We start from the raw sequence: 57,671 nt of genomic DNA, 5'->3' as shown, positions 1-57,671 counted from the left end.
CGGTCATCTATCCGGAGGGATTTAGATATTGCTGTTATCCACCTGCCCCATATTTCTAATTTTACCGATTTCGATCCCCTGGAAAATGAACCGGATGTGAACTTGCGCTATATTGGCAGGGGAAGTTCCCTGGGACGGCCCGATTTAATCATAATTCCCGGAAGTAAAAATACCATTGAAGATCTCGTAACCATAAAGCGCTGGGGCCTGGCCGGTGAAATTTGCCGTCTGGCCCGGGGGGGAGTGCCGGTAATCGGTATTTGCGGTGGATTCCAGATGCTGGGCAAAGAACTGGCCGATCCTTATCAAACCGAGTCCAGCATTCCCAGAATAGAAGGATTGGGGTTGCTGGATATTAGTACCACTTTTGAGCCGGAAAAGGTAACAACTCAGGTAGAGGCGACAGTGGCCGGCAGCGGGCCCCTTCTGGCTGATTCCCGGGGTCAGAGATTAGCGGGTTACGAGATCCATATGGGGCGTACCGTGCTGGGAAGCGATGCCGTACCGGCCTTCCGCATATTCCGGCGGTCAGGGGAAATGGTAGATTGTCCGGACGGTGCGCAGGACAGGGAAGGTCTGGTTTGGGGCACCTATATCCACGGCCTGTTTGACAACGACGTTTTTCGCAGGCATCTTTTGAACGCCCTGAGGGTTAAGAAGGGACTGGCTCCCCTGGAAAAAGGAGGGGTTGGTCATCTGGAACAGCGGGAACGTGATTATGACCGGCTGGCCGCTGTTGTAAGGGGGAGTCTGGATATGGACAGGATTTACCGTCTCCTCGGTTTGCCGGGACCCAAAAAAGGAAAAGCCCTGGCTGGAGCAGTATAAAGCAGTCTCCCACAGACTATAGAAGGGGGAGGTAGGCCCGGATAAACCGGGCCGGAGGGTATGTCGGTGGTAATTGCAGCCTATATTTTGGACCTGCTGGTAGGGGATCCCCCCTGGTTCCCCCACCCGGTTATTTATATCGGCAAATTAATTGCTGCCCTGGAAAAATTTTTTCGCCTTGTTGCCAGGAATCCCTCCGCCCTGCGGCTGGCCGGGATCTTCCTGGCAGCCACAGTGGTGGGGTTAAGTTATCTGGTTACCGGTTTCCTGATTCGCCTGGCTGAACTTGTACATCCGTGGCTGGCTCTAGGAGTAGAAATATGGCTTATTGCCACCACCTTTGCCGTCAGGGGGTTGGCCGGGGCTGCCCGGGATGTTCTCATTCCGCTGTCCCGGGGTGACCTCGAACTGGCTCGCCGGAAGGTGAGCCTTATTGTCGGCAGGGATACCCGGGCGCTGGATGGACGGGGAATCACCAGGGCTACGGTGGAAACGGTGGCGGAAAACATTGTTGATGGTTTTGTATCGCCCCTTTTTTACGCTCTTATTGGCGGGGCTCCCCTGGCCATGGCCTACCGGGCGGTGAATACTCTGGATTCCATGGTGGGGTACAGAAACGAGAAATACAGGGATCTGGGCTGGGCTTCGGCCCGCCTGGATGATATAGCTAATTTTTTGCCTGCGCGCTGGACGGGGTTGTTGCTGGTGGCAGCAGCCTGGCTTACCGGTCGCCGGGCTGGTAGCGCGTGGCGGGTGATTAAAAGTGATGCCCGGTGCCATCCCAGCCCCAACAGCGGGATTCCCGAGGCGGCCATGGCCGGTGCCCTGGGGGTTCGTCTCGGCGGGCTGAACTATTATGGGGGACAGGCCTCCTTCCGGGCTTATTTGAATCAGCCCGGCCAGCCGCCGGTTGTCGACCATATACGCCAGGCTATCGACATGCTGTACCTCACCGCTGCCCTGGCCGTAATAAGTGGTACGGCGGTAAAAATGATTTCGGGTTCTCTTTTTTGAGGGGGTAGGGTATATTTGAACATACCGCGCATTTTAATTGCCGCCACCCATAGCGGTGCCGGTAAAACAACGCTGGCTACGGCTTTAATGGCCGCCTTTACCAGGGCGGGTTATGTTGTCCAGCCTTTCAAGGTGGGGCCGGATTATATTGATCCCGGCTATCATTTAGCAGCTACAGGGCGGGAATCCCGCAACCTGGATACCATCTTTCTGGGACTGGAAGGGGTGCGGGAGGTATTCGCCCGTGCCGCTCTGGGGGCAGACCTCTGTATTATTGAGGGAGTTATGGGACTTTATGACGGCAGGGGGTCCACCGAGCGGGGCAGTTCGGCGGAAGTGGCCAAAGCCCTTGAGGCTCCGGTCCTGCTGCTCCTGGATGCCCGCTCCATGTCCCGGAGCGCAGCCGCTCTAGCCCTTGGCTACCGCATGTTTGATTCCGGGGTGCGGATAGCCGGCATATTGCTTAACCGGGTAGGGAGTCCGCGGCACTACAACATTCTGAAAGAAGTCATAGAAGAACAGGCAGGTGTTCCCGTGCTGGGTTGGATTGGTCACCGTGCGGAGATATCCCTTCCCCACCGGCATCTGGGTCTTTTGCCGGCTATGGAAAAGGATGCCCTGGCGGAACACCTGGAACGGCTGGTGGCGGTCCTGGAGGAGGGAGTGGATCTTTCCCGCTTACTGGAAATAGCACGGGCGGCTCCGCCCCTGCCCCGGATCGGGGAAAAAATTTTTCCTGCTGTGCCCAGGAGCCCGCGGGTTCGTCTGGGAGTAATTAAAGATGCCGCCTTCAATTTTTATTACCAGGACGGGCTTGAGCTCCTGGCCGCCCTGGGTGCAGAAGTGGTTTTTCTCAGCGCCCTTTCTTCCCCGGCTTTGCCGCCGGATCTGGACGGCCTTTATATAGGTGGTGGCTTCCCCGAAATGTTTTTGGAAAAGCTGGCGGCCAACAGGAGTTTTATGGAAAGCCTGCGCCGCGCTTTTAACCAGGGTATGCCTGTATACGCGGAGTGCGGAGGCCTGATGTATATATGCCGGAGCATTTATGGTTTTGATGGCCGGGAATATCCCATGGCCGGCTTACTGCCCGGAGTGTGCCGCATGCATACCCGCCGGGTAGCACTGGGATACTGTAAAGCCCGGGTGCTGAACGATAATATTCTGGCTCCAGCGGGCACAGAGCTGGTGGGTCATGAATTTCATTATTCTTCCCTGGAAGACATGCCTGCAGATTTTCCCAGGGCCTATGCCCTCCGCCGGGAAGGAGAAGAGGTGGAGGTACTGGATGGCTATGTCCGCGGCAATTTGCTGGCTTCCTACCTGCACCTGCATTTTGCGTCCTGTCCGGAGGCTGCCCGCCGCTTTGTGGAATGCTGTGCAAGGTTTAAAAAGAAAAGGGTGGTGGAATGCTGAAAATCCTGGCCATGTCTTTACAATTTCTAACCAGGTTTTACGTCTACCGTGGTGATTTTGATGAAAGAGCCTACGGGCGGGCACCCATGTTTTTCCCCCTGGTGGGCCTTTTTCTGGGCGTGGCCTGGACGGTTCTTTATCTGGCTCTGACGCACCTGTTCCCGCAGCCCGTAATTGCCGCTTTTCTGGTTCTGGGGATGGCCACCCTTAGCGGGGGCCTGCACCTGGACGGGTTTATGGATACCATGGATGGAATTTTCAGCGGGCGTTCCAGAGAAAAAATGCTTGAAATAATGCGGGATAGCAGGGTTGGCGCCTTCGGGGTGCTCGGGCTGGTCTGTTTATTGCTGCTAAAATTTGCTCTCCTGTTAAGCCTGCCCCGCGAAGCTTTATTACGCCTGTTACCAATTGTACCGGCCATCAGCCGCTGGGGAATGGTTTATGCCATCGCACGCTTTCCCTATGCCCGCGCCCAGGGTCTTGGCCTGTTTCAGGTTCAATATACCGGAAGCAGGGAGCTGGCCGCGGCCTCTTTCCAGGTTCTGCTGATTGCTTTAACAGGAGGATGGCTGGGGTTGTCACTGTTATTTGCCTCCCTGGTGCTGGTACACGGGCTCGCCCGCTACTTCACCAGCCGTTTAGGCGGGCTGACCGGAGATACTTACGGAGCTATTAATGAAATTACGGAAGTGTTTTTACTTCTGGCAGCGTATCCATTGAGTAAATGCCTCCCATTAACATTGCTGTAAACGGGGGTGCAAATGGTGATTTATAATGATAAAATAAATAGGGGTTACCAGACCGTTCCTCCCCACGGGGGCAACCTGGTCCGGGCATCTTTGGAATATGGTTTTGCGCCGCAGGATTTTCTGGATTTCAGTGCCAATATCAATCCCCTGGGTCCCAGCCCCCGGGTCCTGGAAGCATTGAAAGATAATCTCTGGCAGATATCCCATTACCCAGATCCAGATTGCCGGGAATTGAAGGTGACCCTGGCAGAACACCTGGGAGTTGATCCTTCCTGTCTCCTGGTAGGAAATGGAGCCAGTGAATTGATTTATCTGCTGGCTCGCGTTTTTCCCTTTCGCCGGGCGCTTATTCCTGCTCCGACCTTCAGCGAATATGCCCTGGCCGTTAGAGCTGCCGGAGGGGAAGTGAAGTATATTTTTCTGGATTCCTCTCGAGGTTTTCCTTTTCCCTTAAAGGAAGTTTTAAAGCTATTACCGGAAGCGGATGCTCTTTTTTTGTGCAACCCCAATAACCCTACCGGGGGGCTTGTTACCTGCCGGGAACTGGGCTTTTTGCTGGAAACAGCGCTGGCTTGCGGTTCCATGATAATTGTTGATGAGGCATTTATGGATTTTGTCCAGAATCCCGCATCCTATTCCCTGCTTTGCCAGGCCGGGCGGCATCACCGTTTGATTCTACTCTACTCGTTAACTAAAATCCTGGCCATTCCGGGTCTGCGGCTGGGAGTGCTGGTGGCACGGCCCGAGGTGGTCCGCACCCTGGAAAAGGCGCGGGATCCCTGGAGTGTTAATGCCCTGGCTCAGGTTGCCGGGGTAGCCGGGTTGCGGGACAGGGCATATCTGGAAGCCACCCGGGAAGTGGTGACCCGGGAGAGGGAGTTCCTGTTTCAGGAGCTTTCTTCCCTGCCCGGATGGCGTCCTTTTCCCGGGACGGCCAATTTTTTGCTTGTAGACATAACGAATGCTGGTATTACTGCAGGCGAGTTAACCGGTTTACTGGGTCGCCGGGGTATCCTGGTTCGTAATTGTTCTAATTTCCCCGGCCTGACGGAAGGTTACATCCGGGTTGCCGTGAAGGGGCATGATGAAAATCTGCGTCTTTTAAAAGTACTGGGTGAGGTACTACAGGAGAGGTAAAAGATGAGCTGTCGTATATACCTGGTCAGGCACGGCGAGACAGTCTGGAATGCTGAATTCAGGTTTCAAGGGCACAGCGACGTTGCCCTTTCCCCGCGGGGAGTGGAGCAGGCCCGGGCTTTGTCCAGGCGTTTAAGCGAAGAGGAATTTTGCGCCTTTTACTCCAGCGATCTCCAGAGAGCCATAAATACAGCGCGTATTATAGCCGAGCCTCACGGCCTGCCCGTGGAGTCCCTGGAAGCCCTGCGGGAAATTAACTTTGGCTTTTGGGAAGGTCTTACCATGGAAGAAATTCAAGCCCGCTACCCCCGCGAGCTGGAAAAGTGGTGGCATTCTCCCCTGCATACGCGTATTCCCGGAGGGGAAACGCTGGCGGAAGTGGTGGAAAGGGTAATCCTTGCGGTACGGGGAATATTGGAAAAACACCCTTGCGGACAGGTAGTGGTTGTGTGCCATGGGGGCACTATCCGGGCACTGGTAGGTTCGGTTTTGGGCATGGATTTGAATCAATACTGGCGTTTGGGAGTTAATAATGCCTGCCTCTCCATTCTGGAATTTTCCACCTGGGAGAGGGGGATTCTAACCCTGTTCAATGAGTGCAGCCACTTAAAAAAGGAGGGTCTGATTTGACTCCTCCTCAAGTTAACTTTTACCGCCGCCTGGGGATTCTCATGCTGTTGTTGCTGGCGGCTTTTTCCTGCCTGGTTGCACGCCTGTTTTTTGTACAAATTATACGGGGGGAGCATTTACGTCGGGAAGCAACCAGTATCCGCACACGGGATGTAATTTTGCAACCCTACCGGGGAAATATTTACGACCGCAATCATAACGCCCTGGTAACCAGCATTCCTGCCTATTCCCTCTATGCCCATCCTGATCAAATTAAAAATCCCGGGGAGGTTGCGGGAAAGATCGCAGCTGTTTTAGGTGTCCAGCGCGAAGAAATTTTAAAAAAACTGGATAATAAGACCTCTTTTGTCTGGCTGCAGCATGGTGTGGAACCGGACCTGGTTAAAAAGCTGGAGGGTATCGGTGGCCTGGGCTTTGTTGAAACCAGTACCCGTTCTTACAAGCAGGGTAGCCTGGCCGCGGCTTTGCTGGGATTTGTAGGTGATGATAACCAGGGCCTCAATGGCCTGGAAAAATATTATGATCACGAACTTCAGGGTATGCCGGGGAAAATGGTGCTGGAAATTGATGCCCGGGGCCGTCAAATTCCCCAGAGCGCAGTGGTGGTGGAGCGTTCAAAGGCGGGAAATAACCTGGTACTTACCCTGGATCAGACCATTCAGTATTATGTAGAGCGGGAGCTGGATAGAATTGAATCCGATTACCAGCCCAAATGGGCGGTTATTCTGGTTATGGATCCTAAAACAGGGGAGATCCTGGCCATGGGCAGCCGTCCCACCTTTGATCCTTCCCGCTGGCGGAAGTTTCCCCGCGAGGTCTGGGAAAAGAATCCGGTCACTCTTTATACCTATGAACCAGGTTCAACTTTTAAAATGATTATTGCGGCCGCAGCCCTGGAGGAAGGAGTGGTACGACCTGCCGACTGGTTTTATGACCCGGGTTATATTGTGGTTAAGGGCCGGCGGATTTACTGCTGGGAACGAAAGGGACACGGGTCAGAATCCTTTGCCCAGGCCGTGGAAAACTCCTGCAACCCGGTTTTCATCCAGGTGGGGCAAAAGCTCGGTAAAGAAAAGTTATATAAGTACGTCCGGGGTTTCGGCTTCGGGGTTCCCACCGGTATTGACCTGCCCGGCGAGGAGGCCGGAGTTATAGTCCCTGAAAATAAGGCGTCAGAGCTGGACCTGGCAACCATGTCCATCGGGCAATCCATAGCTGTCACACCTGTCCAGCTCTTAACCGCTGTTTCAGCTATCGCCAACGGGGGTTATCTTATGCAGCCCCATGTGGTCAGGGCTGTGGAAGATGCTTCTGGAAAAACCATCCGGAAAGTATCTCCCCGGGTAATCCGGCAGGTCATTTCCAGCGAGACCGCCCGGCAGTTATCCGGAATACTGGAAAAAGTTGTTCTGGAAGGGACGGGCAGGAGAGCCCTGGTAGAAGGTTACAGGGTGGCCGGGAAAACAGGTACTGCCCAGGTGCCCGGTCCGGGTGGTTATATGGAGGGGAAGTATGTGGCTTCCTTTGCCGGGTTTGCACCGGCGGACGATCCCCGTATTGCGGTTCTGGTGGTGGTAGCCGAACCGCGCGGTGGGGAATATCACGGGGGAGAAGTGGCGGCTCCGGCTTTTAGTGCTGTAGTGAGGGATACATTGCGTTACCTGGAGGTTCCGGAAGATCCCGTTCAGAAAAACCGGGAAGTTCCAGCTGGTCAGGATGTACAGATTAAGGTGCCCAATGTGGTCGGTTTCCCGGTTGCCGATGCCATCTGGTTGCTGGAAGAGCGGGGATTCCGGTCCTGGTCACCGGGTAAAACGGGTCTGGTTACTGGCCAGGAGCCACCGGCAGGTAGAAGTGTTCCCCCGGGTACGGTGGTGAGTTTACGTATTGCTACCGGTAATACTCCAGAAAAGCTGCTTGTCCCCGATTTGTCCGGACTTACGGTAAAAAAAGCAGGCTCAATCCTGGAAAAACTGGGGTTAAAATTTAAAGCCTCGGGGAGCGGGGTGGCTACCCGGCAACGCCCTGAGGCGGGTCAACGTGTAGCACCGGGAACGACAGTTACGGTGGAATTTAATCCTCCCTGAGAACTGATGTTTGCGTTCGGGTAAGGTCTGCGATAAGTGGTCGGGTGGGTTCGTTAAACTTGCAGCGGTAATGGAAAGTTTGGGAGGGAGTACACAGTGAAATGGGGAGAACGGGTTATGGTCCTGCGGGAGAAAGTGCTTGAGGAGCGCCCGCTGATACATCATATTACCAATCTGGTCGTTACCAATATTACTGCCAATGTTACCCTGGCTGTTGGAGCATCACCTGTAATGGCTTACGCTCCTGAAGAGGTAGCTGATATGGTGCGCCTGTCCCGGTGTTTGGTGCTGAATATGGGAACGCTCACAGCCGGTGAGGTGGATGCCATGTTGCTGGCGGGTCGGGCAGCCAACGAGGCGGGTATTCCAGTGGTCTTTGACCCTGTAGGGGCGGGGGCAACACCTTTTCGCACGGAAACCGCGCAGATGCTGGTCAGGGAACTGCAAATCGATATTTTACGGGGTAATGCCTCGGAAATTGCTGCCCTTGGTGGTTTACACGCTAACACCAGAGGCGTGGATGCAGGGGAAATTACCATTCCAGCCGGCCAGCTGGCCAGGAAGGTGGCCAGGGATTTAAAAACTGTAGTAATCGTAACAGGGGCAACAGATTATGTCAGCGATGGGGAACGTTTGCTGGCTGTGGATAATGGTCATGCCATGCTTGCTGCTGTAACGGGTACGGGTTGCTCTGCGACCAGCGTTGTTGCTGCTTTCCGGGCCGTGGAAGATGATGGCGTGACGGCCGGAGCGGCAGCCCTGGCCTGTTACGGCCTGGCAGCGGAGCATGCCGGTGCCGTCACCCGGGGACCGGCGAGCTTTCAGGTTGCCCTGCTTGACGCCCTGTATAACTTGAGAGGGGAAAGGCTATCTTCAGGAGTCAAAATAAGGGAACTATGAAGTCCGGGAATTCTTTTTGTTGTCGCGAACAAGACAAATAAATGGTCGGCGAGTTGACAGAAAATAAGGGCGGATTATGTCACAATAAGTAGTGCACGCAGTGAAAAACCATATACCTCCTTCTTCCCGATTCCCACTTCTGCAGGTGGGAATTTTTTTTACGGAATATTTTTCTGGTAAACCCGGTATCGCCTGACGGGTGGCTGTGTGGTCACCCGTTGCACCATTTTTAGCACCGCGACATTTCCTTCGTGAATCTGGGATATTTCCACCTGGCTGCCGCGGGGTAAGACGCTGTAACAGTTTTTCAGGAGGAGGGCATCAATTCCCCTCTGCCTGAATTCCGGCACAACAGCCAGAAGAGCCAGTCTGAAAGCAGGTTTATTTTCTATTTTCCCCGGTAAAGGTACGCAGAAGCAAATTCCTGCTGGCTGGTGACCTATCCTGGCCAGCAAGAGAAGGCGGGGGTCAGCTATACTTTTAAAATGAGTTAGAATAGCCCGGGTTTCCGCAATGGTCAGGGGAATGTAACCCCAGTTTCGTTCCATGGAACGGTTGAGGATATAGTGAACTGCTTTTACCTGTTCGTAGAAAGGCGTAGAAAAGTTTAAGGGCTGTACCGTGACTTCCGGGTGATAGGTGGCCCTGCGGGCTACCCGGTTTATGTTTTCAGGAAGTGTTGTTTCTGTTGACCATTGATAGGCCAGGAGGTCAGTGAGTTTTTGGTAACCATAACCCTCCAGTAATTCCCTGTAATAAGGTGGATTGTAAGGTAACGGGTGGCCTGCAAAGGGGGGAGGACCGTTAACCAGCAATCCTACCTGCTGGTTGGTATTTACCAGCACAGGGCCAATTACAACTTCACACTTCTGTTTCCGGAGCCATTCTTCCGCTTTTTCCATCAGGCTCCGGGTGATATTTTCCTTCGGTACGGCTTCAAAGGCGCCAATAAACCCCGTTTTTTTCTTCCGGCAAAATTCATCCACTGCACAGGCAATCCGTCCCGCTGGTTTACTGTGCTCATAGGCTATGTATAGAGCCAGGTGAACATGGCTTAAAGCCGGGTTGATACCGGGATGCAATAAGAGAGATGTTTTTTGCTTGTTGGCAAGGGCAAAAGGGCTGTTCTGACCGTATATTATATCCACCAGATTAAGGAATGTAAAAAACTCTGACCTTCTCTGAACACGAACTATTCTTATAGACACTAATATCCCGCCCTCCTTTTTCTTTAGAATATGCGGGGGCGGGAAAAAAGGAGAAGGAGATTCCCCTGAAAAAGGGAATCAGGTAATAGTAGAAATATTAAATTGGAGGTATTGGTGTCGTGTTATTTCGAAATTTACCCGGTCCGGTTAAACTTGCTCTGGCTATTTTGGCCTGGGCATTGATTTTATGGATCTTTACCCTTGGTTACCCTGCTTTCCGTCCTCTGGCGAGGCTAATTTTTGGGGTATTGATATTGCCCTGTGCCGTGGTGGAATGGATGAAAATGAAGGGGCTGGTGCAGGGAAGGGCAACGATTGTTTTGCGTACAGCGCTAATAGCTCTGGCCGCGGTTATCTGGTTGCTTGCCGGGAGCCAGCTAAAACTTGATTAAATTTCCGGCAAGGAGGCCGAGACCAAAAGCAACAACGCTGCTGGCCAGGACCCAGAGCAATTCTCTTTTCACTCGCCTGATGAGATGTTCAATGGATTCCCCCTGGGCTGTTTCTACGGAACCGGGTTTATTTTTTTCTCTGGTCATCTTGGAACCTCGCTTTCTTTTCTGGTTGTTACTATGGGGATGAGTCAGGACATACAATGTTTTATGGCCATCTGACGGGTATGGTCACCTTATTTTCAATACTGCCGTCCCTGGCACTGATGGAGTAGACTTCCAGTGTCCCTTTGCCATCCTGGGGGGGCTTAAAGCTGAGCCGCATCTCAAAATCTCCCCGCTCGGGAGCAGCCCTGGTGGCGGTTGTATAAGCGCTGGCCAGAACCCGGCCCTGGCTGTCCAGCAACCTGGCGTTAACCGTACCTTCGTAAACCCTGGCGCTTCCTTTAACCAGCAGGGGCACTCCTATTACCTGATCCGGCGTGGGGTGAGTGACCCATATAGCAGGCTCATAGACCCTGGATAAATCCCTGCGAAATGGCTGGTCATATAAGCCTACGTGGCCCCACCAGTCCAGAGTGCGTTCATCCACCTTGCCCTCTACCTGGAAGGATACCTGGCGAATTTCCGGGAACTCGGTTAAGGTATTGACCACACTTTGGATGGCCATGGCTTCCCCTTCAGCACCTGTACCGGGCTGTTCCAGTACCTCCCTGGAAAAGTTGACTGTGGCCAGGCCGTCCTTCACTGATACGTCAAGGACTCTGGTTCCGGCAGGTAAGATGCGCATGGCTCCTGGTGTGGATGGTTCCCCGGAAATTAATTCTTCTACCGCTTTTAAAGCCGGCTTGTCCGTTTGCGGTATTTTGTGTATTTCCCGGACAAGATAACTCTCCTGGTCATTGGATTTTACATAATAAACAGCGACGTATAGCGGTTGGGGTGGGGAAGGATCCGGTGATTGGTTGGCTGGTGCCCGCTGTCCGGTCCAGGAACATCCCGATACCAGAAGAAGTGCAAAGAAAAGGTTTAAAATCAGCACCGGAACCCTCCACCTGGATTTCCTGCCTGTAACCATGGACATACCCCACTTCCTGTCATTGATAATTTTACCCTTAGTATATCATTTAAAGGCGTTCCCTGTCACCCTTAACCACCAGGCCATGCCTTTCACGAAAAGCTTGCCGAAGAAAAAAAATAAAACAGCCGGCTCCCCGGTAATGCAGGGTGCCGGCACTTATTTACTGGCGTATTTAGTGGGTTCTGCCACTGGCTTTTTCTTCAACCTTTTCCATGACTTGCTCTACTGGTCCGGCAAAAATGGCTGCCAGAACACCTATACCCAGAACTATAGCCATGCCTGCATAAAAAATCGACCAGTCAAACATTTTATTTCCGCCCCCTGTAATTTCATCCCCTGTTCTTTACTAAAAATGTACCACCGGTGTGGGAAGAAGTCAACCAGTCCGGCCAAACATTTGCTGGTACTGTTCCATGGTCATTAAAATGGCCCGGGGTTTACTGCCTTCAAATTTACCCACAATACCCCGTTGTTCCATAATGTCGATTAAACGGGCAGCGCGGGCATATCCTATATGCAATCTTCTCTGCAGCATGGATATGGATGCACTGCCGTTTTCAATAAGTATTTTTACTGCCTGTGGTAAGAGTTCGTCTTCTTCTTCCTCTCCGGGTTTATCTTCCTCCACCGGTGGTTCTTCCATTACCTGCTGGTTGTAAACCGGCTGGGCCTGTTCCTTCAAGAAGGAGGCCAGATTTTCCACTTCCTGATCCGACAGGTAGGCTCCCTGTACGCGCATGGGCTTTGGAGCACCCACGGGGAAGAAGAGCATATCCCCTTTACCCAACAGTTTTTCTGCTCCTCCCATGTCCAGGATGGTTCGGGAGTCCATCTGGGAGGAAACGGCAAAGGAGATGCGGGAGGGAATATTAGCTTTAATCAGGCCGGTAATTACATCCACCGAGGGACGCTGGGTAGCTACCACCAGGTGAAGCCCCGCTGCGCGGGCCATCTGGGCCAGCCGGCAGATGGAATCCTCCACATCGGCCGGGGCAACCATCATCAGGTCAGCCAGCTCGTCAATAATAATTACTACATAGGGAAGGGGACCTTCCTCCCGGGTTTTGGCAGGCGTTGTTTCACCAGCGCTTGCTTCGTTCTCTGTCGTTTGAAATAGTTCGTTGTAACGTTTGATGTCCCTGACCCCCAGGCCAGCAAAAAGTTCATAGCGTCGTTCCATTTCCTTTACTGCCCAGCGTAAAACTCCGGCAGCTTTCTTGGCATCGGTAACGACGGGTGCTACCAGATGGGGAATACCGTTGTAAGTGGTTAATTCCACCATTTTGGGGTCTATCATTAGAAATTTAACTTCATCCGGGGTGGCCTTAAATAAAATGCTGGCAATTAAAGTATTGATACACACACTTTTCCCCGAACCCGTAGCCCCGGCCACCAGCAGGTGGGGCATTTTACCAAGATCTGCAATGACGGGAGCGCCGGCTATATCGCGGCCCAGAACAACGGTTAGCCGCGAAGATCTTTCTTTAAATTCCCTGCTTTCAAGAAGCTCCCTTAAATGTACGGTAGCTATTTCCCGGTTTGGTACCTCAATGCCCACAGCCGCTTTCCCCGGGATAGGTGCCTCAATGCGTACACCGGGAGCAGCCATGGCCAGGGCTATATCATCGGCCAGCCCCATAATGCGGCTTACTTTAATACCTGCCGGAGGTTGAATTTCGTACCTGGTGATAGCCGGGCCTATAGATACATGGGTTACCTGCGCCTGGATGTTGAAACTGGCCAGGGTTTCTTCAAGAATCCGCTTTTTCTCGGCAATTTCCCTCTCCAGCAGGGAGTTATCCCTGACCAGGGGTTTGGTTAAAAGGGCAGTGGAGGGCAGGCGATAGGGGCGACCGTCGGCCAGGGCGCGGGTAGCCACTTCCTTGACTTCCTTCTCTATTGATGCTATTTCTTCCTGCTCCCGGGTGTTATTTCTGCGTCTTTCCTTTTGCCTGTGGTTCGAAAAATCCTGACGTTCCTGTGTCTCCGTAGTACGGGTTCCTCTCTGGAGTTGCGCCGGTGGCGTGGTAGGAGTTGTTTTTTCAGGTATTACCGGTTCCGGGACTTCTTCAAAAAGAAAGTCAGATAAACGCTTCCCCGCGTCCTTTATAGCCTCACGTATAATCTTAATCGCAGTGCCCGTGAGTTTGGCCAGGGACTGGCCGGTTAGAAGGATAAGACCCGTTATCGTAAGAAACCCCAGTAAAATATAGCTTCCGGCAGTGCCGAAACAGAGATAAAGAAAATAGCTCAAAACTGCCCCCACTATTCCGCCGCCCTGCCCCTCCCGGGCAGCACTGAAAAACTTATCCGGGGGTATAAACAGGTGTACAAAGGTAAGGGTGCTGAGCAGCAGGATTAACAGGCCCCAGACCCGGGAATTGAAGCTACCTAGTTTTTTTTCGAGTAAAACTTTAACCCCAAAACAAAAGAGAATTACGGGCAATAAATAGCGACCGTTTCCGGCGGTAATTGTCAGACCCCTGGCTAAAAAGTGCCCTATCGTTCCTGCCGCCGGGGTCAGCAGGCTGGCCATGCCCAGCAGGGCCAGGGTAATTATGGCCAGCCCGTAAAGCTCGAATTTTAGCTCCTCCAACCGGTGTTTGGCCACGGGTTCCCCTCCTTGCAAGTTAAAACGACCGGTTGTGACAAGAGATGCCCAATCTCATCATATCTTGAGCTTACCATAAAGTGGACAAAGAGGCAAGTTTACCTTGTTGCCGGCCGGGGGAGTCAAAAAAAGTTATTGTTCATGGGGCCGGTGCTTCACCTCAGGGATTTGCCGGTTCCGGCTTTATTACGCCCGTACCATATCCCTGCCAGGGCAAGTATAATCAGCAGGAGGCTCACCAGCTGGGCTACCCGAACAGGTCCCAGCATAAGGCTGTCGGTACGCAAACCTTCGATAAAGAAGCGTCCGGCCGAGTAAAGGCCCAGATATAAAAGCGCCACTTCCCCGGTGAAGCGTTTTCTGGGCCAGTACCACGTTAAAAAAGTAAACACTGCCAAATTCCACAGGGATTCATATAAAAAGGTGGGATGATAATACTGGCCTTCAATGAACATTTGCCGGCGGATGAATTCAGGAAAATAAGCCATAAACTCCGGGGATACAGGGCCACCGTGTGCTTCCTGATTGATAAAATTACCCCACCGGCCAATGGCCTGGCCCAGGATAATACTGGGAGCCAGGATGTCGGCCAGCAATGGAACAGAGAGTTTATGTCTCCGGGCATACCATATTCCTGCCAGTGTACCTCCGAGCAGGCCGCCGTGGATGGCAAGCCCGCCATGCCAGATGGCCAGCGCTTCCCAGGGATTATGCTGATAGCTTGGCCATTCAAAAAAAACATAATATGCCCGTGCGCCAATAATGGCTGCCGGTATAATCAGGGTTACCATGTTTAAGATGTGGTTGGGATCTACTCTGTTTTGCTCTGCCCGGCGTAAAGCTAAATAAATGCCGGTTAAAAAAGCGGTGGCCATAATAATGCCGTACCAGCGAATTTGTAAAGGGCCAATCTGAAAGGCTACGGGATCGATCATTTAAATCACCTTCCAAACATGCATTGATACAATTGTTATTATAAAACAACCCGCTTATTTTTCTCCAGTATTCAACAAAAAAGCCTACCTGTTCTCCAGGTAGGCTTTTGAGATCTGTAATGATCTAGCGGAAGCTTGCCCGCCGGTTTACGGCCATACACTCACGGCAGTAAATGGGCTTTCTTCCGGTGGGCTTGAAAGGCACCTGCGTGGGTGCGCCGCAACTGGAACAAAAAGTATCGTACATTTGGCGATCCATTCCAGCTGCACCAGCGTTGTTGCGCTGCTTGCGCCGGCGGCGGCAGTCCCGGCAACGGGTAGGTTCATTCAGCAGACCTTTTTCAGCGTAAAAAGCCTGTTCTCCAGCGGTAAAAACAAAGTCTGCGCCGCAATCCCGGCAGGTAAGCACTTTGTCCTCGTAAGACATGAATACTCCTCTCCTTTCAGGGACTTACTGGTTCAGGGACCCAAACACAAACTACCCGCTCCCCCATCCAGGAGAAGAGTATTTGCCGGTAACCCAACCAGTTTGACTTAAAGCAATTATATCATAACGCTTTACCTGTGTCTATAGGGGACAAACCACCGTCAGCCCATCTAGCCCTGTGGCCTTTGCTTTTATATGCCTGGAAAATGTTTGTTCAGCCAGGCAAAAAGATTTTCCCAGACCTGTAGATAATGCCCGGTAAACTGGTGATCTCCTCCTTCAATCCATACCAGCTTTTTGGGTTCTCCGGCTGCCTCAAAGATCAGACGGGCGTCCCCGGGCGGGACCACGCCATCCCCGGTACCGTGGATGATTAACAGGGGACGGGGTGTCAGGCGCGCTGCTTCCCGGGGAACATCGTATAACTGGAGATCCCGGAAAAAAGCTTTCTTCAAATAGATGACGCCATTTTCCCCTGCCATGGTTACCATCTCTTCAGGGCTGTCCAGAGACTCGTCGGTGAATGAGGTGAAAAGGTCCATTAACCTGGCCGGGGCGGCCCAGGTACAAACCCCGGCTATCCGGTGATCCCTTGCTGCCTGGCAGATAACTGTGGAGCCGCCAAAACTGCGGCCGACGGTGACAATCTGGTTATAGCCTCTTTTTACCACCCAGTCGACTGCGCAGGTAAGGTCGTCAATCTGTCCTGATAAAGTTAGATCTGCAAAATTACCCTCGCTTTCACCATTACCCGAAAAATCAAAAAGCAGGGTCGACCACCCGCGCCGGCTTAGTTCGGTGCCAAGCTCCAGGGCACGCCCGCCTCCTTCCTTGCTTCCCGTAAAGCCGTGGCAGTTAATGATGATCCTACCTGTGTTCCCCGGAGCGACATATAATAGCCCGGCCAGGTTTAACCCTCGGGAGTTAACAAAATTTACCTTTTGCCAGCTGCCGGTCATTATTACCATCCTCTCTATTTTGGCATAAATTATCCGGAACTTGTCCTGCTTTAATATACCATTCGCTCCGGTTGCTTTATATCCTTTAAATCCTTGATGGGGTAGATAATTCAAAACAAGCGATTGCATGGTCCGGAATTTTATGTTATAGTTAAGCCATGCATTTTACATTAAGGAGGGCCGGATCATGCTTTGGGTTGGCACCACTACCAGGGGCATAACTATGATGGATTCGGGCATGGCTATGCGCGGCCTGATGTGCATGCCTTTTCTTTGATCTTGCCCGCAACCCAGTGGTGTGTCCTGGCCTGCCGAACCTATCGTTTGACTGAGCCACCTGTTGCGGGTGGCTTTAAATTTTTCGGTGCCGGGACGCCTCAAGTAGCAGAATCCATAAGGGGGAAGAGAACGTTGCTGGTAGTACAAAAATACGGGGGCAGTTCTGTAGCCACTCCCGAACACATCCGTAGAGTAGCCCGCAGGGTGGTGGAATATCGCCGGCAGGGACATCAGGTTGTGGTGGTTGTTTCGGCGATGGGGGATACCACTGACGAATTAATTGCATTAATGAATAAAGTATCCGATAACCCGCCTGAAAGGGAAGTGGATATGCTCCTGTCAACCGGGGAACAGGTTTCCATTGCCCTGCTGGCCATGGCTATTTCCAGATTGGAGGAGGATGTTATTTCGTTAACCGGATCGCAGGCAGGCATTATTACCGATAATGTGCATACAAAAGCACGTATTATTAAGGTTAATACCGAGCGTATTGTCCGTGAACTGTCTGCGGGTAAAATTGTCGTGGTGGCGGGTTTCCAGGGAGTAAATGACGCCAACGATATTACCACTTTGGGGAGAGGCGGTTCGGATACCACTGCTGTAGCCCTGGCCGCGGCCCTGAAGGCTGATCTGTGCGAAATATATACCGATGTTGATGGTGTCTACACCGCTGATCCCCGTCTGGTTCCCGATGCCCGCAAGCTGCCCACCGTATCATATGATGAGATGCTGGAGATGGCCCACCTGGGAGCGGCGGTGCTTCACTACCGGGCTGTGGAATGTGCCAAGTTGCACGGTGTTACCCTGCATGTGCGCAGCAGTTTTAACCGCAATCCCGGCACCATTGTTAAGGAGGCTGACGAAGTGGAAAAATCGATAATAGTTACCGGCGTAACCCATGATTTAAATATTGCCAAAGTCGCCCTTTTCGATGTTTACGACCGGCCGGGTATTGCCTGGAAAATATTCCATGCCCTGGCTGTAGAAAATATCAATGTGGATATGATCATTCAGAGTGCTATGAGGGATGGGTTAAACGATATTGCTTTTACCATCTGTAAAAGTGATTTGAAAAAAACACTTGCTGTCCTGGAAAACATCCGGGAACAGGTTGGTGCTACGGGTTACACGTATGATGAAAATGTGGCCAAGGTTTCCATTGTGGGTTCCGGGATTGCTACCAATGCAGGAGTGGCGGCCATGATGTTTGAAGCTCTGGCCAGAGAAAACATTAATCTGGAAATGATTGCTACTTCAGAGATCAAGATCTCCTGTATTATTAAAGCTCATGAAGTTTCCCGGGCTGTTCGTGCCCTGCACCGCAAGTTTATTGTTCCCGGTGAGGATATATGCATGGTCAGTGCTTGATTTATTGGTTGGGTACTTCAAATTTACTATTGCTTGCGAACTTCTAAATACCAGTTCTGCAGTTTGCTGCGTAAAGCGTTGGGTGAGGCGATTAACGTAATTTCCATATGCTTTTGGCCTGAGGTTCACGGGCTCTACAAGTTGGAGGTGTGCAAAGTTATACGGGCATCCACGGCCACCGCGCCCTGCGGGTCAACCAGGAGCGGGTTGATGTCCATTTCTACAATTTCAGGCCACCTGGTAACCAGCTGGCCCAGGCGCAGGAGACATTCCACCAGGGCATCGATATTGGCCGGGGGCTGTCCCCTGAACCCCCGGAGCAGGCGGTAAGCTTTTGTTTCCCTGATCATGTCCAGGGCCTTTTCCCTGTCCACCGGCGCAATGGCAAAGGAAACGTCCCGGAACAGCTCCGTGTAAATCCCTCCCAGGCCAAAAACCAGGACCGGCCCAAAGGAGGGGTCCCGCTTGCAGCCCAGGAGAACCTCCACTCCACCGGGCCTGTAAGGCTGAATGAGCACTCCCTTGATGGTGGCCTGTGGTACCCGGGCAGAAACTACTTCCATCATCTCGTTATAAGCTGCTGCTACCTCCCGGTCATCCTTTAAATTAACCTTCACCCCGCCCACATCGGATTTATGGGAGATCTGCGGGCTGACAATTTTCATCACCACCGGGTAACCCTGGGAACTGGCTATTCTTACGGCATCCCCGGTGCTGTGTGCCACCCGGGAGGGTAACACGGGGATGCCGGCAGCCTGCAGGATTTCCAGGGCGGCTTCATTTATGGTTGCCTGTCCTTCCCGCATGGCCACGGCAAGAAGGGAGTCAATGCGCTCCTCATGAAAATCGGTGAAAACTGCTGGATGTCCGGGGGCACGGCCTTTAATTTCATGCAGGTAGCGGTATAAAGTCGCCAGGGAGGCCATGGCTTTTTCCGGGGAAGGGTAGACCACCACCCGGTTTTCTTTTTCCATCCTGGCCGCCAGTTCATGCCGGTAATTGCCAAATATCCACAGGGCCAGAGGTTTTTCCGGGTGCCGGGATGCAGCCTGGTTGATGGTGCGGGAGATGTCCAGGCGCGGGTCTTCTTCCGGGGGTAAATAAGCAGGGCTGATAACCAGGGCTGCATCCACGCCCGGGTCCTCCAGGATCGTGTCCAGGGAGAGTTCCAGAATTTCCAGGTACCCCCTGGTCATACCTGCCGGCCAGATGTCCAGCGGATTATTTACCTCCATCCAGTCGGGAAAAACAGCAGCCAGCTTCTCCCGGGTTTTTTCGCTGAAACGGGCTACTTCCAGGCCGCAAGCACTGCAGGCATCTATAGCCATGATACCCGCACCGCCGCTTATTGTTACCACGGCTATTCGCTGTCCGGGCATGGAGGGATAGGTGAGAAAAGTTTTGTTCAGATAGAGCATTTCCTCCACGTCCCGCACCCTGATGACTCCGCATTGTTTAAATGCGGCGGTGAAAACATGATCTTCGCCGGCCAGAGAACCGCTGTGGGAACTGGCGGCCCTGGCTCCGGCCTCGCTGCGGCCGGTTTTCAGGCAGAGGACGGGTTTTGTTCTGGTCACCGCGCGGGCAACTTCCATAAATCTATGACCATCTTTGATCCCTTCCATGTGCAGGTTAATTACCCTGACCCGGGGTTCCTGCCCCAGAAAGGTCAGGCTTTCGCTGAAACCAACGTCTGCCGCATTACCGATATCCACCCCCAGCCCGATGCCGCCGGTGAAATCGGCAGCACCCAGCAAAAAAATACCTGACTGGCAGATCATGGCCGTGTCGGCCTCTTTGCGTAGAAAGCCAATAAAGGAAGTATTCAAGTTTTCGTAAAGATTAACAACGCCAATAGTATTGGGCCCGACGAGGCGGGCTCCCGCGTTCCAAACGATTTCCTGTAATTCCTGCTGTGTTTGTTTTCCCCAGCTGTCAGCATCGGCAAAACCCTGAGTGATAACGATTATAGCTTTAATGCCCCTGGCTGTGCATTCCTGTATCACTTCCTTTACGGCTGTCCGTGGCGTGGAGATTACGGCCAGGTCGGGTGTTTCGGGAATCTCGCTGACCGTACGGTAAACCTGGAGGCCCAGCAGGGTTCCCCCCTTGGGGTTGACGGGATAGATGCGCCCCCGGTAACCGCCGGCCAGTACCTGCTCCAGGATATTGAAAGCCTGCAGGCCCGTCCTGGTGGAAACTCCGATGAGTGCTATTGACCGGGGTTGAAAGAAGGGAATGAGACTTTGCAGGTTTTCTACCATATTACTGAATAGCCTCCTCCTTATGTTGCTCTAACTGTTTTTAATTAATCTAAATCTTACCACAATAAACATTATCCTGGTATAATTTTCGTAAAATAGGGGGAGGGAAAGCTGTTGTACCGGATATTGAAAAATGTAAAGGTTCTGGATTTGACGCGCCTTCTGCCGGGCCCTTATGCTACCATGATCCTGGCGGATCTGGGAGCGGAAGTGCTCAAGATTGAGGACCTGGAGGCAGGAGATTACCTGCGGGGAATGGGGCCTCAGGTGGGGCGGGAAAGTGCCTGGTTTCACGCTGTCAACCGCAACAAAAAGTCCATGCGTTTAAATCTCAAAACGTTGAAGGGACGGGAAATATTTTTACAACTGGTCCGGGAGTACGACGTGGTGGTGGAAAGTTTTCGTCCGGGAGTTATGGAACGCCTGGGTCTGGGATATGAAATCCTTTCTGCTGCAAACCCGCGGCTGGTTTATTGTGCTTTGAGCGGTTACGGGCAGGACGGCCCTTACAGCATGCGGCCGGGACACGACATCAACTATATATCCATAGCCGGCGCCCTCGGCCTGACGGGTAGCCGCGGGGGGCCCCCCGTCCTGCCCGGGGTGCAGGTGGCCGACCTGAGCGGCGGGTTGATGGCAGTTGTGGGCATCCTGGCCGCCTGCATCAAGAATCTGCAGACCGGCCGTGGCGCCTACATAGATGTATCATTGATGGACACGGTGGTGTCGTGGATGAGCCTTTACCTTACCCAGTACCTGGCCGGGGCTGGCGAACCACGTCGCGGTGCGGAAGATCTGAACGGTGGCCGGGTGTGTTACAACATATACTCCACCAGGGACGGGCGCTATGTAAGCGTGGGCAACCTTGAACCCAGGTTCTGGGAAAACTTTTGTTATGCCGCCGGGCGGCCGGACCTGCTGCCCCTGCAGTACAGGGAGGATGAGGAGGCGCGGCGGGCGGTGCAGGAGTTTTTCAGCAGCAAAACGCTTGCCGAAATCATGGAGCTGTTTGGCCGGGTGGATACCTGTATTGAGCCTGTGCTGGATGTTAGTGAGGTGCCGGCGCATCCCCAGGTAAGGGCCAGAAACTTATTTATAAAGCTTCCCGCGGGTGAAGGGGTCATTACCACAGTTGGCCAGCCCTTAAAGATACAGGGTGTGGAGAAAAAAGCTGATTTTCCGGCACCGGGGGCGGGGGAGCATACGGTGGAGATCCTGCGCCAACTGGGCTACCGGGATCAGGACATTGAAGCCTTGAAATCCGAAGGGGTCGTGGGGTAGGGGTATCCTTCAGGGACGGGACTGCCGGTTGAAGAATTAAAAGTATTATAACATTAAGTGAAGTTCAACAGGTAAGGTGGTGGAAAAGTGATGCTGCCCGCAATCCTGCAGCACGGTAAGGGATACCACGAAATGGGGCCCATCAGGCCACCCAGCGAGGGCCGCGACCGCTCACTGCTCCTCCGGATTACCAGAAATTGTCCCTGGAACCGGTGCGAATTTTGCCGCACTTATAAGAATAAACCCTACGGCCTGCGCAGTGTGGCAGAGATTAAAGCCGATATCGATACGGTTAAAGCCCTGGCTGGGGAGCTCAAGGCCACTTCCTGGCGGCTTGGCTACCGGGGCACCATCAACCGGGAAGTGGTGGCTGCATTTATCAACGCCAACCCCTCACTTTACAGCGAGGCTTACAGCGAGCCCTCCGTTGTACAGCGGCGGCTGGAAAGCCTGGCCAATGTTGTCCACTGGCTTTCCTCCGGGGCCAGGACTGTTTTTCTTCAGGATGCCAACGCTCCGCAAATCCGGACAGCCGAGATGGTGGAAATATTAAATTACCTCAAGGAAAATTTTCCCTCCATTGAGCGCATAACCTCTTACGCCAGGTCCAAGACCATGGCCAGAAAGAAGCTGGAGGACCTGATGCGGTTGCGTGAGGCCGGTCTTTCCCGCCTGCACATCGGGTTTGAGTCGGGCTGTGACGAAGTGCTGGCCGGGGTGAAAAAAGGCACCACGGCTGCCGAGCACCTTCTGGCGGGCAAAAAGGTCAGGGAAGCGGGCTTTGAATTGAGCGAGTACTACATGCCCGGCCTGGGGGGAAGGAAATGGTCACAAAAGCATGCCGTTGAGTCCGCGCAGGTATTGAACGAAATTGATCCGGATTTTATCCGCCTGCGCACCCTTGTTCCCCGCCGGGGCACCCCCCTTTACGACAGGGTGCTGGCCGGGGAATTTGAGCCGCTGACAGAAGACGAAGTGGTGGAAGAAATTGCCCTGTTCCTGGAACACCTGGACTGCCACGCTTACCTGGCCAGCGACCAGATGTGCAATCTTTTGTGGGAAGTAGAGGGACAGCTGCCCGATGATAAATCGGCTATACTGAACACCATCCACGAATATTTGCAAAAACCCCTTTATGAAAGGCTTAAAATTCAGCTGGAACGAAGGTTGTCCTCTTATCTCTTCATTGCCGGTCATCTGAAACCAGACCTGTCCGCCGATGTGGAAGCAGCCTGGGAGGCGGTTGACAGCCGTGCCCCCGATGCTCCGGTAAAAGTTCAAAAAGTGCTGGATATCGTTAAGGCAGCTTTTATATAATAATAAGCTTTAAAAAAAGACAACCAGCCCCTTGCATTGCCGGTTTTTTTTCATTATAATTATGGCTAAAATTATATGTCGAAAGTCAATGAAGGGGAAAAGTAGGCCGGAAACAGTTCTCCAGGGAGGAGGCGTCGGCGACTGGAAGCGCCTCCAGAACATGACCGGTTGAAGTTCTCCCCGGAGATGCAGGCTGAAACCCGCGCCTGCGGGCAAGTAGGCCGCGCCGGAGTCTTCCCACGTTACCGGGAAGGGGGTATCGGAAAAACTTTTCCCGTACCCTGGAAGAGGTGGGCCGCTTTTTGCGGTCAAGTAGGGTGGTAACGCGGAAAGCAAATTGCTTCTCGTCCCTGGGTCGAGAAGCTTTTATTTTTCCCGTTGCTGCGGGGTGTTTTTCCCGTACCCTGTACGAGGGGGCCGGATTTTTCCGGTCAATTGGGGTGGTACCGCGGAAGCCCGCTGCTTTCGTCCCCGGGATGAAAGCAGCGGGTTTTTTATTTTATCCAAATGGAGGGGTGAAAATGGTAGTAGTTATGGACGGGCGGGCTTCTGCCGGGGAGGTCGAAGCGGTAATCATGCGCTTGAAGGAGCATGGCTTTTCTCCTCACCCCATTTATGGGGTCAGGCGGATTGTTATTGGTGCTGTCGGTGACCGCCGCACTCTCGATTCGCTGGGACTGGAAAATATGCCGGGGGTGGAAAGGGTTGTGCCGATAATGAAGCCCTACAAGCTGGTCAGCCGGGAGGCCCGGGAGGAAGATACCGTGGTCCGGGTGGGCGGGGCGGCCATTGGAGGTAACCAGCTGGTGGTCATTGCCGGACCCTGTGCCGTGGAGAGCCGGGAACAGCTGCTGGCGGCGGCACACAGGGTGCGGCAGGCCGGGGCGGTTATCCTGCGGGGCGGTGCATTCAAACCCCGCACTTCACCTTACAGCTTTCAGGGGTTGGAAGAAGAAGGCCTGAAACTGCTGGCGGAGGCGGCCCGCCAGACCGGGCTGGCCACGGTTACCGAAGTGGTTGACGAGTACAGCCTGGAGCTGGCCGTGCAGTATGTGGATATGCTCCAGGTGGGGGCCAGGAACATGCAGAACTTCCGCCTCCTGCAGGCGGTTGGCCGTTCCGGCAAGCCGGTATTGCTTAAACGCGGCCTGTCGGCTACGGTGGAAGAGTGGTTGATGGCGGCGGAGTACATCATGTCCGAAGGTAACGAGCAGATAGTCCTCTGCGAGCGGGGCATTCGTACTTTTGAACAATCCACCCGCAACACCCTGGACCTGAGTGCTGTGCCGCTGGTGAAATCTTTAAGCCATTTGCCGGTCATTGTGGATCCCAGCCATGCCACGGGAGACCGCCGGCTGGTAGGGCCTATGGCCAGGGCAGCGGTGGCTGCCGGTGCCGACGGTTTGTTGATTGAGGTTCATCCCGAACCTGCCCGGGCCCTCTGCGATGGTCCCCAGTCCCTCACACCGGCGCAGTTTGCTGCCCTGATGGAAGAATTGCGGGCCGTGGCCGCCGCTGTTGGCCGGGCTGCATGATGAAAGGAGCAAAGACATGGTGAAAAGAATCGGGTATCTAGGTCCCTGCGGCACCTTTTCCGAGCTGGCCGCGCGGCAGTATCTGGCCCGGCATCCAGCGGGAGATGTCCGGCTGGTAGCCCTGCCCTCCCTATATGAAGTGCTGGCGGCAGTGGCCCGGGGGGAGGTGGCCGAAGGGGTGGTGCCGCTGGAAAACTCCAGCGAAGGGGCGGTCAACCAGACCCAGGATCTGCTGGTCCATACCTTCCCGGACCTGCGCATAAAAGGGGAAATCATCCTCCCGGTGGTTCACTGCCTTATGGCTCCTCCGGGGGTAAAGCTGGAAACAATTGAAAGGGTGCTATCCCACCCCCAGGCCCTGGCCCAGTGCCGGGAGTTTCTCTCCCGGCACCTGCCCGGAGTTCAGGTAGTGGAAACCGACAGCACGGCTGCTGCCGTGCAACTGGTGGCTTCCGCGGGTGCTTCGTGGGCGGCCATTGGTCCCGCGGAGGCTGCCCGGGAGTACAGACTGGAAGTGCTGGTGGAAAAAATCAATGACTGCACCGGCAACGCCACCCGGTTCGTGGTGGTGGGACATGAGGATTGTCCCTGGTCGCCGGGGTGTAAAACGACCCTGCTTATTTCCGCGGCTCACCGCCCGGGAGCTCTTTACGAGGTGCTGGGGGAGTTTGCCGCCAGGGGGATCAACCTGACGCGCATAGAGTCCCGGCCTTCCCGGCGCCGTTTTGGGGAGTACCTTTTCTTCATCGATCTGATGGGCCACAGGTGTGACAAGCCGGTTCAGGAGGCACTGGCAGCAGTGGCCCTGCGTGCTGGTTTAAGGGTGCTCGGTTCTTATCCCGCGGACGACCGGGGTATGCCGGGAGATGCTGGTTTTCCTCCGGAAGAACTAAAAGAGCCTGCCGGCGGCATTTCAGGGGCTGCTTCCATTAAAACCGGGTCTGCCGGGAAGGCAATGCTTCCCTCCCATGCACGACGGGAAAAAATAGAGAAATTGCGGCAGGCCATCGATAATGTGGATGAACAGGTGGTGGAATTGCTGGCCCGGCGCAGTGCCCTGGTGGCCTGCCTGGGAAAACTGAAGGCAGGTATTTACCCGGTACGGGATCCTCACCGTGAATCCCGGGTCCTGGCCCGGGTGTCCCACCTGGCCCGGTTGAAAGGGATGGACCCCGCAGTGGTGGAGGAAATATACCGCCTGCTCATCCGGTATGCTGTGCGCCTGCAGGAACAACAGCAGGTGGAGGAACGCACTTCCTGCAGCCCCCCCTGCCGCTGACTTTTAAGGCCGGGTTTTCCCCGGCCCTTTTGAGCAGTTGCTCCTGATTCAATTTTTACTCTTTATCTTTTCTTTCTACCTGTCCCGTTTTGCAGGACATCTGCCACTTTACTGCCTTATTGGTTCCGTGCCTGTGGGCGCTTTCCAGCTGGGCCTCCTGGGATTTGATTTCCCTTGGCCGGGGGCTGCCCGGCGGGCGGTGGAGGTCGGCAATGGTTTCGGGTCTCCGGTACCCTTTGTCTCCGGGGATATAAGGTTTGGTCATGGGGTACCCTCCTTCATTGATTTTTAGTATTTTGATTTCGAAGATTATTTTTACCCCGCCCTTTATACCCTAATCTCCTGTGCATATATAAATAAAAAAGTAAACCTCCCCTTTGAAGGGGAGGTGCAGTGCGTCGCCTGCCTAGTGCAGGGATTTTTTATATTCCCTGGCAAGTTCGAATATTTTTTCTAGCTCGGCCCGGGTTTCCTCGTCAAAAAGGTCCTTTACTGAAAGCATATGTTCCGTGAGCTTATCGGTAACGTATACCGGTGCCGCTGCCCGCAGGGCCAGGGCCACCGCATCGCTGGGCCGGGCGTCCAGCACCAGACCGTGTTCCGGCAGCGCCAGGTGGACTTCCGCGTAAAAAGTGCTGTCTTTCAGGTCGGTAATGACAACCTGTGAGATACGGGCACCCATGGCTTCACAGGCGGACTTGAACAGATCGTGGGTCAAGGGACGGGGTACGGCTATTTGTCCCAGGGCTACGGCGATAGAATGGGCTTCCAGCAACCCTACCCAGATGGGTAGTACCCTTTCTTCCTCCTGATCGGTCAGCAGGATAATGGGATTGCCCGACATATCATAGGCAATTCCCTTTACATTGACACGGATCACCGTTCCCACCTCCGTATCGCTTGACCGGGTGAACCGCCTAACCTGTTCGGGGACTTACTGTTATTTTATCATTAACTCATCAACTTTAAAATATCCGGGGCAGTTTATTGCCACAGACCAGCATATTTTCCACCCGGGATTTTTTAATTTCGCTTCAGAAAAAGGTTGACCAGCCAGCCTGCCAGACTGGTTAGATATAAATTGTAAAGATAATTTTTCGCTATTTTCGCTGGGGTTCCTGCCTTCAATGGTTGAAGTTTTAAAAAGCAATCTTCAGGCAACCCTGTTCCAATGGCAGGGCAGGGATTAAAATCCATTTGTCGAATTATAAAATATGGAGGTGCACAATGTGTCTAACCAAAGGGAATCTTTACACCGGCCCCGGGGGGCCGCTTCACCTGCCGCGTTCCTTGGAGAAGGGATGACCACAGCCGCTGTAGTTATTCTGGCCGGGCAATTGTTTTACCAGCCAATCGTACTCTTGCTCCTGGGGTTCTATATATCCTGGCGAGCGGGACGTGTCCGGCAGCTTTACTTTTGGGCAGGCTTCTGTCTGGGAGCCCTGGCCGTTGCGGCCATCATTTCCGGCATGAAGGAACTGCTTATTTTTAATAAGGCCCTGGAAGCTATAATGCTGGCCGCTGCCGTTTTTGCTGCCTACCACCTGTTCTCGGGAGTATATTTTTTTGCCACATATTATCATTCGCCCCTGGCCTGGGTGACGACCCTGACATGGGCTTTCCTTACCGGTCTGTTTGTCTGGGGCTCGGGGGCCGGTGAGATATGGGTGATCATCACTCCCCTGCTCTGGCTTTGCTTTTTGCCCCTCTGGGCGGCTTTCCGGCGCCTTTTGCACAGCCTGCTTTTTGCCGTCACCTATCTGCTGGTGTTCTATCTTCTGAAATATTTTGGCGGAGGTGCTGGCCTGTCGTGGCCGGTGGGAGTTGCCGCTCTGGGCCTGGCCCTGGTGCCTGAAATCTTGGGCTACCTTTACCCCGGGCGAAAACACCCCCTGGATTCCCTGCCGGTGATCACCCCGACGCTGAACTGGCGGCAGAAATTAAAGGCCTGGCGGGAGGTATTTTTTCTCCTGGGTGATTTTTATGCCCTGTATATGGAAAGGTATGCCTGGTTCAAACCGCTGGCCCGCTGCGGGCGGTACGTCATCTGCCTGGGTGGGGCAGGGGAGGTTCTGGTTCCCCTGCTGGACCTGTCGCCCTGGCTTATATGGGCAGGCGGGCTTCTGGCCTTTGCCGGTATGGTGATGGAGCTGGGTGCCGGCAACTACGGGGTGATGATCCCCGGGCTGGGTTTCTACGGCGCGGCAATGGCTGCCGGGAGGGGATTCCTGGCCGGACCGGTCCGGTATTTCCCCCTGGTCTGCGGTACCCTCCTGGTTTTTCTGTCCTTTGCCCTCTGGCTGGGCCGGCCCCGGGAAACAGCACAGGAACTGCAGAGGTGGAAAGAGTTGAATTCCCTTACTTCGTCTTCCGGCGGGCAGTGATCTGGTAGAGCCTCCCGTCATGGCTGCCCCGGGGCTGGTAGTCAAAACCACCTGCCTCCAGGATTTCCGTAACCCGGCCTGCCTGGTGGGCGTCAGCAGCTTCCATAACGATGTTGAGCTCATCATCTTCGCCCAGAACGTTTAAAGCGGACTGCAGCCGTGCTATGCCCTGCTCATTGATAACCGGCTCCAGGTGAATGGTGATATCCGCCATCTCAATTTATACCTCCCATGTTAGCTTTTCCATTGTGGCCTTTACTATGTATGGTGCAGATGACAATTTGATTGACAAAGATATGTCACGACCACCCGGTACAATTAGGTTAAGTAAATTTTAAGGAGATGGTGGGCGTGACAGTTTTGGTAAATTTCCTGCACACTTTGCGGGTTGGTGAACCGCAGGCATTCGAGAACCTGACCGTCTTCCCGCTGATGGGGACGCAGTTTCAGGAGCCCGGCTACCTTTTGCTGGGCGAAGCCCTGGCGTATGGCCTGCTCGAGGTGCGGGAGGTAAGCGAGGCCGGGAGCGTGAATGAAGTCCTGGTGATCAACAAAGGCGATCTCCCCGTCCTCCTCATGGACGGAGAGATCCTTACCGGGGCGAAGCAGAACCGGGTGGTGAATGCCAGCATCCTGGTGGCCGCCCATGTAGCCCTGAAAATCCCGGTCAGCTGCGTGGAGCAGGGCCGCTGGCGGTACGTTGCCGAGAAGTTCACGGAAAGCCGGCGCTTCTCCTACGCGCGCCTGCGTGCCCAGAAATCTGCGCAGGTTGCCGAGAGTCTCCAGGCTTTCGGGGCCTTTAGCGCGGATCAGGGCGCCATCTGGGATGAGGTTGAGCGCAAGCAGAGGGAAATGGGAGCGGCGTCCCCCACCGGGGCGGTTAACAGTGTATACGAAAGCCATGAGGAAAAACTGAAAAAATACTGCGCGGCCTTTTCGCCCCTGGAGGGGCAGGTGGGCGCAGCCGTTTTCATCAACGGGCGCTTCGTCTGCCTCGACGCCTTCGACAGCCCGGTTACTCTGCACAAGCTGTACACAAAAATGATCGAAAGCTACGCTCTGGACGCCCTGGAGCAGGCCGGCCGGGACAAAAAGGAGCCTGAAAAGAAAACGGCCGAGAGGCTGCTGGAAAAAATAGCTGCCGCCCGGGTGGCGCGTTATCCTTCCGTGGGTTTGGGCGAAGACCTGCGCATTAAAACTGAAGGACTGGTCGGCTCCTGTCTGGCCCTGGACGGCAGGGTGATACACCTGGCTATCTTTGCCAGGGAGGACCGGGAGACGGAGAGGAGAAGCGGCCCGCTGAGCAGGCCGAGCAGGAGACGGAGGGCTCGACTGTAGAGGGGGGTCAAAATGGCTGAACTGCTGGTTGAACAGATTAGACCCGGCCTGAACGTGCGCGGGATCTTCGCATTGAAGTCAAAAAAGCTCCTTCCCTACCGGGAGGTCCCGGGGCATTTTTTGGCGGTGACGCTTGTCGACCGAACCGGCGAAGTGGAGGGGCGGCTTTGGGAAGGGGCCGAGGAGGCCGGAGCCCGGCTGAAAGTGGGGGATATCGTTGCCGTGGAGGCCCAGGCCGTGGCGTACAACGGGGTGGTGCAGCTGCGCATCGATTCCATCGTTAAAGAGAATGGTCAAATTGATCCAGCAAGGTTCATCCCTTCCGCTGAAGGGTTGGAGGAAGCCAGAGTAAAGCTCCAACAGTTGATTGATTCATTAACCAATACATACTTAAAAGCACTGCTCTCCCTTCTTTTTTCTAATCCGGATTTTTATCAAGCCTTCTGCCTGGCCCCCGCCGCAGCTCAGTACCACCACGCCCTGCTGGGCGGGCTATTGGTCCACAGCGTCGGCGTGGCCGCCGCCGCGGACGGTATCGCCAGAGATTACCCCCAGGCCGACCGGGACCTTTTGGTGGCCGGGGCGCTCCTGCACGATATCGGCAAGGTGTATGAATACCGCTGCCACGGCGCCATAGAGCAGACCGACGAAGGGCGGCTTTTAGGGCACATCGTTTCCGGAGCACTGCTCCTGGACCGCTATGTAGCCAGGGTGCCGGATTTTCCAGAAGACCTGCGCCTGAAGCTATTGCACATGATCATCAGCCACCACGGGCGCTATGAGTGGCAGTCGCCCAAGCGGCCCAAGTTTTTGGAAGCGGCTCTCCTGCACCAGCTCGACCTGCTGGACGCTCAAGCGGATATGTTTTCCCGCGCCGCCGCCGGCAGGGAGGATAAAGGATCCCCCTGGACGGGCTGGGTGAAGGGGCTGAACCGGTGCGTTTACTGCCGGTGAGGCAGGGTTAAACAGGTACTTTTGAGTACGGTGAGGCAATACCCCGGAATTGGCTGGAAGAGCTGGCGCGGTTTGAAGAAATCCTCGCCCTGGGAGAAAAGTTCGCCTCCCTGCTAACCAGAAACACCTTCATTAACTCTTTTTTGCCGCCTTACCGGGCCGATCTTAATTTGGAACATTAGCAAAATAGTAATTCCTCCCGGCAGGAAAATTGTAGCATTCCAACGAAATTACGTAAAGAAATGAACCAGCCAACCTTCTTTTGCTTACGGGATTTTTGCAGCAGATGAAAAAATATCTGCCGGGAGTGTCCGTCGTGCCGGGTAGAACAAAAAAAGACGCCACGCGGGGCCTGCGGCTGAACATGATCATTGACTGGCTCAACAAAAAGACCCCTTACGGCGGCGTCACCGTCAAGGAACTGGCCGAAAAGTTTGAAGTGAGCGAGCGCCAAATTTACCGGGACTTAAGCACCATCGAAAACTACCTGCGCGTTCCCCTGGTCCGCCAGGAGACCGGCAAAACCGTGCGCGTGGGTATAAAGGCCGGCTACCTGCCCGGTTTAAGCCCCCAGACCGCGACGGTCATTTTTTTGAGCCTGCTCCAGCAAAAAGGCTCCGCCCTCTCCGGCCACCTCAACGAAATCAAAGACGCCCTCGTTTCCACCCTCTTCAAGTACCACTACGACCCCGAAGAACTGGCGGTAGAAAAGCTCCAGAAACGCATCCACATCGTGGAAGAGGCCCTGGCCGAACCGGAGAAGGTGGGCGGCCTCTTTAACGCGCTCGTGCAGGCCATCAAGGACTCCCACCGGGTCAAAATCTGGTACTACACCACCCACAGCGGGGAAGAGACCGAACGGGTGGTGGAGCCCTACGGTCTGATCTGCAAGCACCAGAACTGGTACCTGGTCGGCCGCTGCCTGAAAAGAAACGACATCCGGGTCTTCAGGATTGACCAGATCAAAGACATTTTTCCCTATACCACCGAGCGCTTTGAATACCCCGGGGGTTTCTCCCTTTCCGACTACATGGCTACAAGCTGGGGCGTGATCAACGACGGAAAAGTTAGCCGGGTTCTGCTCAAATTTAACAAACGGGTGGCCCACCGGGTGAAAAACGTACTCTATCATCCTTCCCAGAAAATCGAAGGGGAATTGCCCGATGGTTCGGCCCTGGTTTCCTTCGAGGTCTGCGGCATCACCGAGATGGTGGGCTGGCTCTTCCAGTGGCGAGATATGGTGGAGGTGCTGGAGCCGGCGTGGTTGCGGGAAGAAATGCGCGCAATGGCGGAGAGGGTCGCAAACGTTTACCAAAAGAGAGAAGTAAATGATCAACCCGACGTTTAAATCGCCAGGTCTGGTGTTCCGTATCCAGCTTTGACAGTGTGCGGACGAGTGACTCGATGTATCTGTCGTTTAATTACCAGCGGCGGCGAGGATGATAAAAAACTTTTTTGCTCCGACACACATATGTCACCCCTTCCCCCTTACAATTCGATGTACAGATTTTTTAAGTAAGATAGGATTTAAATTTCGGGGGGTAGGCAAATGCTTCTGGCAGGCTATGAAGAAGGAATGTACTGCTTCGGCGCCTTCCACTTTACCCCCTGGTGACAGCAGAAGAGAGAATTATTAACCGGGCTGATCCGGAAAAAGTGGGCGTACTGGATTATAGGATGTAAGTGCAGAAAGACCCCCTTCTTTAAAAACGTTGAGAAAGTCTAATGAAAAGAAGGGAGAGCATAGATGGCCATTCCAACCGAGGAAAGCATAAAGCTTCCTTTGCTGAAGGTAATTGCCGATGCCGGAGGAGAATTGCCTCCTAAAAAGGTTATTGAAAAACTTGAAAACATCCGGAGCGAAGACCTTTTCAGTAATCCAGCCACAAACGCCTTACCGGCAAAGGCCTGCAATCTCGTTGAGTTTTTGCTCAGGGCCTACTGCCTGGAAAGACCGGTAAGAGAAATTGAAAAGTACGAGATTGTCCGCTGGGAGAGAGACTTGCCGGAGGGCGAAGGGTGCCGCCTTTTTTCGGGAGAAGAACCCGAAGGGGCCTGGCTCACCGTAAATAAACAAAGGATCCCCGATCCCCCAAATCCTCCCCCAGAGATATCCGAATGGCTGGAGGGTACCTGGAAAGATCCTTTTAAGCCTCCGGAAGTAAGGCAGATAAAGAAAAGATTTGCGGAAAAAAACAGTTTGTTTGAACCTCTTAAAACTGACGAGCAGCTTAACGAGAATGCTTCGGAAGAAAAGTTCGACGACAATCCCCAAAGGGTGCGCCGCTGGCAGAAATGGCTGAAAGAAGAATGGGATCCCTGGTCGAGGGAAGCGGCGCCCAAACAGAGAGTGCAGAGTCTTTACAACCAACTTTTTCTCTTGAAACAGCGGCTTGACCTCGAGCAGGAAAACCTGGAACTGGTCTGGAGTCACGGGATGTTCTACCTGCGGTTGGGGGAAGAACGGATCCGGCACCCCGTTCTGACCACCCGGCTGACCGTCGAGTTCGACGAAAAAGCCGGGGTGATCACAATTGCTCCGGCGACAACCATCCTGGGCAGGGTCCCCACAGTGCCGGAAACCTGGTTTCTGGAAGGGTTGGACCTTCCCATTGCGGACCGGGAAAAATTTGCCGCCCTGCGCGGTGAATTTGTCGACCCGTGGAATCTTGAAAGAACCGCCGCTTTTTACGAAAGATTCGTCAACCTGATCAGCCCCGAAGGAAAAGTCCTCTTTGACCGGAATAATTTGAAGCCCGAAGAAAGGCCGTGCATCGCCCACGAACCGGTCATTTTCGTCCGGCCCAAAAGGCCGGGTTACCGCCGGGACCTGGAAGCCATTCTGGACGCCCTGCGAAAAGGGCACGAAGTACCGCCTCCGGTGGCGGGCATCGTTACGGACGAATCGCCCGTCGCAGAAGCAGGCACTGAGTTCGACAGGGAAGAAGGCGAGGAGCTGCTTTTTCCCCTTCCGGCAAACAAAGAACAGGGGGAGATCGCCACGCGCCTGGCGCGCCAGACCGGTGTAACGGTACAGGGGCCGCCCGGTACCGGTAAGAGCCACACCATCGTTAACCTGACCTGCCACCTTCTGGCGCAGGGGAAGCGCGTGCTGATCACAGCTAAGGCGGAACGACCCCTGAGGGTGCTGCGGGAGATGTTTCCGGAGGAATTGCGGCCCTTGTGCGTGACCGTTTTGGCCGACGACAGCGGTTCGCTTGCTGAACTCGAGGAAGCCGTCCGGGTAATGTCCGAAAAGGTGACCGCCCTCGATAAGGATGAGGCGGAGAAGGGGATTAAACTGCTCCGGCAAAACCTGCGGGACGTCCGCGAAGGGATTGCCACCCTCCGCAAGAAAATCCGGGACGTCGCCATGCGTGAAAACAAGAGCTACAACCTGAGCGGGCGGGAATACACGCCGGGGGAGTTGGCCAGATGGGTGAATGAAAATGAATCCCGCCTGGGATGGATCCCCGACGACCTTCCTGAAGACGCCGCTCTGCCCCTGACCCTTCGGGAAATTGCCAGGTTTTACGAATTGGCTGGCGTACTCGACAGAGAAGAATGTGTTCAGGCCGGGCAGATTCTTCCCGATCCCGGGTTACTGCCGCCGGGGAAGGAATTGAGGGTACTGGTTGAGGAGATTCATCATCTTCAGAAGCAGCTCGCCGGAAGCAGAGAGATCCTTTCTGGCTGGGAACCGCCGGTGCAGTTGGAAATTAACGTCGTGGAGCGGGTTCGGGAGGAGGCGATGAGGGCCGAGGCCGGGGCGCGGGAGTATTTCAGGGAGGAATGGCTGCAGGCGGTATTTCAAGACGTACTGAGCGGCGGGGCGAGAAGTGAGATTTGGGAAAAATTCACCTCCTGGTTGGAAGAGGTGCGCGATACTTTAATTTCTCTTTCGCAGGTCGTGAGCGAGCACAGGATAGAACTTCCTGGAGACCGGCATATAACACTTCTGAAGAGCGAACTGGAGGAACTTGAAGCACATCTGGTGCGGGGAAAAAAGGTCAGCATGTTGACTAAAATTTTAAAGCCCCGATTCAAATATTTAATGGAAAACTGTCTGGTGGACGGCATGAAGATCTCTTCCGTTGAAGAAGTTAGGCTCGTTTTAAAAGAAGTGGAACGTTGCCAGTTGGTAAAAAAGCTGCACACCCGCTGGCAGAATGAAATAGTTGCGGTGGGCGGACCGGAACTCGTCGCGAAGGGATCTCGACTTCCCGCCGAAATAGACGGGTACGTCCGTATCATTAAAAACGTTTTCGATTGGAAGGAAAAGTTGTGGGCACCGCTGGCGGAAGAGATCCAGAAGCTCGGCCTGGCCGTACCTTGTACAGTTACCCCGGACACAGTCCGGGAAATTGCAGATCGCCTGGCCTTCATTGGGAAAAGGCTTAAGCTTGACCATCTGAAAACCAAAATTGAAGAAGTCCACCGGTACTTGAAGGATGGAAGAGCGCGGCCGGGCGCTTCTGGCCTGTGGAACGAATTAAGCGAATTCCTGGAAGCCGGGGAATGGGATTGGTGGGACGGAGCGGTCCGGCGCATACAGCATTTGAACGAAGTACACAAGATGGAAGCTGAGCTGCAGTCGTTGAAGTCCCGCCTCGCCGAAGTAGCCCCGAAGTGGGCCGAAACGGTCGTGCTTCAAGGCGGGAAGGGCAGCCCCTTAAAACCGCCGGAAAACGTCGTCGAGGCCTGGGAGTGGCGCAAAGCCGAAACTTACCTCAAAAAGATGCATGCAGAGGACCCCCGGGAGCTTTCGAGGAGGCTCGATGAGCTTCTCCAAAGGGAAGGGAAGCTCGTGGCAGAGCTGGTGGCTCTTTCTACCTGGCTCACTCTCGCCGGGCGCGTAACGGAAGAGCAGCGCAGAAGCCTTGTTGCCTGGAAGGACTACGTCCGGAGAATCGGAAAGGGCACCGGGAAATATGCCGGTCGTTACCGCGCGCTGGCGCAGAGGGAGATGGAAAAGGCTCGCGCCGCCGTACCGGTGTGGGTCATGCCGCTAAACCGGGTGGTGGAAAGCTTTCACCCCTTAAACGAACCTTTCGACGTGGTCATCATAGATGAAAGCAGCCAGATGGATTCTTTGGGCATTCTGGCCCTTTTCCGGGCTAAAAAAGTCGTCATCGTTGGCGACGATAAGCAAATCAGCCCATATGGGGTGGGCCGGGATCTTGCCCATATCCACCGGATGATCGAACAGTACCTGCAGGGCATCCCCCATAAAGAGCTGTTTGACCCGCAGTTCAGCCTTTACGACCTGGCCGGGCTGATCTTCCCCGGAGTGATCCTGCTGAGGGAGCACTTCCGCTGTCTGCCCGAGATAATTCAGTTTAGCAACGAAGTCATGTACGAAGGAAAGATTTTACCGCTGCGGGAAAGAGATCCCCGACTGGGAGAAGACTGGCAGCCCGTGATTGCCAGGCGCGTGGAAAAAGGATTCCGGACTCCCGGCAGAGACATAAACGAGCCGGAAGCAGAGGCCCTTGTAGAGCAAGTAATCAAGTGCTGCGAGGACCCTGTCTACGAAGGCATGACAATGGGAGTCATCTCTCTTCTCGGCACGGCGCAGGCGCGCCTGATCAACCAGCTGCTCCTGGAAAGACTGGGGCCAGGCGAGATGCATCTCCGCCGGATCCTCTGCGGCGACGCCTACTTCTTCCAGGGTGACCAGCGGGACGTTATGTTCCTTTCGCTGGTCGAAGCGGCAGGGGAGCAGCGCCCGGCGGTTCTGAGCAAAATGAACGACTTGCGTCGTTTTAACGTCGCCGCGAGCCGGGCCAGAAACCAGATGTGGCTTTTTTACTCGATAGATCCCGAAGAATTCCATGCGGAGGACGTTCGGGCAAGATTGATCAGGTACTGCCTTAACCCGGCCCTGGCGGGAGACAGGTTACCTGAAGATCTGGAGAAGTTATGTGAATCGGAGTTTGAGCGGCGGGTGCTGCGGGAGCTGCTGGGCCGCGGCTATCTGGTGAAGCCCCAGTACAGGGTCGGCTACAAGAGAATTGACCTCGTGGTTTTCGGGGCGAATAATAAGAAACTGGCCGTAGAATGCGACGGCGAAATCGCTCACCCTCCGGAAAAGTGGGAAGAGGACTGGAACCGCCAGATGATCCTGGAGCGCCTGGGCTGGAAGTTTTACAGAATCCGGGGGAGTCAGTATTTCCGTCGGCCGCGGGAAACCATTTCTGAGCTGGTTGATTTCCTGGAAGATATGGGGATCCGACCGCTGAATTGTTCGCGTTAAAATTTCTTCAATGTCTGATGGATGGACGACGGCGAGGCCGAAGTAAGGGTCAAGATGTTCAACGCCGGATTGGTCCTGAACGGCTACGCCCAGGTGATGACCGTCCTGCCCAACGTGAAGTACGCCGACCTTTTCGCGGAGGTCCAGCGGGAGGCGCGGGAAGCCGGGGAAGGGGTTGTGGGGGGCGGTGGCCGCCGCGGGCGGGGCGGTAAGTTAGACGGCGGCAGCTAAAGAGGTAGAATCGAAGCATGACACCGAAGCAAAATACATCGGCAACGCCCGGTCAAAGAAATTCAACCGGCCGGATTGTGAATGGGTAGCCAAAATAGCGCCGGAGAACAGGGTGGAGTTCAGAACGCGAGCAGCAGCAATGAGCGAAGGGTATGAGTCGTGTAAAGTATGTAGACCTTGAAACTGTTTATCATGAGAGGAGGATTCCCTAAGGAGCAAAATAGAAGCAAGAGAAATATTTGTTAAGGATTTATTTAGTGACAAGTTTCTGTTTCAAATACCGGTGTATCAGAGGCCGTTTAGCTGGGATAAAGATGATTTTGATAACTTGTTTGAAGATATAAGACAAAGTATGGAAAATGGCGAACAAAATTACTTTCTAGGAAGCATTATTTTGCGAACTGTTGAGAAAGAGGCTGATGGTAGCGGGTTATATGATCTTGTGGATGGTCAGCAGAGAATTACTTCTTTAATTATTCTTTTAGCTGTTATGAGAGACCTCTTAAATAATTTTGATCGTAATTATGCCGAACAAATTCAAAGTTTATTGTACCAAAAAGCAGCCCCACTACTTGGGAAAAAAGAATCATTTCGTCTCTTAGTCTGGGAGCGGGAACAGGATTTCTTTAAAGAGAATATCCTTCAGGAAGGCAAAACTCTTCATGACTTTAACCTTAAAACCTTAAAAGATGCAAAATATAAAATGGTTCTAGCTATTACAATATTTAAGCAGAAATTTATTAATGATAATGGGGAAATTAATAAAGACCTATTATTTAAAATGAGCTATTATGTTCTAAATAATTGCTTATTTGCGTACGTAAAAACAGGAGAGCTTACTTTGGCCTTCAGGCTTTTTACCGTTTTGAACACTCGGGGTCTTCCTTTGACTGCATCTGATTTATTAAAAAGTTATAACCTGGCAGCTGTTCCCGATGATAATCGTAAAAAATATGCTCAGATATGGGAGAACATAGAAGACGAGTTAGGCAAAGAAGAGTTAGAACGGTTAATAAGCTTCCTTCGTGATATTTTTATTAGAGAAAAAGCTAAAAGAACCATATTCGAGGAGTTTGAGGAGAGGGTTTTCGCCAGCGGTGTTATTTCTAAAGGTGAAGCTTTTATTAAATATTTAAAAAATATGGCGGACATTTATAGAGAACGAGTTCAAAACGCACAGATAAGCTCGACTTCTAATGTTTACGTAAGGTATTACAACTTGATGTCGTTAATGAGGGATTTTATTCCATCTAAAGACTGGATGTCAGCTTTTCTTAGGTTCTGTGAAAAGTTTAATAATGAAAATAAAATAATGGAATTCCTTCAAAAAATAGAAAAGCGATATATTGTTGATTGGGTGTTAGGCTTTACGCCAACTCAACGCTTAACTATTATCTATAACATTATAAGGCTTATTAATGAATCTACTTGTGAAGATGAAGTTATTAATAATTCACTATTTGACACAAGCGCAAGGGAAAAAGAATTTCTATCCGCTATTGATTCAGTCGACTTCTATGACAAAAACTATTCAAAATATGTCTTGCTTAGAATAGATCTCGATCTTTCGGAAAACCAGAATATAACAAAAGCATATAAGGGAACTATTACAATTGAACATATATTACCTAGAAATCCAAGTCATAATGAATGGTTAGATTTATTTGATAAGCAAGCACGCTCAGAATGGACTAACAAAATAGGAAATTTAATCTTATTAAGCCGTAGAAAAAACTCTTCAGCCAACAATCGTCCTTTTCTTGAAAAAAAGAAAAGTTACTTTGGAGGAAGTATGACTGATTTCGAGTTGACTAAAGAAATAGATAAATATAATAAGTGGGATATACAGAGCATTCAAGATAGGCAAAGGGAAATGCTAAGAAGAGCTAAAAAGTTGTGGCTATAATTACCGGTGAAATTCGCAAAGGAGCCCAAGCCATGATCAAAGTTACTGCGGCCATATTAATTAAAGATGGTCGGGTTCTGATTGCTAAACGCAAGGCGAATGACAAACTGGCCAATAAATGGGAGTTCCCGGGTGGCAAAATTGAGGCCGGAGAAAGTCCCGAAGAATGTTTGCGTCGGGAAATGCGAGAAGAATTCCAGGTTGAGATAACGGTGGGGGAGTTCTTTGGGGAGAGCATATATCGTTATGATCATACTACCGTTCACCTGCTTGCTTACCTGGCCCATTTGGAAAAAGGGGAGCTTAAACCAACAAGCCACGCTGAATATCGCTGGGTAAGCGCAGACGAACTGGACAAATATGATTTTGCTCCTGCTGATAAACCGTTCGTAGAAAAAATACAAAGCAGTAGGGTGATAGAATGAGTTTTCGACCTGGACTACAGCCCGGAGATATTATTGATAATCAACGGTTGGTGGAAATCTTTCGCTGCAGCCCCCAGGGCGGCATGCGTAGATCTCACCGAACTAATACTTTAGTCATTATCTCAGATCATACTCGTTCGATTTATCAAGACCGATGGGTTGGTGATACATTCCATTACACGGGTATGGGGCAGCGGGGAGATCAAAGCCTTGAATTTATGCAAAACAAAACGCTGGCCGAATCAAACCAAAACGGTGTGGAAGTCCACCTATTTGAAGTTTTTGTCCCTGGGAAATATACCTATATGGGGAGGGTAGAATTAGCTGGGCAACCTTATCAGGAAATACAACCCGATGCTGATGGTAACCCGCGCCGAGTGTGGGTCTTCCCTCTTCGGTTAGTAGATATCTCGTCGCCGGTCCCTATACCGGAGGAGTTTGCAGTCTTAAAACAAAAATAAAAGGAGTAGTTTTCACGACCGGCTTTCTCGCATTGAACAAAAGCCAATAATGGGGAAAAGCTTGGGAGGGCTTAAGCGATGAGTGTATTCCAGTATGCTGCTACCATCATTGATGATTACAAAAACTATGTGTGCAGCTTTTTTAATATTGCCGATGAGCGTATCCGGGAGCGAGTGGAAGAAGAGCTCTTTGAAAAGGATTTATTATGGCCGGAGGCACTGATTCAGCTTAACCCGGGGTATGAGACGGCAGCTACGGTGAAGGAGCTTTGTACACAAGGTCGCCTGCATCCTTTGTGCGGGGAGATTTTTTGCCATGATGATGGCCGGTCTTTAACCCTTTATCACCATCAACAGGCGGCTATTGAGTGCGCTTTGCGCAAAAAAACGAACTTCTCCACCAGGCCCGGCGGCGGCTGGAATGGCTGGCCAGCTATGATCCCCTTACAGGCGTTCTTAACCGCAGGTCTTTTATGGAGCGGTGCTTGTATTTAATCAGGGAAGCGGGAGGAGAGTTTCCCCACGTGGCCGTTTTGATGATGGACGTGGATAATTTTAAAACCATAAATGATTGTTACGGGCATCCGGTGGGCGATATGGTCCTCAAAAAAGTAGGGGAATTGTTGAGACATCAGGTCAGGAAGGATGATCTGGTGGGGCGGTACGGGGGTGATGAATTTGTCCTGTTCTTTCTCGTTAACCAACCGGGAGAATTTAATGTCCTTGCCCGGCGCATTTTTACCTCTCTTTGCTCTGCGCTGGCTTCCGTGCCGGAACCGGAACTGAATGTCTCCGTCAGCATGGGTGGAGCAATTGCCGGACGTGTTTTAATTGATGACGACCGCGACCTGGAACGGCTCATCGGCTTCGCTGACCAGCTTCTTTTAGAGGGCAAGCGCCGGGGCAAGAAGGCGGTACTGATCCGGTGTGCGGAAAATTTGTCTTTCATAACTGAAGGAAAAACGAACCACTGTGGTTCCAACCGGAATAACATGTGAAACTGGCCTGCGAGGATGGCCTACCACGAGTGGACGCGAAGAATCGCCACGGGAACCTTTTCAAATGCCCAAAATGCGGTTTTACATGCGACGCTGACCAGGTTTCGGGGTTTATGGTCTTCGACGCCGTGCTTTTGGGCAGGAAACCCCATATCAAGTGGGGTACAACCGCAAGTGACCTGGAAATCGTCCGGAATGTGTTGGGCACTCTTGGCCTCGAGGAGTTTTCCCTGCGCTACCTGGATGAATTGAGCGGGGGAGAACTGCAAAAGGTGGTCATTGCCAGGGCCCTGGCCCGGGAACCCCGGGTTCTTTTGCTGGACGAACCCACCAGCAACCTGGATTTGAAAAATCAATATCTTCTTACCGCCAGCCGTCATGTCCATACCTTCAAAAAGCCGCGCGGTTCCTGGAGTGGTTTTGCGGGGACAGGGTTAACGTGTATCGGTTACCGCCATACCTTAACGGCCACACTGATGGTTACAGCCAGGGCGGCCACGGCGATGCCGATGGTGGCCCAGAATAAACTTTTGATTCCATGAGCCAGCGCGGCAATTTCCTGGCGCAGGTTGTTCTCCAGGGATTTGGTTTCCTGGCGCAGGTTGTTGTTTTCGGTTTTTATTTCCTGGTGAAGTGCGGCAATTTCCTGGCACAGGTTGTTGTTTTCGGTTTTCATTTCGTGGCGCAGCGCGGTAATTTCCTGGCGCAGGTTGTTGTTTTCGGTTTTCATTTCCTGGCGCAGTGCGGCAATTTCCTGGCGCAGGTTGTTTTCTACGGTTTTAATTTCTTGACGAAGCAAACTAATTCCGGTATTTATCTCCTGTCTTAGTCCGGTTTCTTTTTCCGCCATTTCCTTGCGCAATTCGCGGATTTCATTGCGCAAGTCCCGTATTTCACCCTGTACCCAGCTCCCCAGGAAAAACATCTGTCCTTCCCGGCGGTAATCCTGCTCATCGGAAGTGGCGGCAATCTCTTTTTTTACTTCTTCCATAATAAATCACCCTCTGTTTCCAGCATATCAGGGAAAGCTGGTTACAGCAAGCAAAAATTTTTAGAAGAAACGAAAAACGGGTCCTGCCGGACCCGTGTAAGTAAATTAGTTTAAAACAGCCGGTTCATTCCGGGCATGGGCCAGAAGTAAGTGTGCAAAAAAATGCCGATTATGCATAATGTTTTCCCAGGTGGGCGCAAAGGCGCTGCCCGGCAAATCGGTTTTGCTATCAGCCCCTGCTTCTCCCCGGTTTTCCCTTTACTTCTCCCGGTTCTTTTTTATTTCCCAGATATCGGCCATTTCCCGGCCGAAGAAGTGGGATAGCTGGTTTTTAGCTTTTTCATAACTGCCGGTACTGATGAGTACAAAAAGGCCTCCACCAATCAGGGTGATTATGACAATCCAGGCCAGGCTGGACCACACGCCGGTCCGGCGGGCAGTCGGGTCCGTTACCGGTTTTCCGTATTCAGGGGCATCGGGGGTGCTCGTGGGTCCGGTAATACCCAGAATTATCGGAACCGCATCCGCCAGCAGGGCAATCCCGCGCATGGCTTCTTCTTTGCTATTGGTGTAGGTACCCGCTTCTATCAATAAGGCTGTGGGCAGGAGATCTTGATTGTAATTACCCTGTGCTACAAAAATATCCTTGGCAATGGGCCAGTGCATTTTGTTGGCATAAGCCATCAAGCGTTTGGCGAAATCCAGGTTGGCCTGCATGTGGGGGTTTTCTCGCCCCACGACAAAGCGCATCTGGGCCACCTGTTCATTGGAAACGATTCTCCGGTAGAATTCGGGGTCATCCACCCCATCACGATGGACATCAAAGATGGCGATGGGGTTCTTTTGCAGTAACTGCACTGCCGTCCGGCGCGAGCGGTAATAAGCGTTATCGTCATGGGGATCGTGGGGGGTTTTATCGTGCAGCACCCTGGCCCCATCGTTGGCCAAACTATAGGTATAGGAATCACCGACCTGAAAAATCCCGCCGCGGAAAGGAATGGAGGCGCTGCCGTCGGAAGGAAGATAGGATTCGTCGCTATGGGTATGATAAATAGCCACGGGCCGGTGATTATTGCGAGCTGCTGCCGCCGGTATCTCCATTTTAGAAAAAAGTTCATTATAAGTCATCAGCTGCCTGTCCATTCCCAAATCGCGGGCCGTGGCCAGGTTGCCATCTACTTTTATCACCCGGTAATGTTTCCCACCGGCAGTGAAAATTTCATCTCCAACGCTCACCCGGCGGGATATCATGGTCACCAGATTGCCCTTTTCATCGTAAATTGTGGATGCTTTTCCTGCGCCCAGTTCGTCATCAACGGGATGGAAGTGTCGTTGCAGACCCTGAACAGGAAGAATTGCTTTATTTCCACCGGACAGGAAAATAAAGGCGGTAAAAATTATAACCGGGATCAGGATATATTTTCCGTATCTCTTCATTTTACCAACACCCCTTGGTTTAGAACCGTTTTTATTTTGCCCTGAAAAAGGGTAATTAAAAATGAAAGCGAATAAAACACGTGAATACCAGTAACAGGGAGTGAGTTGAAATGTATACAGATAAAGGAGATTGGGAAAAGTGCGTGGAGTTTCATGGGCACTCCTGCCCCGGCCTGGCCGTGGGGTACCGGGCGGCGAAAATCGGCCTGCAAGAGCTGGCCGGACACCGGGCGGAGGACGAAGAACTGGTGGCCATTGTGGAGAACGATGCCTGCGGTGTGGATGCGGTGATGGTACTTACCGGCTGCACCCTGGGTAAGGGCAATTTGCTGTACCGGGATCACGGCAAGCATGTGTTTACCTTTATCTGCCGGGAAAGCGGGAAGGCGGTACGCGTTTCGGTCAAGGGGGGCGCGTGGCGGCAAAACGATGAGTTCCGGGCCTTAAGGGAAAAGGTATTTGCCGGCACCGCCGATGAGAGGGAACGGCAGCTCTTCCGGGAGCATCAAGAACAGCGCACCCGGTATATCCTCGAAGCTCCGCCGGAGGAGCTTTGTGCAGTGCAACATGTAAAGGTTGAACTGCCGCCGAAAGCGCGCATTTTTAATTCCGTAACCTGTGCCTTCTGCGGCGAACCGGTGTCCGAGGCCCGGGCCAGGGTGCGGGACGGAAAATTTGCCTGCATCCCCTGTGCCGGCGAATATACCAGGGGATGGTAACAGAGGGGAAGCTGGAATTGAACGGAAAGGAAAAAGAAGAGCAAAAATGCGACCGTACCGGTGACCGGCAACACATCCAGGAACACCTGGCCAACGAGCGCACCTTCCTGTCCTGGATCCGTACGGCCGTGGCCATTCTGGCTTTTGGTTTTGTCATTGAAAAATTTTCGTTCTATTTGCGGCTGCTGGAGTGGCAGGCGGGCATGGTTACTGCGCCGTCCAGGGGATCGGCCGCCTATCTGGGGATAAGCTCCAGTGTCATGGCTGGGCTGGTGGTCGTCCTGGCCGCCGTCCGTTACCGGCAGACCCGCTGCCAGATTAACGAGGGTACTTACCGGCACTCGCTCACCGCCGATATGTTGCTGGCCGCCATGCTGCTGCTGGTTACGGTACTGGTGATCATCTACCTCCTGCGGACACCGGTCCCTCTTTAAGCGAACTGAAAAATTATTGACAGCCGCCACCCCTTCACCATAAGATAAAGTTAACTTAAATAAGTAGCCGGTTGGCCCGCCGGAAGAGGTAACACGGCAGGATGGCAGGAGGTGGGCAATGTGCTCCCGCCGGGAGCATTTTTATTGTTGCCCGTTGTTTTTTGCTGCCTCGTCAACCGGTCAAAGAAAAGGAGGCAGGAAAATGAAAAGATGGCTTTTGCCGGTGCTTGTACTGGGGTTGGCTTTTTTAATGGCAGGGTGTGGCTCAGGAGGAAGTAAGCAGGGCGTCAAAAGTGAAGTAAAGGCGGTAAAGCTCGGCATTATCCAGATTGTGGAACATCCGGCTCTGGACGCGGCACGAAAAGGTTTCCTGGAAACCCTGTCGGCCAATGGTTATGTGGAAGGAAAGAATCTCCAGGTAGATTTCCAGAATGCCCAGGGTGACCAGTCCACCCTTCAAGCCATTGCCCGTAAGTTTGTTCAGGACAAAAAAGACCTCATTCTGGCTATTGCCACTCCTTCCGCCATGGCCATGGCCAATGAAACTAAAGACATTCCTATTTTAATCACCGCCGTTACGGATCCCGTAAAGGCGAAACTGGTTAAGAGCATGGAGAAGCCCGGTACCAATGTTACCGGCACCACGGATATGAACCCGATTAAGGAGCAATTGCAGTTGCTTAAAGAGCTGGTTCCAGATGCCAGAAAGGTGGGAGTCATCTATAACTCCAGCGAAGTAAATTCCCAGGTGCAGGTGAAAATCGTTAAGGAAGAAGCACCGGTACTTGGCCTGACCGTGGTGGAAGCTCCTGTTACAGCCAGCAGCGAGGTGGTACAGGCTACCCAGTCCCTGGTGGGGCGGGTGGATGCCATTTATGTTCCCACGGATAACACAGTCGTCTCCGCTGTGGCGGGGGTGATCCAGGTGGCCGAAAAGCACAGGTTGCCGGTAATTGCCGGGGAGAGCAATACGGTGGAAGCAGGGGCTCTGGCCACGATTGGAATCGATTATTACAAACTGGGCCAGCAGACCGGCGAGATGGCCATAAGAGTTTTGAAGGGAGAAAAGCCCCAGAATATGCCTATTGAAAAACAAAAGGAGTTGAGTATCGTTTTAAATGCCAAAGCGGCGGCAGCCTATGGCGTAACCATTCCGGAGGACTTAAAGAAAAAAGCCAGTAAAATTATTGAGTAGGTGAAGCATCATGTCTTTAAGCATCTGGTTGGGTTCCCTGGAACAGGGCTTATTATGGGGAGCCATGGTTCTGGGGGTGTATATCACCTTCAGGGTACTTGACTACCCTGATTTAACGGTTGATGGTACTTTCACTCTGGGTGCGGCCATAACGGCGCACTGTATCCTGCTCGGTTACAGCCCCTGGGTGGCCCTGCTGGTGGCTGTGCTCTGCGGCGGATTGGCCGGTATGGTTACCGCTTTTCTGCACACCGGCCTGAGGGTGGCTCCCCTGCTTTCGGGAATTCTGACCATGATTGCTCTTTATTCCATCAATTTGCGAATTATGGGGCAGGCAAACCTGTCCCTTCTTCGTGAGCAGACAATATTTACCCGGGTCGGGGAAATAGCTTTATTAGAGCCATGGGGACCGCTTCTGCTGGCTTTAACAGTGGTGGTTTTGGTTGTTGGACTCCTCTACCTTTTTTTACAAACAGAGCTGGGCATGTCTGTGCGGGCTACGGGAGATAACGAGCAAATGATCCGTAGCCTGGGGGTAAACACAGGTACCATGAAACTGGTGGGGCTGGCCATCGGCAACGCTCTGGTGGCGCTTTCTGGCAGCCTCGTGGCCCAGTACCAGGGTTTTGCCGATGTTGGGATGGGTATCGGGATGATCATCGCCGGCCTGGCGGCGGTTATTATCGGGGAGGCGCTGGTTGGTAATCAAACCCTTTTCCGCTCCTTACTGGCGGCAATAGCCGGTTCCATTGTCTACCGGGCTGTTATCGGCCTGGTTCTGCAACTGGGTATGCCGGCAACGGATTTGAAATTGTTTACCTCACTGATTGTGGTAATTGCTCTGGCCTTCCCTCTGGTAAGACAGCGGTTGGGGTTCCGGTCATTGCGTTTGCGGGGTGAAGGGGTTGCTGAGACTGGAAAATATACACAAGATCTTCCATCCCGGCGGGATTAATGAAAAAGTAGCCTTAAAGGGAATTAACCTGTTCGTTCGTGCAGGAGATGTGGTAACCATCATCGGCAGCAATGGAGCGGGTAAATCTACTCTCTTAAACGTTATAGCCGGGGTTTATCGAGTTGACGGTGGAAAAGTGATCCTGGACGGCGAGGATATCACCCACTGGCCTGAGCATATCCGGGCAGCCCGAATTGGCCGCGTTTTCCAGGATCCCCTGCAGGGTACCGCTGCTTCCATGACTATTGAAGAAAATCTGGCCCTGGCTTTGCGTCGTGGCCGCTCCCGTCGCTTGCGTCCGGGGATTACTCAGGCTGAACGGCAGCTTTTTAAGGAACGCCTGGCCCTTTTGGGATTGGGTTTGGAGAATCGGCTTTCCACCCGGGTGGGTTTATTGTCCGGCGGCCAGCGCCAGGCCCTGGCCGTATTGATGGCCACCATTGCTACTCCCAAAATCCTTTTGCTGGATGAGCATACTGCTGCTCTTGACCCGCGTACTGCCGCCACAGTTATGGAATTAACGGAAAGAATAATTGCCCGGCACCGGCTTACCACCCTTATGGTCACCCATAATCTGGCGCAGGCACTGCATACCGGCAACCGTACAATTATGATGCATGAGGGGAGGATCATTCTGGACCTGTGCGGGCCTGAAAGGGAAAGGACAACGGTAGCCGATCTTCTCAGGATGTTTGAACAGGCCAGTGGCGACGCCTTTACCTATGACCGGGCGCTTTTGAGCGGGAGCTGAAAATAAAAGGCCAGCCCTGAAAACAGGAGGGCTGGCCGGGCTGTCCCGATTTTACTGTCGTTTCCGTCATTTCGCCGGTGAGCCGGGTGAACTGCTCCCTTATTGCGGATTTAGAGCCAGGTATCAAGCATCATCCCCAGGAAAAGAAGGAAAAGATAGGGGCTGGAAAACTTGAAAAGCAGCCAGGCATTTTGGCGGGCTGGGCGAAGATAAACATATGTGCTTAACCCGATGGCAGCCAGGCCGGTAATTATTGCCGTTGCCAGGTAAATGGTTCCCCACGAGCCCGCAAAGTAGATCAGGAGAGAGCAGGCGACCATCAGAATAACGGTGCTAATAAGACAATGCAGGGCTTTTCTGGCTTCACAGACCACAGGAAGCATGGGTACTTTTACCCTGGCGTAATCTTCCTTGTAAAAGATGGCCAGGCTCCAGATATGGTTGGGAATCCACAAGACGACCAGGGCAGCGATGAGAAGAGGTAGCAAATCCACCTTCCCCGTTACCGCAGTCCAGCCAAATAGCGCCGGCAGGCCGCCGGAAAACCCGCCCAGGATGATGTTCCAGGAACTCCTGCGCTTCAACCAGAGACTGTAAATGCCCACGTAGCCGATCATTCCTCCCCAGAGGCAGGCGAAGGCAACGGGGTTTACCCTCCAGCCGAGGAAGAGGGAAGAAACAAAGAGCAATAGTCCCCAGTACAGGGCCCTTACCGGCGGATTGATTCTGCCGTCAGGAATGGGGCGTTTCTGGGTCCGGGTCATGCTGGCATCGAGATCCCGGTCAATATAACAGCTGACGGCATTGGCGCCGGCACAGGCCAGGGTTACTGCCGCCGTGGCCGTGATCAGCTGGGACATGGCAACGGGTCCGTACATGGCGCTCGCTACCACCATGGTGGCCAGTGCCGTAAAGACCAGCAGGACTACAGAACGGGGCTTGGTTACTTCCAGGTAGGCCATCACAACTGTCCGGAAATCCATCCTGGTTTTGTTGATACTGGTTTCTATGTTCATTATAATGCCCCCAATCGAAATCAAAATTTAGAAAAAAATATGTAATCCCCGTTATTACAGATGCCAGTAACACTGCTTATTAAACATTCGTTATTCATGAAACAATTCCTGCTCTAAAAAATATGCTTTACAAAATTTAAGATAGAGTTAATTGAGGGGAGGGGTAGTAATGAAGGTGGTTTTTCACGAACGTTATAAAGAAGTTTACGCGGCCGACCCGGCCGCGGCAGCGGGGAGGCTGGACCTGATGGTGGAAGAACTGGCCGGAGCCTATCCATTTATTGAACCGGCACCGGCTACGGATGATGATGTATTACTGGTACATAGCTCCGGGCACCTGGAAAGGGTTAAAAATCGGCCTCATACATATGAAATTGCCCTCCTGGCAGCGGGTGGGGCCATTCTGGCCTCGGAGCTGGCCATGCAGGGTGAGATGGCTTTTGGTTTGATTCGGCCGCCCGGGCACCACGCCAGCCCTGATTCCAGCTGGGGTTTTTGCTGGTTTAATAATATCGCCATAGCTGTGGAAAGGTTGAGGCGCCGGGGGATAATCAGCAAGGCACTGATCATTGACATCGACCTGCATTATGGCGATGGTACGGCCAGTATTTTTGCCGGCGTACCCGAGGTAACCTACCATCATGTGGAAGGGATCAGCCGGGAAAGGTTTTTGCGCGATCTGGAACTCACCTGCCGGGGGGAATTTGATCTGGTGGCCATATCGGCCGGGTTTGACCGGCACGAAGCAGATTGGGGCCGTTTGTTAAAAACAGAAGATTATGCAGCCGCCGGGAAAATAATCGGTACTTTTGCCCGGCAAAAATGCCGGGGAAGGGTGTTTGCCGTTCTTGAAGGCGGTTATAACAGCGATGTGCTGGGTAAGAATGCCCGCGCCCTGCTGCGGGGACTGGAAGAGGAATAGGAGTGCCCCGGAAGAACTCCGGGGCTATTTAATCACTTCTCGTAATTATTTTGCTACTTCCGGGTTGGAACCGGGAAAGGAATTAATGGTTCAAACCGTTTTCTTTAATAAGGTTGGCCTCTTTCAAACGCTGGTATATATACTGGCGGGCTTCATCACTATCCGGTTCATCCAGTGGCTTCAAGCGCATTAAGTCCGGTGCCAGGCGAGCCAGAAAGATACCCGGCGCATTTTTCTCCACCACCAGGTAAACATCGCGCTTTGGCTTTACCGGGACGGCATAATCACCCTTAATAGTGGTGAGCACAGGAATGAGGTCCCAGTTTTCTATAAAAAATTCTACAGCTTCTTCAATGGTTATATTCACATTTTAACCCTCCTGTTGTTCTTCAAGTGTACATTGAAGCAACTGGGCCGGGTCTGCTTTTTCATAAAAGTGGCGGGAAAACTCCTCAAAACTCAGCCCCAGGGCATTGGCCCATTTCTGGGCTACGCATAAGCGGGGGTATTGCTGTCCCCTTTCTATGGCCAGCAACTCCCGCACGGTAATTCCCACTCTGGTGGCCATGGCCGCAGCTGTGAAGCCCTGTTTCTTTCTAACCTCATCCAGACTCATCAGTCATCACCATCTTTTAAAGGCAGTTTGAAGCAGGCACCGGCGGGTGCAAAATGGAAGACAGGACCAAAAATGGCGGCGAGATGGGCTGCTACAGGCAGGCCGGTGCAGTGATTGGCAGCGAGGAACTTCAGGTTAAGGCCCTGCAGGTAGGTAATGGTGGCTTCCTGCTGTTCCCTGGATGCAGGACCCAGATGGGTTCCGCCAATTATGCCGTAGATACGGTCCACTCCGGTTACCTGGCGGGCATGTTCCACAATATTGACGACCCCTGCGTGGGCACACCCCAGGATGATCACCAGTCCTTCATCGGTGACACAGTAAAGGCTCATATCATCCCGGAGGGGATCGGGTATTTTTTGACCATTTTCCACGGTGACCAGACGGCTGTCTCCTTTTTCAAAGGCAGTCTGGCGTGGGACTTCGCCGCTGATCCACAGGCCGGGGGCTATTTGCCGGGGATTTCGTTCCCAGACGAACCTGGCGCCCAGGCTCTCCAGTTCCTCCCGGCAGTAAGGTACTCCGATGTACTGTTCCCGGGGTCGGGCCGAATAATGCGGGCTGAAAAAGTCGGGGTGAACATAAACGGGCACTTCCCCGCGCAGGCGCAGGAAATCCCGCATTCCCCCGCTGTGGTCGTAGTGACCGTGGCTCATGACCAGCGCGTCCACCTCCCGCAGGTTTACCTGCAGGGCGGCGGCATTGGCCAGGATATTTCCCCGCTCGCCCGTATCCAGGAGAATTTTTGCTCCGGCATTCTCTACCAGCAGGGCCAGGCCCCATTCTCCCGTTAAGCCGCTGGGTATCCCCACGGTATTTTCGCTCAGCACGGTTATTTTAACCATCTCAGTATCCACCTCACCAGTGTCCCGCAAATTCTTCAAGCTAACTGTATCATTCTTTGCCTCTGCAGTCAACTGCTGGGAGAAGCCGGTGGTCATACCGGCCGGGAGGCTTGATTTACCAGCCACAAAAGTGAATATTAGCTATATCCTGTTTTTCTTTTCAGAAATATTTCTCACCCTTTAAATTTGGTCATAAAATCATAATATTGTTCGTAAAAGGAAGGTAATGGCCGTAAATAACGTTTGCCCATAAGTACAGGCCTTTGATAATTTTATATTAATAACCATTAGATTTTGCGGGGGGAGGAAGCCGCGTGGAAACAATTGCGGCCAGTAAACTGGACCCAACGTTCATGAGCGAAGTTGTCTCCAAGTTCACGACGGACAAGAATCCGGCCGATTTATACAACTGCCTGACCTGTGGCATGTGCAGTGCCGGGTGCCCTTATAACGGGGTGCATGATCATGCCGACCCGCGCAAGTTCATCCGCCAGGTAGTTCTGGGCATGCGGGAGGAGGTTTTATCTTCAACTTTTATCTGGGCCTGTACCATGTGCGGGCGCTGTACCCTCCATTGCCCGATGAATGTAGATATTGCCGGGCTGGTAAGAACCATCCGCAGTCCCAAAAACTTTGGCCTCAAGGCACCGGGATTTTTGCAGGATGTGGTGGATGCGCAAATCCGTACCGGTAACCAGATGGAGGTAACCACGGAAGAGTACCTGGAGACCCTGGAATGGATGGAGGAGGAGTTGCAGCAGGAAGTTGGAGATCCCAACGCCAGAATCCCCGTGGACCAGGAAGGGGCAGAGTTCCTTTTCATGTGGGACCCCCGGGAAATAAAATATTATCCCCAGGATATCCAGAGCATTGCCAAGATTATGTGGGCTGCGGGGGCCAGCTGGACTGTCAGCAGCCGCTGGTGGGACGCCACTCACTACGCTTTGTTCAACGGTGATGATGAGGATTCAACCACCATGGTACGACGTACCATGGAGGAATTTGAGCGCTTGAAAGTAAAGGAAGTAATCATTACCGAATGTGGACATGCCTTCCGGGCCCAGCGCTGGGGCAGGATTGTATGGCTTAATGGTGCGACCTATCCCGTACGCAGCTTTGTGCAGTTGCAGGCGGAATGGATTAAAGAAGGGCGCATAAAGGTTGACCGTACCCGGAACACCGAGCGGGTTACCTTCCACGATCCCTGCAACCTGGTACGTAAAGAGGGAGTGGTGGAGGAACCACGCTACTGCCTGCAGCAGGTATGTATGGACTTTGTGGAGATGTGGCCCAACCGCCAGTACAACTACTGCTGCGGTGGGGGCGGCGGGCTGCTGGCCATGGGGAAGGACATTTACCCCTACCGGATGGCCAAAGGGAAACTGAAGGCTGAACAAATTAAGGCTACAGGCGCCAAGATAGTGGTTACACCCTGCCATAACTGTTACGACCAGCTGACCGACATCATCAAGTATTATAAGCTGGACTGCAAGGTCAGGCATATCCATCATCTGGTAAGCAATGCTCTTATCTTACCCAGTAAAGCGGAAAGGGAACAATTAAAGTAAAGGTTACTTTAATAACAAAAGGGAAAGGTGGGTGAGAGGAGCAGGGAATATTTTCTCCGAAGACTCCGGCAGGAATAGCCAGCTATCATCCTGCTGGAATCTTCCCTCCAAGGCATTTTACCATCCCATTGATGTTGAGTTTGTCCCGGCAGTAGGTGCCGGGTTTTTTGTTTTATGGTCAGGTTTGCGGAGGGGAAAGATTTTCTTCCGGCCCGGGCCGTTGCTTCCGTCCTTAAAAAGTGATATTATGGACATACGTAAAAATTATTAAGGGCTGGGACGTATATGAAGGTAGCAGCTGAACACGGCATCACCCGGGTTATTTTGGATAGCATTAGTGACGGTGTTTTTACAGTCGACACCGGCTGGCGCATTACTTATTTCAACCGGGCTGCGGAAAAAATTACCGGAGTGTCCCGGGAGGAAGCAGTGGGACGTTTTTGTTGGGAAGTTTTCCGGGCCAGCATTTGCGAGAGAGAATGTGCACTGAAGCAAACCCTGGAAACCGGCTGTCCGGTGATGAATAAAGCCGTTCATATTGTCAATGCCTGCGGTAAAAAAGTTCCCATCAGCATAAGCACAGGTATTTTAAGGGATGAGCACCAGCAGGTGATTGGCGGGGTGGAAACCTTCCGGGACCTTTCCCTGGTTGAAGAATTGCGCAGGGAGTTGCGGGGGCGTCATACTTTCGCCGATATCATCAGCAGGAATCACCGGATGCAACAGATTTTTTCCCTTTTGCCGGATATAGCGGAAAGCGATAGCACGGTGTTAATAGAAGGGCCGACCGGTTCCGGGAAGGAACTTCTGGCGCGGGCCATACACAATTTAAGCCCCCGGCGGGATAAACCCCTGGTGGCCGTTAATTGTGCCGCCCTTCCTGACACCCTGCTGGAATCGGAACTTTTCGGGTATGAGGCCGGCGCTTTTACAGATGCCAGAAAGAGCAAACCCGGTCGTTTCGCCCTCGCCCAGGGGGGTACACTTTTCCTTGATGAGATAGGCGATATTTCCCCGGCCCTGCAGGTTAAATTGCTGCGGGTTCTGCAGGAAAAAGAATTTGAACCCCTGGGTGCGGTGCGCCCGGTAAAGGCCGATGTGCGGATACTGGCGGCTACCAATAAAGATCTGGCCGAGCTGGTGGAAAAGGGGTTATTTCGCCGTGATTTATACTACCGGATTAACGTAATTAAAGTTACCTTACCCCCCTTATCTGAACGTAAGGAAGATATTCCCCTGCTGGTAGAACATTTTATCGACAGGTTAAACATCCTGCGGGGCAAAGCCATCGATGGGATTTCCGAGGAAGCCCTGGCTCTGTTATGGCAGCACGATTTTCCAGGTAATATCAGGGAGCTGGAAAATATTATCGAACATGCTTTCATCCTCTGCAAGGGCGGGCTCATCAAGCCGGAGCACCTGCCTGCTTACCTGAAGCCCGCTGAAAGTTCTTCCGGGCATGGTATCAAGACCCTGGCCGAAATGGAAGCCCGGATGATTTATGAAGCCCTGGTTCGCAACCGCGGGAAACGCAGCCTGGCCGCAAAAGAACTGGGTATCGATAAAACCACCCTCTGGCGGAAAATTAAAAAATATGGCCTGAAAGTTCCGGGTAGTTAATGGCATTGCATCTTGCAATATTCCCTTTGAAAAGGTGGTGCAATTTGCACCTTTTTGTTTTAAGGGAAAATCCGGCTAAGCAAGGGAAGCGTTGAACATCGGGTTCTGGAGGGCTGGCATGGGTATTGCTTACTTAATGTTGCAGCCGGTGCAGGTAGCCCTGCCGGAACATTTAAGCGGGCTGTAATCTTGCGGGGTGTGGGGATCGATGATAATTGCTCTCACCAGATGGGGTAATCGCATATCCCCCCTCTTTGACGTGGCTCAGGAAGCGCTGGTGGTGGAAATAGACCGGGGACGGCCTGTTACCTGGAGACGGGTAAAACTTGATTCAGCCTGGCCTTCCCGGCTGGAACAGCTGGTTCGACAGGGTGTGGAGGTGCTTATTTGCGGCGGCATAAGCAACTTCCTTTATTACCAGCTGGTTTCCCGGGGAATACGGGTCATCCCCTGGGTGACGGGCGAGGTGGAGGAAGTTTTATGGGCCTTTCTTCAAGGCCGGCTGGATCAAGAAAATTATTCCATGCCCGGTTGCCACAGGTGGCGGCACCGTCATCGCGGCCGGTGGTAAAGGAGGTGAACATAGTGCCCGGTTTTGACGGCAGTGGCCCCCGGGGAGCCGGTCCCATGACCGGCCGGGGCCGGGGATATTGTATTGTTCCTTTAACGAGCGAGATGTCTGGAGTTTCTACCTGGAAACCTTTTTCCTTCAGGGTTATCCGGGGCAGGAGGAAATATTCTTCCAAACCCTGTACCTGGCGAAAAAAAACTTATTGAATTAAAAAACGGAGGAGGTCGGTTGGAGATGCCGCGTGGTGACAGAACTGGTCCCTGGGGTGCAGGTCCAATGACCGGAAGAGGTATGGGATTTTGTACCGGATACAACCAGCCGGGTTTTGCCAGTGCTCCCGGATGGTGGTGCCGTCCCCGCCGGGGTGCCGGCTGGGGTGCCGGGCGCCGTGGCCGTTTCTGGTGGGGTGGCATCCCCCCGGCTGCAGGTTTCTGGTGGGGTGGCCTGCCCCCGGCTGCAGGCGATGAGGCAGGCTGGTTAAAAGCCCGGATTTCCCATTTCGAGAACGTACTCCAGGGGCTCAAAAAACGTCTCGAACAAATTCAGAGTGATGAAGAAAAAGAAGATAAATAATCTGTAACTTTTGGCCGGTATCCCTGTGTACCGGCTTTTTCTTATTCTTGCCTGGTAAAAGGAACTGAACGTAGAGAACAGCATTTTCCGGCAACCTGTATTTATTATTTGGCTCTTGCTCTCTATACCGTTGCAGGGGACGGCAATCCTCAGCAGGTTGTCCTGACAAAATATTAAGATACTTTTGCGATTTGAACATAAATTCATTATTTGCTCCAAAGTGGAAGAATACGGCCATAATTAACATTTGTCCAATAATCCATTCTTTGATAAGCTATAACTAATAGTTTCTGGTACTTTGCTGTGCTTAAATTTTTCAAAGAGGGGGGAACCAATGCGAACAGCCCCGGGGTAAGGAGTTAAAGGGTGGAGAGAGATTAGGTGTATTTCAGCCCGGTCATTTTTAACTAAGGAGGTCAGATAAATGCCAAGGTTTAGGGATCCCCAGCTTACCAGCCGGCCCTCGGATAAAACTCCCAGGGTCATTGATCCCAAAAATGTAAGGCGTTCTGTCGACCCGGCAGTCCTGGAAATGATTGATGTAGCCCGGGAGCAGGGTGTGGTTACCGCCTTTGACCGGGTGGTGGCCCAGCAACCCCAATGTCAGTTTGGCTATAAGGGGATCTGCTGTCGTTTTTGTATGATGGGCCCGTGCCGGATTAAAGCAGAGGAAGGCCCGGCCAGCAGGGGTATATGCGGGGCCAATTCGTGGACCATTGTGGCCCGCAGCGTAGGGTTGATGATCCTCACCGGTTGTGCCTCCCATGCCCAGCATGGAAATCATATCGCCCATGTCCTGGAAATGGTTGCGGAAGGGAAGGCTCCCGATTATTCCGTTAAAGATCCCGAGAAGCTGGTGCGTATCTGCAGGAAGGTGGGCATTGAAACCGAAGGTAAAGATACTATGGCCCTGGCAAAGGAACTGGCGGAAATGGCACTGGAAGATTTCCGGCGTCTGAAAGGAGAAGGGGAAACCACGTGGGTGGTCAAGCAGCAAATTCCCGCCCGCGTAGATAGGTACAGAAGCCATATGGTCATGCCCCACGGGATTCATGCCACCATTTCCGACCTGGTTACCCAGGCCCACGTAGGTATGGATAATGACCCGGTAAACCTGGTTTTCAGCGCCGTACGGGTAGGCCTGGCCGACCTGGCCGGCAAGTGGATTGCTACCGATTTGTCCGATATTATTTTCGGTACGCCCAGGCCTATTGTCAGTGAAGCCAACATGGGGGTTCTGGATCCCCGGAAAGTCAATATTATTGTGCACGGCCACAATCCCCTCTTGAGCGAAATGATTGTGGCGGCGGCCCGGGAGCTGGAAGACGAAGCCAGGGCTGCCGGTGCGGCCGGAATCAACCTGGCCGGCATCTGCTGTACGGGTAACGAGGTGCTCATGCGTCAGGGTATTCCCGTTGTCACCTCCTTCTCCTCCCAGGAACTGGCCATCTGTACCGGTGCTGTCGATGCCATGGTGGTGGATGTGCAGTGCATCATGCCCGGTTTAAACACGGTGGCCCAGTGTTTTGGAACCAGGTTGATTACCACTTCGGATATTGTGAAGAACCCCGGCACCATGCACATTGACTATCAGGAAACATCGGCTATGGCCTGTGCTAAAGAAGTTATCCGTCAGGCCATCGAAGCATACAAAGAACGGGGTACGCGGCCGGTGCATATTCCCAAGGTGAAGAACAAGGTGGTAGCAGGCTGGAGCCTGGAAGCCATCTTTGAACTCTTCAAGACAGTTAACCCCACCAATCCTGTGCGGGTGCTTAATGAAGCCATTCTTTCCGGAGAATTGAAAGGCGTTATCCTCATGGCCGGGTGCAACAACCTGAAGACCTTCCAGGACCAGGCCCATATTGAAATTGCCAAGGCCATGTTGAAGAACGATGTATTTGTTATATCCACCGGTTGCCATGCCCAGGCCTGTGCCAAGGCTGGATTGATGGATCCGGATAAGGTGGATGAATATTGCGGTCCGGGATTGAAGAAATTCTTCCAGCGGATCAGTGAAAAGGCTGATCTCAAATATGGTCTGCCGCCGGTATTCCACATCGGTTCCTGTGTTGATAACTCCCGGGCGGCTGAACTCCTGATGCTAATGGCTGAAGATCTGGGCGTGGACACGCCGAAAGTACCTTTTGTCGCCTCGGCTCCGGAGGCCATGAGCGGTAAGGCCACCAGCATTGGTACATGGTGTGTAACTATTGGCCTGCCCACCCATGTGGGAACCATGCCCCCGGTGGAGGGTTCCGACCTGATCTACAGCATTTTGACGCAGATTGCCAGCGATGTGTTTGGCGGTTATTTCATCCTGGAACCTGATATCGAAGTGGCCATCCAGAAACTGCTCAATGCGCTGGAATACCGCACCTGGAAGCTGGGCGTGCACCGCAAGGTGGCCGAAGATCTGGAAACCGCTCTCTGTCAAAACTGGTAAACTGGGGCGGAGGAGGGAAAATAATGGCCGAAGCCATTAATTTTGACCAGATTTTTGAAGGAGCGATCGAGCCGGGGAAAGAACCCAAGCGGCTCTTTAAAGAAGCCTATGAAGGGACCATTACCGCTCTGAGCTATGCCGAGATCCTGCTCAACCAGGCCATTCGCACCTACGGGGCGGACCATCCCATTGGTTATCCGGATACCGCCTACTATCTGCCGGTGATCCGCTGTTTGAGCGGGGAAGAGATCAAGACCCTGGGCGACTGCGTGCCGGTACTGAACCGTGCCCGGGCACAGGTCAAGGAAAACTTCCGCGACTTTACCAATGCCCGCCTGGCCGGTGAAGCCACCTGGTACGCGGCG

Annotated in this window: 56 protein-coding genes and 2 pseudogenes (1 of these 58 running past the window's edge); 40 read left to right on the top strand and 18 right to left on the bottom strand. The window is 53.0% G+C overall.

Going from position 1 to position 57,671, the window contains the following annotated elements; all coding sequences use genetic code 11:
* The 8 genes from BUB44_RS08190 to thiM form a co-directional block, all read left to right on the top strand.
* Positions 1-828 carry the 3' portion of a cobyric acid synthase gene (locus BUB44_RS08190; RefSeq protein WP_073165018.1) on the top strand. It extends 744 nt beyond the left edge of the window, so 828 of the gene's 1,572 nt are visible here — the last part of the coding sequence; its start codon lies beyond the left edge, outside the window; the stop codon is at positions 826-828.
* Positions 829-888: 60 nt separating this feature from the next.
* Positions 889-1,842 (top strand): adenosylcobinamide-phosphate synthase CbiB, encoded by a 954-nt coding sequence (cbiB, locus tag BUB44_RS08185; protein ID WP_073165015.1) that lies wholly within the window; start codon positions 889-891, stop codon positions 1,840-1,842.
* Positions 1,843-1,857: 15 nt separating this feature from the next.
* Positions 1,858-3,255 (top strand): cobyrinic acid a,c-diamide synthase CobB, encoded by a 1,398-nt coding sequence (locus BUB44_RS08180; RefSeq protein ID WP_073165012.1) that lies wholly within the window; start codon positions 1,858-1,860, stop codon positions 3,253-3,255.
* Positions 3,249-4,004, top strand: coding sequence for an adenosylcobinamide-GDP ribazoletransferase (gene cobS / locus BUB44_RS08175; RefSeq protein WP_073165010.1), 756 nt, complete (start codon positions 3,249-3,251; stop codon positions 4,002-4,004). Before BUB44_RS08180 ends, cobS begins: the two co-directional genes overlap by 7 nt.
* Positions 4,005-4,016: 12 nt before the next feature.
* Complete coding sequence (gene cobD / locus BUB44_RS08170; RefSeq protein WP_073165007.1) at positions 4,017-5,141, top strand: threonine-phosphate decarboxylase CobD; 1,125 nt, start codon at positions 4,017-4,019, stop codon at positions 5,139-5,141.
* 3 nt (positions 5,142-5,144) lie between these two features.
* Positions 5,145-5,771: an alpha-ribazole phosphatase gene (gene cobC, locus BUB44_RS08165; protein ID WP_073165004.1), complete on the top strand. Its 627-nt coding sequence runs from the start codon at positions 5,145-5,147 to the stop codon at positions 5,769-5,771.
* Positions 5,768-7,858, top strand: a complete 2,091-nt coding sequence (locus BUB44_RS08160; RefSeq protein WP_114362133.1) for a PASTA domain-containing penicillin-binding protein — start codon at positions 5,768-5,770, stop codon at positions 7,856-7,858. Before cobC ends, BUB44_RS08160 begins: the two co-directional genes overlap by 4 nt.
* A gap of 96 nt (positions 7,859-7,954) precedes the next feature.
* Positions 7,955-8,758 (top strand): hydroxyethylthiazole kinase, encoded by an 804-nt coding sequence (gene thiM, locus BUB44_RS08155; protein WP_114362130.1) that lies wholly within the window; start codon positions 7,955-7,957, stop codon positions 8,756-8,758.
* A gap of 158 nt (positions 8,759-8,916) precedes the next feature.
* Here the strand turns inward: thiM and BUB44_RS08150 are convergent, their stop codons facing one another.
* Positions 8,917-9,966, bottom strand: a complete 1,050-nt coding sequence (locus BUB44_RS08150; protein ID WP_073165001.1) for a hypothetical protein — start codon at positions 9,964-9,966, stop codon at positions 8,917-8,919.
* A gap of 119 nt (positions 9,967-10,085) precedes the next feature.
* Between BUB44_RS08150 and BUB44_RS08145 the strand changes: the two genes are divergently transcribed.
* Positions 10,086-10,358: a hypothetical protein gene (locus BUB44_RS08145; RefSeq protein ID WP_073164998.1), complete on the top strand. Its 273-nt coding sequence runs from the start codon at positions 10,086-10,088 to the stop codon at positions 10,356-10,358.
* Here the strand turns inward: BUB44_RS08145 and BUB44_RS15385 are convergent.
* The 7 genes from BUB44_RS15385 to BUB44_RS08120 form a co-directional block, all read right to left on the bottom strand.
* A complete protein-coding gene (locus BUB44_RS15385; RefSeq protein WP_157832934.1) occupies positions 10,344-10,505 on the bottom strand; it encodes a hypothetical protein in 162 nt (53 codons plus the stop codon). The genes BUB44_RS08145 and BUB44_RS15385 overlap by 15 nt on opposite strands.
* 61 nt (positions 10,506-10,566) lie before the next feature.
* Complete coding sequence (locus BUB44_RS08140) at positions 10,567-11,400, bottom strand: Gmad2 immunoglobulin-like domain-containing protein (protein WP_242655901.1); 834 nt, start codon at positions 11,398-11,400, stop codon at positions 10,567-10,569.
* A gap of 211 nt (positions 11,401-11,611) precedes the next feature.
* Positions 11,612-11,746: a hypothetical protein gene (locus BUB44_RS15975; protein WP_259499610.1), complete on the bottom strand. Its 135-nt coding sequence runs from the start codon at positions 11,744-11,746 to the stop codon at positions 11,612-11,614.
* Positions 11,747-11,815: 69 nt separating this feature from the next.
* Positions 11,816-14,050, bottom strand: a complete 2,235-nt coding sequence (locus BUB44_RS08135) for an FtsK/SpoIIIE family DNA translocase (RefSeq protein WP_073164995.1) — start codon at positions 14,048-14,050, stop codon at positions 11,816-11,818.
* A gap of 155 nt (positions 14,051-14,205) precedes the next feature.
* On the bottom strand, positions 14,206-14,985 hold the full coding sequence (lgt, locus tag BUB44_RS08130; protein WP_073164992.1) for a prolipoprotein diacylglyceryl transferase: 780 nt from the start codon (positions 14,983-14,985) through the stop codon (positions 14,206-14,208).
* Positions 14,986-15,109: 124 nt separating this feature from the next.
* The gene (locus BUB44_RS08125) at positions 15,110-15,412 is read right to left on the bottom strand and encodes a zinc-ribbon domain containing protein (RefSeq protein WP_073164989.1); all 303 of its coding nucleotides are present in this window, start codon (positions 15,410-15,412) and stop codon (positions 15,110-15,112) included.
* Positions 15,413-15,603: 191 nt separating this feature from the next.
* Positions 15,604-16,371 carry an alpha/beta hydrolase gene (locus tag BUB44_RS08120; protein WP_027355379.1) on the bottom strand — a complete coding sequence of 256 codons (768 nt, stop codon included), beginning with the start codon at positions 16,369-16,371 and terminating at the stop codon, positions 15,604-15,606.
* 411 nt (positions 16,372-16,782) lie between these two features.
* Here BUB44_RS08120 and BUB44_RS08115 point away from each other — a divergent pair, with 411 nt between their 5' ends.
* Positions 16,783-18,018 (top strand): aspartate kinase, encoded by a 1,236-nt coding sequence (locus BUB44_RS08115; protein WP_073164986.1) that lies wholly within the window; start codon positions 16,783-16,785, stop codon positions 18,016-18,018.
* 134 nt (positions 18,019-18,152) lie between these two features.
* Here BUB44_RS08115 and BUB44_RS08110 read toward each other — a convergent pair whose 3' ends face one another.
* Positions 18,153-20,282: an acetate--CoA ligase family protein gene (locus BUB44_RS08110; RefSeq protein WP_073164983.1), complete on the bottom strand. Its 2,130-nt coding sequence runs from the start codon at positions 20,280-20,282 to the stop codon at positions 18,153-18,155.
* Positions 20,283-20,396: 114 nt separating this feature from the next.
* On the opposite strand from BUB44_RS08110, the gene BUB44_RS08105 reads away from it, so the two are divergent.
* From BUB44_RS08105 to pheA, 4 genes are all read left to right on the top strand, one after another.
* Positions 20,397-21,563 carry a CaiB/BaiF CoA transferase family protein gene (locus BUB44_RS08105; RefSeq protein ID WP_083543160.1) on the top strand — a complete coding sequence of 389 codons (1,167 nt, stop codon included), beginning with the start codon at positions 20,397-20,399 and terminating at the stop codon, positions 21,561-21,563.
* 90 nt (positions 21,564-21,653) lie between these two features.
* Positions 21,654-22,880, top strand: coding sequence for a radical SAM protein (locus BUB44_RS08100; RefSeq protein WP_073164980.1), 1,227 nt, complete (start codon positions 21,654-21,656; stop codon positions 22,878-22,880).
* Positions 22,881-23,401: 521 nt separating this feature from the next.
* Entirely contained in the window at positions 23,402-24,415 is a 1,014-nt protein-coding gene (aroF, locus tag BUB44_RS08095; protein WP_073165042.1) for a 3-deoxy-7-phosphoheptulonate synthase, read from the top strand.
* 19 nt (positions 24,416-24,434) lie between these two features.
* Entirely contained in the window at positions 24,435-25,694 is a 1,260-nt protein-coding gene (gene pheA / locus BUB44_RS08090) for a prephenate dehydratase (protein ID WP_073165039.1), read from the top strand.
* A 55-nt stretch (positions 25,695-25,749) separates the two neighbouring features.
* On the opposite strand, the gene BUB44_RS08085 is transcribed toward pheA, so the two are convergent.
* On the bottom strand, positions 25,750-25,959 hold the full coding sequence (locus BUB44_RS08085) for a hypothetical protein (protein WP_034634125.1): 210 nt from the start codon (positions 25,957-25,959) through the stop codon (positions 25,750-25,752).
* A 141-nt stretch (positions 25,960-26,100) separates the two neighbouring features.
* The gene (locus BUB44_RS08080) at positions 26,101-26,574 is read right to left on the bottom strand and encodes a bifunctional nuclease family protein (protein WP_027355370.1); all 474 of its coding nucleotides are present in this window, start codon (positions 26,572-26,574) and stop codon (positions 26,101-26,103) included.
* 349 nt (positions 26,575-26,923) lie between these two features.
* Here BUB44_RS08080 and BUB44_RS08070 point away from each other — a divergent pair, with 349 nt between their 5' ends.
* Positions 26,924-28,078, top strand: coding sequence for a hypothetical protein (locus tag BUB44_RS08070; RefSeq protein ID WP_073164975.1), 1,155 nt, complete (start codon positions 26,924-26,926; stop codon positions 28,076-28,078).
* Here the strand turns inward: BUB44_RS08070 and BUB44_RS08065 are convergent.
* Positions 28,053-28,292 (bottom strand): hypothetical protein, encoded by a 240-nt coding sequence (locus tag BUB44_RS08065; RefSeq protein WP_073164972.1) that lies wholly within the window; start codon positions 28,290-28,292, stop codon positions 28,053-28,055. The genes BUB44_RS08070 and BUB44_RS08065 overlap by 26 nt on opposite strands.
* Positions 28,293-28,429: 137 nt before the next feature.
* Here BUB44_RS08065 and BUB44_RS08060 point away from each other — a divergent pair, with 137 nt between their 5' ends.
* From BUB44_RS08060 to BUB44_RS08015, 12 genes and pseudogenes are all read left to right on the top strand, one after another.
* Complete coding sequence (locus BUB44_RS08060) at positions 28,430-29,416, top strand: ARPP-1 family domain-containing protein (RefSeq protein ID WP_073164969.1); 987 nt, start codon at positions 28,430-28,432, stop codon at positions 29,414-29,416.
* A 12-nt stretch (positions 29,417-29,428) separates the two neighbouring features.
* Positions 29,429-30,370 carry a 3'-5' exoribonuclease YhaM family protein gene (locus tag BUB44_RS08055; RefSeq protein WP_073164967.1) on the top strand — a complete coding sequence of 314 codons (942 nt, stop codon included), beginning with the start codon at positions 29,429-29,431 and terminating at the stop codon, positions 30,368-30,370.
* A gap of 316 nt (positions 30,371-30,686) precedes the next feature.
* On the top strand, positions 30,687-31,718 hold the full coding sequence (locus BUB44_RS08050) for a helix-turn-helix transcriptional regulator (RefSeq protein ID WP_114362128.1): 1,032 nt from the start codon (positions 30,687-30,689) through the stop codon (positions 31,716-31,718).
* 399 nt (positions 31,719-32,117) lie between these two features.
* Positions 32,118-36,626: an AAA domain-containing protein gene (locus BUB44_RS08045; RefSeq protein ID WP_073164962.1), complete on the top strand. Its 4,509-nt coding sequence runs from the start codon at positions 32,118-32,120 to the stop codon at positions 36,624-36,626.
* Positions 36,627-36,647: 21 nt separating this feature from the next.
* Positions 36,648-36,857, top strand: a complete 210-nt coding sequence (locus BUB44_RS14990; RefSeq protein WP_114362126.1) for a thermonuclease family protein — start codon at positions 36,648-36,650, stop codon at positions 36,855-36,857.
* A gap of 37 nt (positions 36,858-36,894) precedes the next feature.
* Positions 36,895-37,038 carry an Ada metal-binding domain-containing protein gene (locus BUB44_RS16050; RefSeq protein ID WP_083543162.1) on the top strand — a complete coding sequence of 48 codons (144 nt, stop codon included), beginning with the start codon at positions 36,895-36,897 and terminating at the stop codon, positions 37,036-37,038.
* 39 nt (positions 37,039-37,077) lie between these two features.
* Entirely contained in the window at positions 37,078-38,763 is a 1,686-nt protein-coding gene (locus BUB44_RS08035) for a DUF262 domain-containing protein (protein WP_341349371.1), read from the top strand.
* Positions 38,764-38,795: 32 nt separating this feature from the next.
* The gene (gene mutT, locus BUB44_RS08030; RefSeq protein ID WP_073165036.1) at positions 38,796-39,188 is read left to right on the top strand and encodes an 8-oxo-dGTP diphosphatase MutT; all 393 of its coding nucleotides are present in this window, start codon (positions 38,796-38,798) and stop codon (positions 39,186-39,188) included.
* Positions 39,185-39,649, top strand: coding sequence for an SRA domain-containing endonuclease (locus BUB44_RS08025; protein ID WP_073164955.1), 465 nt, complete (start codon positions 39,185-39,187; stop codon positions 39,647-39,649). The genes mutT and BUB44_RS08025 overlap by 4 nt, the downstream gene beginning before the upstream one ends.
* 78 nt (positions 39,650-39,727) lie before the next feature.
* Entirely contained in the window at positions 39,728-40,144 is a 417-nt protein-coding gene (locus BUB44_RS15795; RefSeq protein ID WP_242655899.1) for a hypothetical protein, read from the top strand.
* A complete protein-coding gene (locus BUB44_RS08020) occupies positions 40,123-40,647 on the top strand; it encodes a GGDEF domain-containing protein (protein ID WP_242655897.1) in 525 nt (174 codons plus the stop codon). The genes BUB44_RS15795 and BUB44_RS08020 overlap by 22 nt, the downstream gene beginning before the upstream one ends.
* 116 nt (positions 40,648-40,763) lie before the next feature.
* A pseudogene (locus tag BUB44_RS08015) lies at positions 40,764-41,003 on the top strand (ATP-binding cassette domain-containing protein); the annotation flags it as partial.
* 92 nt (positions 41,004-41,095) lie between these two features.
* Here the strand turns inward: BUB44_RS08015 and BUB44_RS08010 are convergent.
* Both BUB44_RS08010 and spoIIP read right to left on the bottom strand, forming a co-directional pair.
* Positions 41,096-41,638 (bottom strand): GumC domain-containing protein, encoded by a 543-nt coding sequence (locus BUB44_RS08010; protein ID WP_073164949.1) that lies wholly within the window; start codon positions 41,636-41,638, stop codon positions 41,096-41,098.
* A gap of 258 nt (positions 41,639-41,896) precedes the next feature.
* Complete coding sequence (gene spoIIP / locus BUB44_RS08005; protein ID WP_073164946.1) at positions 41,897-43,075, bottom strand: stage II sporulation protein P; 1,179 nt, start codon at positions 43,073-43,075, stop codon at positions 41,897-41,899.
* Positions 43,076-43,185: 110 nt separating this feature from the next.
* Here spoIIP and BUB44_RS08000 point away from each other — a divergent pair, with 110 nt between their 5' ends.
* From BUB44_RS08000 to BUB44_RS07980, 5 genes are all read left to right on the top strand, one after another.
* Positions 43,186-43,794 (top strand): FmdE family protein, encoded by a 609-nt coding sequence (locus BUB44_RS08000; protein ID WP_073164943.1) that lies wholly within the window; start codon positions 43,186-43,188, stop codon positions 43,792-43,794.
* A 17-nt stretch (positions 43,795-43,811) separates the two neighbouring features.
* A complete protein-coding gene (locus BUB44_RS07995) occupies positions 43,812-44,228 on the top strand; it encodes a YidH family protein (RefSeq protein WP_073164940.1) in 417 nt (138 codons plus the stop codon).
* Positions 44,229-44,430: 202 nt separating this feature from the next.
* Complete coding sequence (locus BUB44_RS07990) at positions 44,431-45,423, top strand: ABC transporter substrate-binding protein (protein WP_073164937.1); 993 nt, start codon at positions 44,431-44,433, stop codon at positions 45,421-45,423.
* A gap of 10 nt (positions 45,424-45,433) precedes the next feature.
* Positions 45,434-46,378, top strand: coding sequence for an ABC transporter permease (locus BUB44_RS07985; RefSeq protein WP_083543157.1), 945 nt, complete (start codon positions 45,434-45,436; stop codon positions 46,376-46,378).
* Positions 46,329-47,129 (top strand): ABC transporter ATP-binding protein, encoded by an 801-nt coding sequence (locus BUB44_RS07980; protein ID WP_073164932.1) that lies wholly within the window; start codon positions 46,329-46,331, stop codon positions 47,127-47,129. The genes BUB44_RS07985 and BUB44_RS07980 overlap by 50 nt, the downstream gene beginning before the upstream one ends.
* A 110-nt stretch (positions 47,130-47,239) precedes the next feature.
* On the opposite strand, the gene BUB44_RS07975 is transcribed toward BUB44_RS07980, so the two are convergent.
* Complete coding sequence (locus tag BUB44_RS07975) at positions 47,240-48,145, bottom strand: heme o synthase (RefSeq protein WP_073164929.1); 906 nt, start codon at positions 48,143-48,145, stop codon at positions 47,240-47,242.
* A 169-nt stretch (positions 48,146-48,314) separates the two neighbouring features.
* Here BUB44_RS07975 and BUB44_RS07970 point away from each other — a divergent pair, with 169 nt between their 5' ends.
* Entirely contained in the window at positions 48,315-49,067 is a 753-nt protein-coding gene (locus BUB44_RS07970) for a histone deacetylase family protein (RefSeq protein ID WP_073164926.1), read from the top strand.
* Positions 49,068-49,149: 82 nt separating this feature from the next.
* On the opposite strand, the gene BUB44_RS07965 is transcribed toward BUB44_RS07970, so the two are convergent.
* The 3 genes from BUB44_RS07965 to BUB44_RS07955 are packed head-to-tail and all read right to left on the bottom strand — an operon-like array spanning position 49,150 to position 50,528.
* Positions 49,150-49,434, bottom strand: a complete 285-nt coding sequence (locus BUB44_RS07965; protein ID WP_073164924.1) for a hypothetical protein — start codon at positions 49,432-49,434, stop codon at positions 49,150-49,152.
* A 3-nt stretch (positions 49,435-49,437) separates the two neighbouring features.
* Positions 49,438-49,683, bottom strand: a complete 246-nt coding sequence (locus tag BUB44_RS07960) for a helix-turn-helix domain-containing protein (protein WP_027357267.1) — start codon at positions 49,681-49,683, stop codon at positions 49,438-49,440.
* Positions 49,683-50,528 (bottom strand): MBL fold metallo-hydrolase, encoded by an 846-nt coding sequence (locus BUB44_RS07955; protein ID WP_073164921.1) that lies wholly within the window; start codon positions 50,526-50,528, stop codon positions 49,683-49,685. Before BUB44_RS07955 ends, BUB44_RS07960 begins: the two co-directional genes overlap by 1 nt.
* A gap of 314 nt (positions 50,529-50,842) precedes the next feature.
* Between BUB44_RS07955 and BUB44_RS07950 the strand changes: the two genes are divergently transcribed.
* From BUB44_RS07950 to BUB44_RS07915, 7 genes and pseudogenes are all read left to right on the top strand, one after another.
* Positions 50,843-52,096: a (Fe-S)-binding protein gene (locus BUB44_RS07950; RefSeq protein ID WP_027357265.1), complete on the top strand. Its 1,254-nt coding sequence runs from the start codon at positions 50,843-50,845 to the stop codon at positions 52,094-52,096.
* Positions 52,097-52,381: 285 nt separating this feature from the next.
* Positions 52,382-53,716, top strand: coding sequence for a sigma-54 interaction domain-containing protein (locus BUB44_RS07940; protein WP_073164915.1), 1,335 nt, complete (start codon positions 52,382-52,384; stop codon positions 53,714-53,716).
* Positions 53,717-53,924: 208 nt separating this feature from the next.
* Positions 53,925-54,287 (top strand): NifB/NifX family molybdenum-iron cluster-binding protein, encoded by a 363-nt coding sequence (locus BUB44_RS07935; protein WP_073164913.1) that lies wholly within the window; start codon positions 53,925-53,927, stop codon positions 54,285-54,287.
* Complete coding sequence (locus tag BUB44_RS16105; RefSeq protein WP_423219783.1) at positions 54,197-54,493, top strand: DUF5320 domain-containing protein; 297 nt, start codon at positions 54,197-54,199, stop codon at positions 54,491-54,493. Before BUB44_RS07935 ends, BUB44_RS16105 begins: the two co-directional genes overlap by 91 nt.
* A gap of 28 nt (positions 54,494-54,521) precedes the next feature.
* Positions 54,522-54,860 carry a DUF5320 domain-containing protein gene (locus tag BUB44_RS07925; protein WP_073164907.1) on the top strand — a complete coding sequence of 113 codons (339 nt, stop codon included), beginning with the start codon at positions 54,522-54,524 and terminating at the stop codon, positions 54,858-54,860.
* Positions 54,861-55,284: 424 nt separating this feature from the next.
* Complete coding sequence (gene cooS, locus BUB44_RS07920) at positions 55,285-57,306, top strand: anaerobic carbon-monoxide dehydrogenase catalytic subunit (protein ID WP_073164905.1); 2,022 nt, start codon at positions 55,285-55,287, stop codon at positions 57,304-57,306.
* A gap of 23 nt (positions 57,307-57,329) precedes the next feature.
* Positions 57,330-57,671, top strand: a pseudogene (locus BUB44_RS07915) (acetyl-CoA decarbonylase/synthase complex subunit alpha/beta); the annotation flags it as partial.

This window comes from Desulfofundulus australicus DSM 11792 (genome assembly GCF_900129285.1).
In the GTDB taxonomy this organism is placed as follows: domain Bacteria; phylum Bacillota; class Desulfotomaculia; order Desulfotomaculales; family Desulfovirgulaceae; genus Desulfofundulus; species Desulfofundulus australicus.
Note: the sequence above shows the minus strand (reverse complement) of the source record. Positions and strands in the feature narration are given on the sequence as shown.

Coding starts and splice junctions, on each gene's coding strand:
- BUB44_RS07925 (WP_073164907.1), top strand. CDS start 54,522: ATGCCGCGTGGTGACAGAACTGGTCCCTGGGGTGCAGGTCCAATGACC.
- lgt (WP_073164992.1), bottom strand. CDS start 14,985: ATGATCGATCCCGTAGCCTTTCAGATTGGCCCTTTACAAATTCGCTGG.
- BUB44_RS07940 (WP_073164915.1), top strand. CDS start 52,382: ATGAAGGTAGCAGCTGAACACGGCATCACCCGGGTTATTTTGGATAGC.
- BUB44_RS08045 (WP_073164962.1), top strand. CDS start 32,118: ATGGCCATTCCAACCGAGGAAAGCATAAAGCTTCCTTTGCTGAAGGTA.
- BUB44_RS08025 (WP_073164955.1), top strand. CDS start 39,185: ATGAGTTTTCGACCTGGACTACAGCCCGGAGATATTATTGATAATCAA.
- cooS (WP_073164905.1), top strand. CDS start 55,285: ATGCCAAGGTTTAGGGATCCCCAGCTTACCAGCCGGCCCTCGGATAAA.
- cobC (WP_073165004.1), top strand. CDS start 5,145: ATGAGCTGTCGTATATACCTGGTCAGGCACGGCGAGACAGTCTGGAAT.
- BUB44_RS08110 (WP_073164983.1), bottom strand. CDS start 20,282: ATGGTAGAAAACCTGCAAAGTCTCATTCCCTTCTTTCAACCCCGGTCA.
- BUB44_RS08065 (WP_073164972.1), bottom strand. CDS start 28,292: ATGGCGGATATCACCATTCACCTGGAGCCGGTTATCAATGAGCAGGGC.
- BUB44_RS08100 (WP_073164980.1), top strand. CDS start 21,654: ATGCTGCCCGCAATCCTGCAGCACGGTAAGGGATACCACGAAATGGGG.
- BUB44_RS07990 (WP_073164937.1), top strand. CDS start 44,431: ATGAAAAGATGGCTTTTGCCGGTGCTTGTACTGGGGTTGGCTTTTTTA.
- BUB44_RS08055 (WP_073164967.1), top strand. CDS start 29,429: ATGGCTGAACTGCTGGTTGAACAGATTAGACCCGGCCTGAACGTGCGC.
- BUB44_RS08010 (WP_073164949.1), bottom strand. CDS start 41,638: ATGGAAGAAGTAAAAAAAGAGATTGCCGCCACTTCCGATGAGCAGGAT.
- cbiB (WP_073165015.1), top strand. CDS start 889: ATGTCGGTGGTAATTGCAGCCTATATTTTGGACCTGCTGGTAGGGGAT.
- BUB44_RS07975 (WP_073164929.1), bottom strand. CDS start 48,145: ATGAACATAGAAACCAGTATCAACAAAACCAGGATGGATTTCCGGACA.
- BUB44_RS07935 (WP_073164913.1), top strand. CDS start 53,925: ATGATAATTGCTCTCACCAGATGGGGTAATCGCATATCCCCCCTCTTT.
- BUB44_RS08120 (WP_027355379.1), bottom strand. CDS start 16,371: ATGACCGGCAGCTGGCAAAAGGTAAATTTTGTTAACTCCCGAGGGTTA.
- BUB44_RS07970 (WP_073164926.1), top strand. CDS start 48,315: ATGAAGGTGGTTTTTCACGAACGTTATAAAGAAGTTTACGCGGCCGAC.
- BUB44_RS16105 (WP_423219783.1), top strand. CDS start 54,197: ATGGGCCTTTCTTCAAGGCCGGCTGGATCAAGAAAATTATTCCATGCC.
- BUB44_RS07985 (WP_083543157.1), top strand. CDS start 45,434: ATGTCTTTAAGCATCTGGTTGGGTTCCCTGGAACAGGGCTTATTATGG.
- BUB44_RS08125 (WP_073164989.1), bottom strand. CDS start 15,412: ATGTCTTACGAGGACAAAGTGCTTACCTGCCGGGATTGCGGCGCAGAC.
- BUB44_RS08085 (WP_034634125.1), bottom strand. CDS start 25,959: ATGACCAAACCTTATATCCCCGGAGACAAAGGGTACCGGAGACCCGAA.
- BUB44_RS07955 (WP_073164921.1), bottom strand. CDS start 50,528: ATGGTTAAAATAACCGTGCTGAGCGAAAATACCGTGGGGATACCCAGC.
- mutT (WP_073165036.1), top strand. CDS start 38,796: ATGATCAAAGTTACTGCGGCCATATTAATTAAAGATGGTCGGGTTCTG.
- aroF (WP_073165042.1), top strand. CDS start 23,402: ATGGTAGTAGTTATGGACGGGCGGGCTTCTGCCGGGGAGGTCGAAGCG.
- cobD (WP_073165007.1), top strand. CDS start 4,017: ATGGTGATTTATAATGATAAAATAAATAGGGGTTACCAGACCGTTCCT.
- BUB44_RS08000 (WP_073164943.1), top strand. CDS start 43,186: ATGTATACAGATAAAGGAGATTGGGAAAAGTGCGTGGAGTTTCATGGG.
- cobS (WP_073165010.1), top strand. CDS start 3,249: ATGCTGAAAATCCTGGCCATGTCTTTACAATTTCTAACCAGGTTTTAC.
- BUB44_RS08020 (WP_242655897.1), top strand. CDS start 40,123: ATGGAGCGGTGCTTGTATTTAATCAGGGAAGCGGGAGGAGAGTTTCCC.
- BUB44_RS15385 (WP_157832934.1), bottom strand. CDS start 10,505: ATGACCAGAGAAAAAAATAAACCCGGTTCCGTAGAAACAGCCCAGGGG.
- BUB44_RS15975 (WP_259499610.1), bottom strand. CDS start 11,746: ATGTTTGACTGGTCGATTTTTTATGCAGGCATGGCTATAGTTCTGGGT.
- spoIIP (WP_073164946.1), bottom strand. CDS start 43,075: ATGAAGAGATACGGAAAATATATCCTGATCCCGGTTATAATTTTTACC.
- BUB44_RS15795 (WP_242655899.1), top strand. CDS start 39,728: ATGAGTGTATTCCAGTATGCTGCTACCATCATTGATGATTACAAAAAC.
- BUB44_RS07960 (WP_027357267.1), bottom strand. CDS start 49,683: ATGAGTCTGGATGAGGTTAGAAAGAAACAGGGCTTCACAGCTGCGGCC.
- BUB44_RS14990 (WP_114362126.1), top strand. CDS start 36,648: ATGGACGACGGCGAGGCCGAAGTAAGGGTCAAGATGTTCAACGCCGGA.